This window comes from Shinella zoogloeoides, assembly GCF_020883495.1.
GTDB lineage: Bacteria > Pseudomonadota > Alphaproteobacteria > Rhizobiales > Rhizobiaceae > Shinella > Shinella zoogloeoides.
On sequence record NZ_CP086610.1, the window covers coordinates 2943951 to 3001217 of the forward strand.

Below are 57267 nucleotides of genomic sequence, written 5' to 3' on the forward strand. Positions count from 1 at the left end.
GCGCTCGAGGATGGCGTGGCCGGTCCGGTCCGAGAAGCTGCGATGGGTTTCGGCAAGCAGCGGCGCGGAGCCGGACACGAACAGCCGCATATGGGCGGTCGCCTCGCGCGTCAGGCCCGGATGTTGCAGCAGGCGGACATAGAAGGTCGGCACGCCCATCAGCACCGTGGCGCGCTCCATCAGCCGCAGGGCCTCGCCCGCGTCGAACCTCGGCAGGAAGAACATCGACGCGCCCGACAGCAGCGTCACGTTGGAGGCGACGAAAAGGCCGTGCGTGTGGAAGATCGGCAGCGCATGGATCAGCCGGTCCGCGCCGGTGAAGCGCCAATGATCGCGCAGCGCCAGCGCGTTCGAGAGCAGGTTGTCGTGGGTGAGCATCGCGCCCTTGGAGCGGCCGGTCGTGCCGGACGTGTAGAGGATCGCCGCCAGATCGTCCGGCCCGCGCTCGGCATCGACGAAATCCGCCTCCAGCCCGGCGGCAAGCGCGAGCAGGCTGCCACCGCCCGCCGCATCCATCGTGGCGACCGTGCCGCCGCACGCCTTCGCCATGCCGGCGACGCTTTCGCCCTGCGTCGGATCGACGACCACCAGCCGCGGCGTGGCGTCCCCCAGGAAATAGTCGAGTTCGGCCAGCGTATAGGCCGTGTTGAGCGGCAGGTAGACGGCCCCCACCCGCAGGCAGGCGAGATAGAGCATCAGCGCTTCCGGGCTTTTCTCCACCTGCACCGCCATCCGCTCTCCCGGCAGGACGCCGAGCTGCCGCAATGCGCCCGCCAGCCGGCCGGAAAAGGCGATCATCTCGCCATAGGTCCAGCTCCGCCCCTCGGCCGTCTCGATGAACGCCGCCTCCGACGGCGCGGCGGCGCGGATCGCATCGAAAAGATGATTGGCCATGGGGGTCTCCTTTTCCGTGACGAGCCGCACCTTGTCACACCGCCGGGCGGCGGCGCCAGAGGGAAACGCAGGGCGACGGCCGGTGAAAATCGCATACACTTGGCCGGAACCATCATTGCGGCTCCGGCAAACGGGTGGACAGACTCACCCTTTGCATGCAATTTGCCGCAAACAAATTGCGGAACGGGAGAACACCGCATGGTACAGAAAACGGGCGATTCGGTTCGCGGGCGCTCGCATGCCGTCCACCGGGCGCTGAAACGCGCAATCCTCGATCAGGCTCTTTCACCCGGCGCGAAGCTGCCGGAGGATTCCATCGGCGAACGTCTCGGCGTCAGCCGCACGCTGGTGCGCGAGGCGCTGGTGCGGCTCAGCGAGGAAGGACTGGTCGACCTGCGCCCGAACAAGGGCGCGACAGTGGCGCGGCCGACGCTGGAGGAAGGGCGGAACCTCTTCCTTACCCGCGTGGCGCTGGAGCGGCTCGTCGTCGAGACCCTTTCGGGCCGGCTTGCCAAGGAGCAGATCGACACGCTCTCGGCTCATATCGACGCCGAAGATGCCGCGCGGACGGAACACGCGCAGTCGATCCGTCTCGCCGGTGAATTCCATACCCTGCTCGCGCAGATGACGAACAATACGACCCTCATCCGCTACGTGAACGAGACGGTCGCCCGCAGCTCGCTGATCCTCGCCCTTTACGGCCGGCCGCATTCCTCCGAATGCGCCGTGTCGGAGCACCGCGACCTGCTCGACCACCTGATTGCCGGCAAGACCGAGGCCGCAGTCAAGCTGATGACCCATCACCTCGATTCGATCACCACCCGCGCCCTGCTGCCGAAAGAGGACGACCGAAATATCAAGGACGTGCTCTCGGCCTATGCCGTCGCGGAAGGCCTCGTCTAGCCGAAGCGATTTCGCTTCGGCAACGGTAGTGCGGTAACACAAACCCTCTAGGACGCAGCCTCGTCCGCGAACAGCTTCCACCGCGTCGGCCTGAAACGCAGCGTCGCGCCGTTCGCGGCCTGCGCGTCGAGCGGGATTTCGATCTCGACATGGTGCGGCTCACCCGGCCGGCCGATATCGATATCCGCGATGCGCGTGCCGGCAAGGCGGCGGGACGTGGCGATGCGGCCTTCCAGCGCCGGTGTCCCGGCATCCGTGACAAGCGTCACATCCTGCGGACGGAAGAAGAGCGTGCCCGCCCCCTCGCCCGCATCGCCGCCGCGCGGGGCAATGCCGACGGGTGCGCCCTGGAAGCGGATACACCCCTCCTCCACGCGCACCGGCAGGCTGGCGCTATCGCCGATGAAGGAGAAGACGAAGGGCGAGTTCGGCCGGTCGTAGACATCGTCGGACGAGCCGACCTGCTCGATCTTGCCCTGGCTCATCACGACCACGCGGTCGGCCAGCTCCAGCGCTTCCTCCTGGTCGTGCGTGACGAAGACAGTCGTATGGCCGGTGCGGTCGTGGAACTCGCGCAGCCAGCGGCGCAGCTCCTTGCGCACCTTGGCGTCGAGCGCGCCGAAAGGCTCGTCGAGCAGCAGCACCTTCGGCTCGATGGCCATGGCGCGGGCGAGCGCCACGCGCTGGCGCTGGCCGCCGGAAAGCTGGTTCGGATAGCGCTTCTCAAGGCCGGAAAGCTGCACCATGTCCAGAAGCTCGCCGACGCGGCGGCGGATCTCGGCCTTGGGCGGACGCTCCGCGCGCGGGCGCACCGTCAGACCGAAGGCGATGTTGTCGGCCACCGTCATATGGCGGAACAGCGCATAGTGCTGGAAGACGAAGCCGACATGGCGCTCCTGCACGGTCTTGTGCGAGGCATCCTCCGCGCCGAAATGGATGCTGCCGAGCGTCGGCTGCTCAAGGCCGGCGATGAGGCGCAGCAGCGTCGTCTTGCCCGAGCCGGAGGGGCCGAGAAGTGCGATCAACTCGCCCGAGCGAATGTCGAGCGAGACATCGTTCAGCGCCGGGTATCGGTCGAATTCCTTGCGGATGTTTTTTACACTGACGTCCATTGCGGGCGTGCCTTTCAGATCAATGCTTGCGACCGGCGGCGATTTCCGCGCCGTAGTGAAGTTCCAGAACCGTCTTGACGACCAGCGTGACGAGCGCGAGCGCGGCGAGCAGCGAGGCCACCGCGAAGGCCGCGACGAAATTATACTCGTTGTAGAGGATCTCGACATGCAGCGGCATGGTGTTGGTGAGGCCGCGAATATGGCCGGACACCACCGAGACCGCCCCGAACTCGCCCATGGCACGGGCGTTGCAGAGCAGCACGCCGTAGAGCAGCCCCCATTTGATATTGGGCAGCGTCACGTACCAGAAGGTCTGCCAGCCGGACGCCCCGAGCGACAGCGCCGCCTCCTCGTCGCCCGTGCCCTGTTCCTGCATCAGCGGGATCAGCTCGCGCGCGACGAAGGGGAAGGTGACGAAGACCGTGGCGAGCACGATGCCCGGCACGGCGAAGAGGATTTCGACGCCATGGCTCTTCAGCCACGGCCCAAGCACGCTTCCCGCGCCGAAGAGCAGCACATAGACGAGGCCGGAAATGACCGGCGAGACGGAGAACGGCAGATCGATGAGGGTGGTGAGGAACGCCTTGCCCTTGAATTCGAACTTGGCGATGGCCCAGGCCGCCGCCACGCCGAAGACGAGGTTGAGCGGCACCGCGATGCCGGCGACCAGCAGCGTGAGGCGGATGGCGGCGAGCGTATCGGGATCGCCGAAGGCGGTGAAGAATTCCCCCGGCCCCTTGCGGAACGCCTCGACGAAGACGGCGGCCAGCGGCAGGAGGAGGAAGAGCGCGAGGAACAGGAAGGCGACCGCCATCAGCGTATAGCGGGCGGCGGGCGATTCCGTCGTCGGCGAGCGGAGGGAACGCGGCTTATGCGCCATGACCGTACCTCCTGCGGCTCCAGGCCTGGATCAGGTTGATGGCGAGCAGCATGGCGAAGGACAGCGCCAGCATGATCGTCGCGATGGCCGTCGCCGCACCGTAGTTGAACTCCTCCAGCCGGATGACGATGAGCAGCGGCGCGATCTCCGAGACATAGGGGATATTGCCGGCGATGAAGATGACCGAGCCGTATTCGCCGACGCCGCGGGCGAAGGCGAGCGCGAAACCCGTGAGGATCGCCGGCGCAAGGCCCGGCAGCAGCACGCGGTAGACCGTCTGGAAGCGGTTGGCGCCGAGCGTCGCGGCCGCTTCCTCAACCTCCCGGTCGATCTCCTCCATGATCGGCTGCACCGTGCGCACGACGAAGGGCAGGCCGATGAAGACGAGGGCGATGACGATGCCGGTGGGGTTGAAGGCGGCCTTGATGCCGAAGACGTTGAGCACCTGCCCGACCCAGCCATTCGGCGCATAGAGCGCGGCAAGGGCAATGCCGGCGACGGCCGTCGGCAGGGCGAAGGGAAGGTCCACGACCGCATCGACGATGCGCCGGCCGGGGAACTCGTAGCGCACGATGACCCAGGCGACGATGACGCCGAAGACGACATTGATGAGGGCGGCGAGGAAGGCCGTGCCGAAGGAGACCTTGAGCGCATTCAGCGTGCGCGCGTCGGCGAGGATGGCGAGGAACTCCGATCCCGACAGGGAGGCGGAACGCCAGACGAGGCCGGCGAGCGGGATCAGGATGATGAGCGTGAGGTAGGCGAGCGAAAAGCCAAGCGTCAATCCGAAGCCCGGAATGACGCTTGGCTGCCTCAGTCGCCACCGCACGGAGGCGGCAGCAGGTGTCGTCAAGTTACTCAGTTCCCCGGCTTGTAGATCTGGTCGAAGACGCCGCCGTCGCCGAAGTGCTCGGGCTGTGCCTTCGCCCAGCCGCCGAAGATCGGGTCGTCAATCGTCACCAGCTTAATCTCGGGAAGCTGTTGCAGCAACTCGGGCTTCACCACCTCGCGCTTGGAGGGACGGTAGAAGTGCTTGGCCGCGATGTTCTGGCCTTCTTCCGAGTAGAGGTATTCGAGATAGGCTTCCGCCTGCTTGCGCGTGCCCTTGGCATCGACATTGCCGTCGACCACCGCGACCGGCGGCTCGGCGAGGATCGAGATCGGCGGGGCGACGATATCGAAGGAGTCCGCACCGAATTCGGCGCCGGCAAGGTAGGCTTCGTTTTCCCAGGCGAGCAGCACGTCGCCGATCTGGCGCTGGGCGAAAGTGGTCAGCGAACCGCGCGCACCCGTATCGAGCACCGGCGCCCGCTTGTAGAGCTCGGCGATATAGGCCTTGATCTTGTCCTGATCGCCGCCGAATTCCTGGTTCGCCCAGGCCCAGGCTGCCAGATAGTTCCAGCGCGCGCCGCCCGATGTCTTCGGATTGGGGGTGACGATCTGCACGTCGCCCTTCACGAGATCGCCCCAGTTATGGATGCCCTTCGGATTGCCCTTGCGCACGAGGAAGACGATGGTCGACGTGTAGGGGGCGGAATTGTTCGGCAGGCGCGTGCGCCAGTCCTTGGCGATCTTGCCGGTCTTGTCGGCGATGGCGTTGATGTCGCTTTCCAGCGCCAGCGTTACCACATCGGCTTCCAGACCGTCGATGACGGCGCGCGCCTGCTTGCCCGAGCCGCCGTGCGACTGCTGGATCGTCACGTCCTCGCCGGTCTCGGCCTTCCAGTGCTTGGCAAAAGCCTCGTTGTAATCCTTGTAGAGTTCGCGCGTCGGGTCATAGGAAACGTTGAGCAGCGCCGTCTGCGCGACCGCCCCCGAAACCCCGCTAAACACCAGCCCCACACCAAGGGCAATCGCCCCGAGCCGTTTTGCAAATACAGACATCTCCAACCTCCTGGTCACTGCCTCGCCCAAAAGCCTAGAGAATTAGTAGACTTAGTCAACAACGGCAGGATAGTTCGCAAAACGGGTTTAAAACGGGTCAAAACGGCGCAATACGCGAACTGCCGAGCCCGGCAGGAGGCGCATAGTTCATCTCCAAAACGGCCGCGCAAACGCAAAATGCATCCGCGGAAAATGCGCCTCCCCGGCCCTGCGCCGAAACTTTTTTCAGCCGCCGGACACTCGCGCCAGACCGCCGAGAGGCGCGGACAGCACGCTGCGATAGACCTGCCGTACCGTCTCGGCAAAGACGAACGGCCCCGGTCGCAGGCTCGACGCGATGGCCCCGACGACGGACAGCCCGCGCAACGGCGCGTCATGGACGAGAAGGCGGCCGCAATCGTCGATGGAAAGGGTGGCGATATCGCAGCCGAGCATGCCGGCAAGGGCATTGGCCGAAGGCGTCTCGCGGCAGTCGATGGTGTTTTCGCCGGATGGCGGGGCGCACGGCGGCACGAAACGGGTCCGTCCGGTCTCGAATTCCGCCATGAGGCGGCGGTGGATATCGCCCGCGATGCGGATGGCGAAATGCCGGTGCAGGCGCAGGAGATGACGGCGATACTGGTTGCGCTCGGCCTGGGGCAGATTGCGCCAGACCACGGAAAGACGGGCGGAGGCGGCATCGACGACGGTTTGCCATTGGCCGCCGTCCCGCGCCTCCGCGATGCTACATTCCTGCCGGATATAGCGGAAGGCATCGCGGAGCGAGCGCCCGGCCGGCGGCTCGCCGAAGCGCACGCCCTCCTGCGCCCGGCCATGCGGCTGCGGCAGCCCGCCGCTCGCCGCCGCGACATGGATGGCCCCGAAGAAACCACGCGCCCTCAGGTCGAGCAGGATGGCGGCAAGCCGCGGCCCGTTGCCGACAAGGGTCAGGGGCGACGGCCGCTCCTGCCGCACGAGCCGCACGGCCGCCGCGCTCGCCTCCTCCCAGGACGCCACCTCGCGCTGCGCGAAGCCGAAGCCGGTGGCGATGAAGGCATGGTCGAAGAGAGCGCTCTCGCCATCGCCGAAGCCGATGCGCACGCCCTCGCCCTCGATGTCGATACGCTGCGCGGCAGCGCAAAGGGTGCGCAGGCGCACATCCTTTCGCAGGGCCAGCGCCTCGCCGAAACGGGCCATCGCATAGTCGCGGAAAAGGGCGCGCGGCACATGCAGGTCCTGCGGGCCGCGCAGCGCCGTGACGGCGCCGTCCGCCAGGAAACCGTCCTTCAGCCAGCGGGCGAAATCGTCCGGCCGGTCCGGCAAGACGGAGAGGTCCCGCGCCGGTTCCGTGGTGAAGGCCCGGCCCGCCGGGCCATCGCCGAACGCGCCCGGCGCATCGCCGGCATCGATCATCCACGCCTCGAAAGGACGATGGAAACGCCGCATCAGCGCGATCACCGTGGCAAGGCCCGAAGGCCCCGCGCCGATCACCGCGATCCGCGCCATCGGCCGCGCCCTGGAGGGCGAGGCATCTTCCCTTACGATCCGTTCGAAGAACATGCGATGTCCTTTCCCTTGGAGGCGGCGCGAGAAGCCGAAGGGAGGATAGCGCAGTCCTGTGTAATTTTCTACCTTTTTGGTAGTCTATTTTTCTGAAGCGATTCCGGCCGCGACGCAGGACAGCGGCCGAACAGGTTTTCACCAGCGGGCAAGGCCCAGCAGCATTTCGCCGAGCGGCGTCAGCGTCGCGGTCCCGGCATTGCGCTTCTCCCAGCCGCGCGGGTCGCCGGGAAAGGCATCGCGCTGCGGATGGTCGAGGTCGCGCCAGAGCCGGATGCGTTCCAGCCGCTCCGCCTCATTGTCCCATTCGGCGGGATGCATGGCGATGTACTGCGCCATGCGCACACGGCCGTCCGAATGGTTCGGGCGAACGCCATGCGCCAGCAGGGAATTGAAGATCATGAGGTCGCCGGGGTCCATGTCGATATTGACGACCGAAAGCCCGCTCATATCCGGGTGCATCGGATCGCGATCCGCCGGCTGCGTCTTCACCCATTCCTCGAAATGCTCGAAGAGATAGGGCACGCACTGGAAGCCGCCGACATCGCCATCCTGCTTCTGCAGGCTGAGGACGCCCTGCACGCCGATGGGAAGCGGGCGGATCGACGTATCGACATCCCAATGGATGAAGCCGTTCGGATTGCCCTTGACCTGCTTCGGCGGATTGAGATTGGCCCGGTCGATCGTCACCCAGAGGTCTTCGCGATCCCAGATATCGACGAAGACGTCGTAGACGCGCCGCTCCATGCGGTTATCCCAGAGATACTGGCGATTGTAGATCTCCAGCATGCCGGTATTGTTCAGTTCCTTCATCTTGTGCTCGCGCCGCTGCGGCGCATACCAGGTCGCGGGATCGGCCGGGTCCTTCTCGTCGAAGCGCCAGAGAAGATCGACAAGGCGCTCCACATTCGCCGCAGGCACGGCCTGCCGGACAATGACATAGCCCTTCGTCGTCCACTGTTCCCAATCGGCCTTCGACAAAACGCGCAGCGGCAAGGTCTTGCGGATATCCTTGAGCTGCGTCGTGGCGGCAGCGGTCGGGTGGCTGTCGCGTTTGCCCATGGCGGCTTGCATATCGGTCTCCCATCGTTGTCTGCCTGAACATCAGGCAGGAACAGGATAGGCGCGCCGGCCCGCCGATGTTGTCGGCGGGCAGCCATTTCTGATACTATTCTGGCGTATCTTCCCCCATGGATGCCCGATGCGCCCCTATCGCGAACACCTGCCGGCCTCTTCAGACGCATCCTGGAGCATGCTCAACCGCCGGCTCGACGACGGTATCCCCTTCGAATGGCACCATCACCCGGAGTTCGAGCTGACGCTGACGCTCAACTCGCGCGGCCAGCGCCTGATCGGGGATCATGTCGGCGCCTATGAGCATGGCGACCTCGTCCTGATCGGCCCCAACCTGCCGCATAGCTGGGTCTCGCGCGAGAAGCTGCGGCCGGCCGAACCCCATGTGGCGCTGGTCTTCTGGTTCGGCACGGAATGGATCACACGGCTGACGGCGGGCACCGTGGAGCTTCGCCCGGTCCAGCGCCTCATCGAGCGGGCGGCGACGGGACTGGCCTTCGGCAACATGCTCGGGCTGGCGCTCGCCGACAGTTTCGAGGCCGTCTATACCCGGCCGCCGGCGCAACGCCTTCTCGGGCTGCTCGATATCCTGCTGCAGATTGCCGATACGGAGGGCGGCCAGCCCCTCGCCTCTCAGGCGCCCCCGCGAGCGGATGGCAGCCGCGAGCGCATCGACCGCGTGCTCCAGCATCTCCATCAATTCTACGGGCAGCCGATAGCCATGGCGGAGCTTGCCGAAATCGCCGCCCTCAGCGTTTCCGGCCTGCATCGCCTGTTCCGCAAGCACACGCAGACGACCGTGTCCGACTATGTCATCGGTCTCAGGATCGGCGACGCCTGCACCCGCCTTTCCGGCACGCGCCAGCCCATCCAGCATATCGCCGCGGAGGACGGCTACACCTCGCTTGCGAATTTCAACCGGCAATTCAAACGGCTGCGCGGCATGTCGCCCCGCAGCTATCGGGCGCTGTTCTTGTAGGGAAGGCAAAAAAAATGGGCCTGCGAAAACCGCGGCCCATATAGGTGTGAAGGTCAAAACCTCCAGAGGGGAACAGCTAGTGCGGCGGCACTGGGAGGAGAAGCCGCCATGTGCATTAGCTGTATGCACTATGCCTATTTCTTGATCGGATGGAAAACATTTATTGTGCAATGCAGCTATGCAAATGCTGCACCGCTTCCTCGTTCACTCGGCCTTCAGATGCGGATAGGTCGGCGGGAACATGCTTTCCACCGACGGATGGCCCCAGGCGCGCTCGGGATATTTGGCGACCAGCCCGTCGAACTGCGCTTGCGCCTGCCTGCGCGCCGCCTTGATATCGATGCCAGCCACCTCGCCGTCGAGCATGGAAAGCCGCCCGTCGACGAAGACGGCGCGCGTCACCCGGCCGGTGGCGCCGAAGATCAGCGACTGCACCGGATCGACGGTCGGCGCAAAACGCGGATCGGACAGATCGAAGATGGCGATATCAGCCTTGGAACCGGGCTGCAGGCGGCCGATATCGGAGCGGCCCAGCGCATCGGCCCCGCCGAGCGTGGCGGCATCGAAGACTTCCGCCGTGGAAAGCCCGTCCTCGCCGGAAGCGATGCGGCCGGTCATCAGCGCGACGGCCATGTTCAGCACCATATCCGGCGGCGTCGTGTCCGTGCCCATGCCGACGCGGATGCCGAGATCGCGGCAGCGGCGGAAGGCGTTGAGATATTCGCCGCCGCGGGCATAGACCAGCGGGCAATGGGCGATGGTCACGCCATGCCTGGCGTAGAGGTCGAGGTCTTCCGGCTCGGCCTCTACCGCATGGGGCGCGATCAGGCGCTCGTTGAGCAGGCCGTGGCGCGCCATCCATTGCGGGGCCGTCGTACCGTGCAGGCGGGCGACCGTCTGGCGCTCCATCTTGCCCTGCGCCATATGCAGGCGCACCGGCAGGTTCATTTCGGCGGACGCCGCCATGGTGCGCTGGAGAAGCGCCAGCGTCGAGGTTTCCACCCGGTCCGGCGCGAGCATGGCCTGCACCAGCCCCTCATGACGGCCAGCGATGCGGCCGGCGAAGGCGATGGCGTCTTCCAGCCCCTTGAGACCGCGCGCCTCGTCGAAGACCGGCTCCAGCACGCCCGGCGCCTCGCAGACCATGCCGCCGGAGCGGTAGGCCGGGCCGAGCCAGACGCGCAGGCCGAGATCGCCCGCCGCATCCGCCGCGCCCTCGAATTCGGCGGCGGTTTCCGCCCATTCGCGGTAGAACAGCGAGGCGATGGGCAGCGCCGAGGTGATGCCGTTCAGGAGCAGTTGCGCGAAGGCGAAGCGCTTCTGGAAGACGAGCTGTTCCGGCGTGTACATTTCATAGGGGCCGCGATCGACATAGCTGCGCGGCCAGACGCGGCCCTTCGCCCAGCCGGGACCGTAGTCGATGGTCAGAACCGTGGTGTCGAGGTCCGACAGGGCGTCGAGATCGACGAAACCGGGCGAGACCAGCGTATCGCCAAGCTCGATGCGCCGCGCCACCTCGCCGGGAAAACGCGGGCCGACATAGATGACTTCCTGCCCCTCGATAACGATCTCACCGTCGGTCAGCAGCCGGTGGCGGCCGTTTTCATGAGCGACGATCCAGCGGGCGAAAAGCGCGGTGCGGCCTTCCGGGCGGCGGCCGAGGACGAGGTCGGAAAGGGTCATGGGTCTATCCAGTCTTGGCAACGGGTTTTGGGGTTATTCGAGGACGTCGAGATCGCGGCTGTGGCCCCAGAACATGGGGGGCGTCTCCAGCGCATAGCGCAGGCCGAGGCGGTCGATCATCAGCTCGGCCTCGCGCTGGGCGGCGTCGAGCACGGCATCCTGATCGACATGAACAGGCTGCCGGTCGCGCAGCAGCACCTTGCCGCCGACGAGGACCGTGTGCACATCGTTGCCGTTGGCGAAATAGGTGACGCGGAATTCCGGCATATGGGCCGGATAGAGATGCGGGCGGCGCAGGTCGACGAGGATGACATCCGCCTTCTTGCCCGGCTCCAGCGAGCCGATCTCGCTTTCGAGGCCGAGCACACGGGCGGCGTCGATGGTGCACATTTCCAGCGCCTTGCCCGGCGGCAGCCAGCTTGGGTCGTGGAAATGGGTGCGGTGGTAGTGCATGCATTGCTGCATGTGGCGGAACATGTCCGCCGAACGATCCGGCGCGGTCGCATCCGAGCCGATGACGACGGTGACACCGGCATCGAGAAGTTCCGTCACCGGGCAGCGCGCGAGGATGGCCGCGACGGCGCTCGGATTGTGCACGATGGTCGTGCCGGTCTCCGCGCAGATCGCAATTTCCTCCTCGTCCAGCCCCGTCGCATGGGAGAGCAGCGTGCGCGGCCCGAGGATGCCGATTTCGCCCGCGATACGGACGCTACCTTTCGTATGGCCGTCCTGCGTGAAGACAAGCCCCCTCTCTTCCGCATACGCCTTGACCGCACGCGACTGCTCGACGGCCTCCTGCGCACCAGCCGCGTCCCGATAGCCGCGATGCAGCGTCGGCGTCAGCAGGGCGAGGTGCAGGCGGCCGTCATGGCTGCCGTGCCAGCGGTCGATGAGGGTCTTGCAGGTGGCGAACTGCTGGTCGAAGGAAACGGGATAGTCGGTTCGCGTTTCGCCCTCCCAGCGCGCGTAGGTCAGCGGGTGCGGCGGGCGCGTCGTGCCGACGGCAACCACCGAGCGCGTGCCGATGCCGAGCACGCCTTCCATATGCGCATCGCCATAGACCGGCTCGTCCGTGCGCATGATGGAATCGCCCCCGCCGAGCAGCGAGACGCCGGTGGTGACGCCGAAGCGCAGACGCTCCAGCGCGGCAAGCTGCGCCTCGGCAAACCAGAATTCCGGCGTCGAGCCGACCGTGTAGGCCCCGCGGCAGGCCTGATACCACGGATCGCTCCTGCCGCCGCCAAGCGTCTTGATCAAGCCGTGGCCGGCATGGGCGTGGGCATCGACGAAACCCGGCATGATCGCCATGCCGCGCGCATCGATGACCTCGCCGGCCGGATGCGCCGCCTCCACCTCCGCCGTCGCGCCGACGGCGACGATGCGGTCACCGGTGATGGCGACCGCCCCGTCGGCGATGATCCGGCGCTCCGGGTCGATGGCGATGACGGTGCCGTTCTTGATGAGGATGTCGGCCATGGCGGTCTCCTGTCACTGCGCCGCGGTCTGCCGCGAGAGGATACGATCCAGCGAGGGGGCGAGCCGCAGCAGTTCCTTGGTGTAGTCGTGCTGCGGCGCGGTGAACAGCGTCTCGGTCTCCGCCAGTTCGACGATCTCGCCCGACTTCATGACCGCGATGCGGTCGCACATCTGGCGGATCACCGCGAGGTCATGGCTGATGAACAGCATGGAGAGACCGGCAAGGTCGCGCAGATCCTTGAGCAGGTTGAGAAGCTGCGCCTGCACCGACACGTCGAGCGCCGAGGTCGGCTCGTCGCAGATCAGCAGCGACGGGCGCGGACCGAGCGCGCGGGCAATGGCGATGCGCTGGCGCTGGCCGCCGGAGAAGGCATGCGAGAATCGCGCGCCCGCATCGGCGGGCAGGCCCACCGCTTCGAGCAGCGTCTTCGCATCCTGCCGCGCCTCTTCCGCATTGGAGGCGAGCTTGTAGAACAGGATCGGCTCGGCAATGGCGGAATTGATGCGCAGGCGCGGATTGAGCGCGGAATAGGGGTCCTGGAACACCATCTGCAGGGACTGGCGAACGGATTTCTCGCGCCTTGCGCCGAGTGCCGTGCCCTGGAAGTCAATGCTGCCGGAACTCTGGGTAACGAGGCCGGCAATGGTGTTGGCGACGGTGGTCTTGCCGCAGCCGGATTCACCCACGAGGCCGAAGATCTCGCCGCGGCGAACATCGAAGGAAACGCCCTTCACCGCGCGGAAAACGGAGGATTTGCGGCCGGGAAGGATCGAGCGTCCGCCATATTCCACCGCAAGGTCGCGCACGGAGAGAACGACGTCGTCCTTGCTGCCGGTCTCGCTCTTCGTGCTCTTGGCGCGCACATCGGCGCGCGCGTCCAGCGTCACCTTCGTTTCCTCGCTCGGCACCGGCAGGCGCTCGAGACGGGTTTCGATCGGCGGCACGGCGGCGATCAGCGTGCGGGCATAGGGGGCCTGCGGATTGGTCAGCACATCGCGCGCCGAACCGCTTTCCACCACCGCGCCGTTCTGCATGATGGTGACGCGGTCGGCGATCTCCGCGACCACGCCCATATTATGCGTGACGAGCAGGACACCGACGCCGCGCTGGTCCGCAAGGTCACGGATCAGCTTGAGGATCTGTGCCTGCACGGATACGTCGAGCGCCGTGGTCGGCTCATCGGCGACGATGAGCTGGGGGTTGCAGGCAAGCGCCGTCGCGATGACGACGCGCTGGCGCTGGCCGCCAGAGAGCTGGTGCGGATAGGAGCCGAGCCGGCGCTCCGGCTCGGGAATGCCGACCGCCTTCATCAGCTCCAGCGCCCGCGCCTTCGCTTCCCTTGAAGAGAGCTTCAGATGGGCGAGCATGCCTTCGCAAAGCTGGCTTTCCACGGTGAAGAGCGGGTTGAGGCTCGTCATCGGATCCTGGAAGATCGCGCCGACATCGCGGCCGGGCACGATGCCCTCGGTGCGGCCGGTGCGCAGGTCGATCGGCTTGCCGGCGATCTCGATGGAGCCGGAGACGATCTTGCCGGGGGCCTGGAGAAGGCCCATCAGCGCATTGCCGACCGTGGTCTTGCCAGCGCCGGATTCGCCGACGAGAGCATGGATTTCGCCGGGGCGGATGAGAAGGTCGATATCCTTGACGGCGGTCAGCGTGCCGCCGTTGGCCAGCGGATAGTCGACGCGCAGCTTGCGGATGTCGAGAACGGGGGGCTTTGTTTCGGTCATCTCAGCGGGCCATCAGTTTCGGGTTGAAGCGGTCGCGCAGATAGTCGCCGATGATGTTGACGGCGAGCACGAGGACGACGAGCACGGCAGCCGGCATCACGGCGATCCACCAGAGGCCGGAAAACAGGAACTGGTTGCCGATGCGGATGAGCGTGCCGAGCGAGGGATAGGTCGGCGGCATGCCCGCGCCGAGGAAGGACAGCGTCGCTTCCGTCAGGATCGCGCCGGCAAGGTTGATCGTGGCAATGACCATGACCGAGCTCATGACGTTCGGCAGGATATGCCGGCCCATGATGCGCCCGGACGGCAGGCCGATCACCTTGGCGGCGCGCACATAGTCGCGCGCCACTTCCACCATGGTCGAGGCGCGGACCGTGCGAGCGTATTGCACCCATTCGTTGACGGCGATGGAGAAGATCAGCACCAGCGGCGCCCAGGTGAGCATCGCATCCGCGCTGAGCTGTGCGCGGGCGATGCCGCTGATGAGGAGCGCCACGAGAATGGTCGGGAAGCTGACAAGCACATCGGCGATACGCATGACGATGCCATCGACGATCCCGCCGAAGAAGCCGGCGACAAGGCCGAGGATCACGCCGAGCGCGGCGGCGAAGAACACCGCGCCGAGGCCGATGACGACGGAGATGCGCAGGCCGAACAGGATCACCGAGACGAGGTCGCGGCCCTGGTTGTCGGTGCCGAGCAGGAAGCGCGGATCGCCGCCTTCCATGAAGACCGGAGGAATCTCCATGTCGATGAGCGAATAGGAGGAAACGTCGCGCGGGTCCATCGGCGCGATCAGCGGCGCGAAGACGACGAGCACGAGCATGATGGCGAGCACCAGCCCGGCGATCATCACGGAAACCGGCGGAAGCCGGCGCATCAGGGATTGCGTGGCCATTATCGGGTCCTCAGGCGCGGATCGATGAGAGTGTAGAGAATGTCGACGATCATGTTGATCATGACGAAGAGGAAGCCGACGAAGAGCAGGTAGGCGGCCAGCACCGGCACGTCGGGATAGCCGACGGCATTGGTGAAGAGCAGGCCCATGCCCGGCCACTGGAACACCGTCTCGGTGACGATGGCGAAGGCGACGAGCTGGCCGATCTGCAGGCCGGTGACGGTGACGACCGGCATCAGCGCGTTGCGCAGCGCAAGGCGGCCGTAGATATAGGCGCGCGGCAGACCGCGGGCGAAGGCGAAGCGGATGTAATCCGAGGAGAGCACGTCGATCATTTCCGAGCGCACAAGCCGCATGATCAGCGTGAGCTGGAAGAGCGCCAGCGTGATCGACGGCAGGATCAGCGACTTCAGGCCCGAAACGGTGAGGAAACCCGTCTGCCAGAGGCCGAGGTCGACGAGGTCGCCACGCCCGGAGGACGGCAGCCAGCGCAGGTTGACGGCAAAGACGAGGATCAGCAGCAGGCCGGTGACGAAGGTGGGCATCGAAACGCCGACCAGCGTGGTCGCCTGGGTGAGCCGCGACAGGAAGGAATTCGGCTTCAGCGCGCAGAGAACGCCGAGCGGGATGCCGATGGCAAGCGCCATCACGGTGGCGACGACCACCAGTTCGAGCGTCGCGGGAAGGCGGCTCATCAACAGGCTCGCAACGGGCTGCTGGTAACGGAAGCTCGTGCCGAAATCGCCCGTCAGCACCTTGCCGACGAAATCGAGGAACTGCACGAGGAGCGGCTTGTCGAGGCCGAGCGCCAGGCGCAGCGCATCCTTTTCCGCCTGCGTCGCGCCTTCGCGCACCATGGCCGAGACGGGATCGCCGACAAAGCGGAACATGATGAAGGCGATGGCCGTCACGGCAATCATCACGAGGATGGCCTGGAGCAGCCGCATCGAGAATAGTCTGAGCATCGCAATGGTCCTTGCAAGGGAGCATTCAGGCCCGAAAGGGCGGAACCGGGCCGTTCGCTCCATCTTCCCCGCGCCACAGGCTGCGGGAACCGGCCGGATAGCGGACGGTCCCGACCGGCGCGCGCCAGCCGGGACCATGCCTCGGGAGAAACCCTTACTTCTTGACCTGCGCGAACCAGGGACGAACGTATTCGTCCGGGAACTGCGGGATATCGACCTTGTTGCTCATCGCCCAGGCGACCGGCTGCTGATGCAGCGGAATGAACAGCGCCTCGTCATGGGTGATGCGGAAGGCTTCCTTCAGCATGTCGACGCGCTTGGTCTCGTCCAGCTCGACGGAAGCCGAGCGGGTGAGCGCGTCGATACGCGGATCGGAAAGGCCGTTCGGGTTGGAACCGCCATAGGTGCCGTCATTGGTGGCGAGCAGCGCCTGAAGCACGCTGTAGCCGTCCATCGCCGGCAGCGAGGCCCAGCCGAGCATGTAGACGTCGAGTTCGCCATTATCCATGCGCGGGAAGTAGGTCGTCTTGCTTTCGACGCTGAGGTCCACCTGAACGCCGATCTTCGCCCACATGGAGGAGATGGCAAGGCAGATCTGCTCGTCGGCGATGTAGCGGTCGTTCGAGCAGGCAAGGCCCGTCTTGAAGCCATCCGGGTAGCCGGCTTCCGCCAGCAGCGCCTTGGCCTTGTCGACATCGTATTCCAGCGGCACGTCGATCGCGTCGTCATGGCCGGTGACGGCCGGGGCGACCAGCATGCCGGCGACGCGCGACTTGCCGCGCATCAGGCGCTTCTGGATCGTGTTGAGGTCGATAGCGTGCCAGAGCGCCTGGCGCACCTTCACGTTGAGCATCGGGTTCGGCACGCCGGGCGCGGCATGCAATTCCTTCTTGAAGTTGAGCGCCAGCATGATGGTGCGCAGCGACGGATCCTGCACAACCTTCAGGCCTTCGGTCGCGGCGATGCGGTCGACGTCCTGCAGCGGAACCGGGGCGATCATGTCGACTTCGCCGGAAAGCAGGGCGGCGACGCGGGTCGCATCCGAGGCGATCGGGCGGAACTCCACTTCCGTCAGGTTATGCTGCGGGGTGTCCCACCATTCCTTGTTGACCTCGAAGACCGAGCGGGAATCCGGCTCGTAGCTCTTCAGCTTGAAGGGGCCGGTGCCGTTGGCGTGGTTGTTGGCATAGGTGACGACGCCGGTCGCCGTGTTGCCCGGCTTCAGCGCGTCGTGCTCCACCATCCACGGCTTGCTCATGATATAGATGGCGGCAAGGTCGTTGAGGAGCAGCGGATAGGGGCCGCGCAGGATGAGGTCGACCGTGTAGTCGTCCACCTTCTCGACGCCGGTAACGGCGGAAAGGTTCTCGCGGTTGCGCGCGCCCGGATCGATCTGGCGCTGGATCGTCGCCACGACGTCGTCGGCGTTGAAGGGCTGGCCCTCATGGAACTTCACGCCCTGGCGCAGCTTGAAGCGCCAGCGCGTCGGCTCGACGATTTCCCAGGAGGTGGCGAGCGCCGGCTCCAGCTTCAGCTCCTTGTTGCGGCGGACCAGCGGGTCGAAGACCATGTGCTGGACGCTCTGGGTGAAGCTGTCAACCTGGGCGTTGGGGTCATAGGTGATGACGTCGCCGGAGGCCGCCCAGCGGAACGTTTCGGCCAGCGCCGGAGTGGATAGCGGCGCCAGCACGGCAAGGCCCGCCAAGAGGGTCTTCATATAGGTCTTCACAAGGCTCTCCCTAATTTGTATGCGTGTTCCCGACAATATGCATACGATTATTTCAATATGAATGTACATAATGTGCATATAATATCAAGGCACCGGAATCGGAATTCGCACGCACTGGCCTGCCAATGGTGTATGCAATTATAACGGGAGAGACTGGATGACGAAGGCCCTGCTTATCGAAAATGGCACGATCCTCACCATGGATGCGGACCGCCGCATTCTTGAAGGCTACGTGCTGGTGGAGAACGGCCGCATCGCCGCCATCGGCGAAGGAACGCCCGCCGCCTTCCCCGAGGCCGAGCGCATCGACGCGACCGGCATGGTGGTGATGCCGGGCCTGATCGACACCCACGCCCATGCCGGCCACATGCTGACCAAGGGACTTGGCGACGATTCCGAGGACTGGATGAACGTCACCGGCCGCATCTATGCCGAGGCGGCCGATGCGGAATTCTGGGCGGCGGAAGCCGCGCTTTCGGCGGCCGAGCGCATCCGGTGCGGCACGACCACCGCCTGCCTGCTGTTCGGCGGCGGGCCGGATATCATGCGCACGGAAGCACCCGAGGCGGCGCAAGCCCATCTTGCCGCCATCGCCGCGATGGGCGTGCGCGAAGTGCTCGCGGTCGGCCCGAACCGCCCCTCCGCCAAAAGCGTCTATCGCGCCCATAAGGGCGGATCGTACGAAGAGATCGCGGTCTCTGCCGAAGGGCAGCTTGCCGTCAGCGGCACGCTGATCGACGCCTGGGCGGGCCGTGACGACCGGATCCACCTCGCCATCTCCCTCCCCGTCTTCAACGCCGCGGAACTGGAAGACAACGAGGTGCTCGAACTCTCCCGGGCGGCGCGGCGGCTGGCGCGGGAAAAGGGTGTGCTCCTCGTGCAGGACGGCCATCGTGACGGCTCCATCGCGGCGAACGATGCCAGCCTCGACCTCTTCGACGGCCGCTCGCTGCTCGCCCATTGCGTCGACCTCACCGACGAGGACCGCGCCGTGCTGAAGCGCACCGGCGCGAAGGTGGCGCACAATCCGAGCGCGCTGATGTCCGTTTCCGCCCGCTGCCCCGCGCCGGAACTGATGGCCGAGGGCGTCACCGTCTCGCTCGGCACCGATGCCGCCGCCCCCGACCGCTCCTTCGACATGTTCCGCAACATGTTCCAGGCCCACCGCTACCACGCCCGCCATTTCCGCGACGACACCGTGTTGCCGCCGCTCCAGCTTCTGGAAATGGCGACCATCGAGGGCGCGCGCGCCCTGTCCATGGAAACCGAGATCGGCTCGCTCGAAGCCGGCAAGCGCGCCGATATCCTGCTTGTCAACATGCGCCAGCCGCATCTGTGGCCGCCGGTCGATCCGGTGCAGCGCCTCGCCCGCTTCGCCAACGGCGCGGACGTGGACACGACCATCGTCGGCGGGCGCGTGCTGATGCGGGGACGCAGGCTGACCGAACACGACGAGGACGCCATTCTCGACCGCGCCGAAAGGGCCTTCCGCCTGGCGATGCAGCGCGCCGGACTGGCATGAGAAACGAAGAGCAGGAGAAGGGCATGGCCGCAGACATTCTCATCCGCAACGCCCGCCCCATGGGCGGCGATCCCGTGGACCTCCTCATTCGCGATGGGCGCTTCGCCCCGCCCGGCGGCGACCGCCCGGCGCGCGAACTCGATGCCACGGGGCAGATCGCGCTGCCGGGTCTCGTAGAGGCGCATACTCATCTCGACAAGACGCTGATCGGCATGGACTGGTTCGAGAACCGCGTCGGCCCGACGCGCAACCACCGCATCCTCGCCGACCGCAAGGCCAAGCGCGAACTCGGCATCGACGCGCGCCGGCAATCGGCCCGGCAGGTCCTGCAGACGCTGTCCTACGGCGTGCTGCATATCCGCAGCCATGTCGACGTCGACACGGAAATCGGCATCGCCAATATAGAAGGCGTGCTCGAAACCCGCGAGGCGCTGCGCGATATCGCGGATATCCAGATCGTCGCCTTCCCGCAGAGCGGCATGCTGCCGCGCGAAGGCACCCTCGACCTGATGGACGCGGCGATGCGGGCGGGAGCCGATATCGTCGGCGGCATCGACCCGGCCACCATCGACCGCGACCCGGTGCGCCACCTCGACGCGATCTTCGCCCTTGCCGACCGGCATGCGAAACCCATCGACATCCACCTGCACGAACTCGGCGAGCTTGGCGCGTTCTGCCTGGAACTGATCGTCGAGCGCACCCGCGCCCTCAGCCTGCAGGGCCGCGTGATGGTCAGCCACGCCTATTGCCTCGGCATGCTGGAGCCGGCCCGCCAGCAGGGATTGATCGAGACGATGGCGGCCGAGCGGATCGCCGTGATGACCGTCGGCAGCCCCGCCGCCCCCGCGCTCCCGCTGCGCCTGATGCAACAATGCGGCCTGACGGTCGCCTCGGGTTCGGACGGCATACAGAACACCTGGGAACCATGGGGCAACGGCGACATGCTGGAACGGGCAAAATACCTCGCCCAGCGCAACGGCATGACCAACGACGCCGACCTTGTCGAAACCATGCGCATCTGCACCCATGGCGGCGCGGAGGGGATCGGCCTTGCCGGCTACGGTCTTGCCGAAGGCGATTTCGGCGACCTCGTTCTGGTTCCTGCGCGCACGCTGGCCGAGGCCGTGGCCCTGACGCCGCAGAAGCGCACCGTGATCCACCGCGGCCGCATTCTCGTGCGCGACGGGACGCCCGCCGAGGACCTGCCCCGCATCGCGTGATACTGGCGCCAGCCCCGCCCGCGGCGGAATTGGACGTTCATCAAGGATTCTCGCTATGTCCGTGAAACAGCTTCGCATGCCATTCTACTGAAACGGCATAAAGTCCGTTAACTTCTGTAGTGGAAGATTTTCCGCGGGGAGAGGCACCGACCGGAGGATCGACGAATGAGCGGGCGAACTTGTGGGAGCGCTGCCGCGCGCCGCTCCCTCCCTGCACGGCTGGCGGGCATTCTGCTTGCCGCCACCGTCGGCCTTGCCGGCAGCGCCTTCGCCCAGCAGGCGGCAGCAGATCCGGTCAAGCTCCAGATCATCGGCGGTCTGGCCGGTGTGACCCAGTTCAACAAGATCGAGCAACCGTTCTGGGAGACGGAGATCGGACCGCTTTCCCAGGGCCGGATCAGCGCGACCATCCGGCCGCTGGATGCCGGCGGACTGCGCACCCAGGAAATGCTCCAGCTCCTGCGGCTCGGCGTCGTCTCCTTCGGCACCGTGCTGCTCAGCGTCACCGCCGGCGACGAGCCGGAACTGAGCGCCGTGGACCTGCCGGCGCTGAACCCCGACGTGGTGACGCTGCGCCGCACGGTCGGCGCATACCGCCCCCATCTGGAGACGGTGCTGCGGGACCGCTACGATATCCAGCTTCTCGGCGTCTACGCCTATCCGGCGCAGGTTCTGTTCTGCGTCAAGCCGTTCACCGGACTGGACGATCTCGTCGGCCGCCGCATACGGACCTCCTCGGTCGCGCAATCCGAGCTGATGACGGCGCTGGGCGCCGTGCCGGTCAGCATTCCCTTCGCCGACATCATGCCGAGCCTGCGCGACAATGTCGTCGATTGCGCGATCACGGGAACCCTCAGCGGCTACGAGATCGGGCTGCCGGACGTGACCTCCTATGTCCATGCCATGGCGCTGAGCTGGGGAGTATCGATCTTCGCCGCCAACCGCCCCTATTGGGAAAGCCTGCCCGCCGATGTGCGCGAGACCGTCCGCAGCGGCGTGCTCACGCTTGAAGAGCGCATCTGGTCGCAGACCGAGGCCGACACGCAGCGGGGCCTAGCCTGCAATGCCGGCGCGGCGGACTGCTCCGGCAAGGCCCGCAAACCCATGACCATCGTGCCGACATCGCCGGAGGACGAGGTTCGCCGGCGCAAGCTCCTGACGGACGTCGTGCTGCCGCGCTGGTTCACGCGCTGCGGCCGGGAATGCGAACGGACCTGGGATACCTATCTCAAGCCGCTTTTCGGAACGGAGCCGCACGCTCCATGAGGACTGTAAACTGTCGGGGTAGCGCCCAGTGATGCATCGTCTCAAGATCGTGATCGGCGCCGGCGCGGCAGCCATTCTGACGATAATCGCCCTCGGCACGGTCAACGTCGTGGAGCGGACGGAGCGGATCGCCTGGCAAACCGCCCGGCAATCGCTGGAAAGCGCCGCCAAGGCGGTGGAAAACGCCCTCGACCGGCAATTGCTGCAAGTCGACGGGGCGCTGGCAAGCCTTCCCGCACTCTTCAAGGCCGCGCGCATCGCGCCCGGCCAGTCGGGTCCCGCCAGCCAGTTGCTGAACGGTCTCAGCTTCCAGACGATGGCTTTCCGCGACCTCATGCTGGTCGCGCCCGACGGCAGCGTCGCCGCCTCGGCCCAGTCGCGCGCCGCGCGCCATGCCCTGCCGGTGGACGTCGCGCTTGTCGGCCGCAACCCGACCACCCTGATCGGCCCGCTCCGCAATCCCCTCACCGGCGACTGGTCCCTCTATGTCGCGCGCACCATCGCCGGATGGGTCGGCATTGTGCCGGTCGCCGAAGTGCCGCTGCAAACGCTGATGAAGCTGGTGTCGGAAGCCAATGTCGGCCCGGGCATACAGATCTTCCTGAAACGGGCCGACGGTGCGGTGATCGCATCGCTGCCGCATGACGAGCTTCTGGTCGGCAAGGTCCAGCGGTCGAGCGGCCAGCAGGCGCCGGCCAATGGCGTCGCCTTCGAGACGGGCGGCTCCGGGATGGACAAGGGCGCCCTCAGCGTCGTCAGGCAATCGCTCTACGGCGAAATCCAGGTGGTGCTGGTAGCGAAGAAGGCGGCCCTGTTCGCCGAATGGCGCGACACCCGCGACCGCCTCGTGCTGGCCGCCGCGATCATCTCGCTGTTCGTCCTCGCCTTCGCCGCGGCGATCCTCGTCGCCATCCGCCAGCGCGAAAAGGCGAGCGCCGCACGCGAGCGCGCCGCCACCGTCCTCGACAACGCCATCGACGCCATGTCCGACGGCTTCGTGATGTGGGACGAGAACGACCGGCTGGTGACCTGCAACAAGCGCTATCGCGAGCTCTATGCGCTCAGCGCCGCCTTCATCCAGCCCGGCGCACGCTTCGAGGATATCGTCCGGGAGGGGGCGAAGCGCGGACAATATCCGCAGATCACCGACGATATCGACGCCTTCGTCGACAATCTCGCCGCCTGGCGGCAGGAAGGCAGCGGAACGATCGAGCGCCTGCTGCCGGACGGACGCTGGCTCCTGATCAGCGAGCGCAAGACCGCCGACGGCGGGCGGGTCGGCATCCGCACCGACATTACCGCGCTCAAGACCGCACATGCCGAGCTTGCCGCCGCGCATACCCGCGCGAACGCGGCGGTGGAAGAGGCTCGGCGGCAGAACACCGCCCTCACCCGGCAGGAAAGCCGCATCCGCTTCCTGGCGCATCACGACGACCTGACGGGCCTCCAGAACCGGCTGGCCTTCCGCACCCAGATCGCCGATGCCCTGCTGGGGGCCGAGGCCGCCGGCGACCGGATCGCCCTCCTGTTCCTCGACCTCGATCGCTTCAAGGATATCAACGATGCACTCGGCCATCCCGTCGGCGACCAGCTTCTGCGCGAGGTGGCCCGGCGGCTGGCGGGCTGCGTGCGCAAGACGGACGGCGTCGCCCGCCTCGGCGGCGACGAATTCGCGGTCCTGTGTCTCGACCGGGACCAGCCGCAATCCGCAGAAGCGCTGAGCAACCGCATCATCGAGGTTCTGGGGCAGCCCTATATCATCCAGGGGCGGACGATCTCCATATCGACCAGCATCGGCATCGCCGTGGCGGAGGGTGCGGGCGGGGATGCCGACGCACTGCTCAAACAGGCGGATCTTGCGCTCTATCAGTCCAAATCCATGGGGCGCGGCACCTTCTGCATCTTCACGCCGGAGATGGACGAGCGGCTGCGCGAGCGCATCGCGCTCGAAGCGGACCTGCGGCGCGCGATCGCCGAGGAACAGTTCGAGCTGGCCTATCAGCCGATCTACCATCTCGCCTCCCAGCAGCTTTGCGGCTTCGAGGCGCTGGTGCGATGGCAGCACCCGGAGCGGGGCCTCGTCGGCCCCGGAGACTTCATTCCGCTTGCCGAGGAGACCCGGCTGATCGTCGAGATCGGCGCATGGGTTCTGCGGCGGGCCTGCCGGGATGCCGTTCAGCTTCCGGGAAGCCCGCGGATCGCCGTGAACCTGTCCCCGGTGCAGCTTGCCTATGGCGACACGGTGGCGACCGTCGAGGAGGTCCTGCGCGAGACGGGCCTCGACCCCGCCCGGCTCGAACTGGAGATCACCGAGACCGCGCTGTTCGACGAGGACAACCGGACCCTCGCGGCGCTGCGAAGCCTGAAGGCGCTGGGCGTGCGCATCGTGCTCGACGATTTCGGCACAGGATATTCCAGCCTCAGCCATCTGCGCCTCGCCCCGCTGGACAAGGTGAAAATCGACCGTTCCTTCGTCCGGGACATCACCGCCCGCCGCGACAGCGCCTCCATCGTCTCCGCCATCGCGGCGCTTGCCGGCGAGCTGGGCATGGCGACCACGGCGGAGGGCATCGAGACCCTGGAGCAACTGGAAGCCGTCGGCCGGGCCGGATGCACGGAGGCGCAGGGCTACCTGCTCGGCAAGCCCCAGCCGATCCTGCGGGCGGCATCGAGCACATTCTTCAGCAAAAGGCTCAAGACCGCGCGGGCACGCCAGCCATCGTCGTGACGGCGACCCGGAGCGTTACTTCCGCAGGCTCACCAGAACGCCGCTTGCGCCCATGAGCCGGATCTGCGTCGGCGACACGGCGTCGAAATGGGTAACGTCGCCGAAGGCGGCCAGAAGCGCATGCTCCTGGTCCATCAGGGGCTGGTCGCACAGCATCATAGACGCGCCGACCTGCGAGAGTTTCAGCCCTTCTCCGGACAGCGTGAAACCGCCAAAGAAACGGTTGCAGGAGCCGTTGCCGTGCATGCTGCCATCCGGGGCGAAGGCCAGCGTCGGCTCGGATTTCTCCACGGGCGCCTTGCCGCCGATGGCGTCGACCTTCCAGTCTCCGTGCAGCAGGCTCGCCGGATCGCCGCCGCAGCCCGAAAGGGTGCGCTCGCCGACGACCAGGGAAACGGTCTTGGGAAACGGCATGTCCGCCATCGTGTCGGCGCAGATCCTGTCGGCGACCGTCAGCGTGAAGGGTTTGCCCCCGGCAACCGCGGAATAGGTCCGCCCGGCCTCCGTCTCCTGCGCCGCCGGCACCGGCTCGACGGAAAGGGTCTCGCCCTCCTGGGTGCGGAAGGTAATGGCCTTTTCCGTCATCTCAAGGTGCCAGCCCGGCTCGTTGCCCCGGGCGCTGAAGCTTTCCGCCTGCGCCGCCTCGATAGCGGAAAAGCTCAATGCGAAAGCCGCGCTCATTCCTAGAATGCGTCGGGTCAGGGCAGTCATGCTCATGGTTCGTGGTCTCCGGACGAATAGCTACCTGCATGGACTATGGCAGGGACCGCGCCGATGCAACAGCACCCGTTGCAAGCCGTCTCACTCATAGGCGATCGCCGTGATGCGGCCCTTCCAGAACGGGAGAATCCTGCCGCCGGCCGCGCGGGATATCACGAATTCATGCGGGATCATCATGCCCGAAACCGGACGATAATCGCTGCGAAGGGCGTGCTCGCCGGAACCGTGATAGGGCGTGGCAAGATCGCCGTCCTCCTCGGCATGGAAGCTCTCCAGACTCCCATCCGGCCGGAACGTCGCGACCAGCGACGCCTCGAGGCCGAAGCCCGAGACGGTGGCGCGGGCATGGCTGTCGTCCATGGCTTCCCAGCGCACCGGGCCGCCGGGCAGAAGCGCCACGGGATAGAGCGGGCTTTCCAGAAGCCAGCGGCGAAGCGAGGTGCGGTTCAGCGCCTCGGTGGCGCTTTCATCCACGACCGTCAGGGTCGAGGCGATCTTGGCACGCATCTCCATCCGGCCTTCCGCGAAGAAATCGTAGGCCCGCGACCAGAGCCCCGGCACGATGGGCGTGGTCGCGGCGAACATCATGGCCGGCGTGCCGACGGCAATGGTCTGCGAAGCGGTCGTCGGCGCGAAATCCTGCTTCATGGGACGGCGGAAGTCCCCTTCCTGCGAGAGCGTCACCACCCGGTACTGGAATTTCGCATTCGGTATGGCGAAAACGAGATAGCGCTGTACCGGGGCAGGTAGCGCCGCCATCGCGACCGGATCGACCGCGATGGAGGGATGTCCGGCGGCAATCCGGCGGACGGTCTCGGCATGGCCGGCGATTTCCCGCTCCGTCTGGATCGAGGAGATTCCGATCCAGGCCGCAAGGCCGGCGAGCGGTAGCACGAGAACAGCGAGGGTGAGGCGTAGGCGGCGACGCATGGCATGTCTTTCTATTGGACGGGGAAATGGGGTGACTATGGGCGCGTAGAGCGGATGAAGCCCATGAGGGTTTCGACCGCCGCGACGGCGGCGGTCCGGGCATCCTGTCCGGCCAGAAGCGGCGCACGCCCCTGCAAGGCCAGCACGGCGGCGCCATGGACGGCCGACCACAGCATGAAGGCGACCTGTCCCGCTTCCATGTCCGGCAGATAGCCGTCCGCCTGGCAGGCTCCGACCGCGTCCCGCAGCGCGGCGAGACATTTTCCAGCCGGATCGGCCGCGAAGGGATTGGCCGGAAAACCCTCGAGCGGCGGCGGCGAGAACATCAGCCGATAGAGGCCCGGACGCTCGAAGGCGAAGCGGAGATAGGCAAGGCCGCCGGCCCGCAGCCTCTCGACCGCATCGTCCGCATTGCGCGTGGCGACGGCGATCTTCTCTTCCAGCATGAGGCGGAACCCCTCGTCATGCACGGCGCGCAGCAGCGCATCCCTGCCGGCGAAATAGGCATAGAGCGCCGGCGCCCGGCAGCCGACGGCATCGGCGACATCGGCCATGGTGATATCGGCGGCATCCCGGCTGTCCAGCAGGTGCATCGTCTGCGCGATGGCGACGGGCCGGATATCGATCTGCTGGTCTTTTCGCGGGCGGGCCATGGGAAACTCGACGAGGGAGGATATAATATTTAACGGCATTAATTTAATGCAATTAATTTAACTGATCAAGCCGGGAAATCCTCCGGGCAAATCGCCCTCCCCGGCGAATTTTCAGCCAGGCTGTACCGTTTCTACGAGGCGGGCGACCGCTTTTCGAAATCAATCAGGCACATCATGACTTTCCCCACAATCAAGCTTCCCTCCCGCGCCCTTGCACTTGCGCGCGGTGTTCTTTCGATACCGCGAATCCATTTTCTCACGGCGCCGATCATGCTCTTCGTCGCGGTCTTCCTCATCGTCATGCAGGGCCCCGGCATCCTGCAGGACTACAAGATCAGCCGGAACCCTCTCACGATAGAGGGCGACATCGACGGCGAATGTACGACGCGCAAGGCCGTGGTCACCTCCTGCGAGGCCACCCTCACCTACGACTATGACGGCCAGCGATACGAGAAGAACATCGATGTGATGTTCGTCGACATGCATAGCGGCGACTACGAGACGGACCTCGTCATCTCCGCCGACCAGCCCGAACTGGCCACGATGAGCCTTGCGCTGGACAAGCTCTGGAGCCGCATCTTCATCTTCGCGGCCTTCACGGTCGCGTTTATCGGCCTGTTCCTGGCGCCGATCTTCCAGGCGGTCCGCGTCCTGCGCACCCGCAGGCAGCTTGCCCGCCCGGCGCTCCTCACGCCCGTTCCGGTGGCGATCACCGCCGTGGAAGACAAGCGCAAGCGCCTGTCGATCACCTATGCCGACACGCTGAGCGAGCGCAAAACCGGGCGAACCGCCCATACGCGCTTCGAGCCCGGCGAGGAACCGCTCATCGTCGGCAAAACCGGCGACAATGCGGTGGCGCTGGCCGTCTGGCACGGCGATGCCGCGCTGCCCGTCCTGCTCGACAGCCGGCTGATGCGGATCGGCATGACCGACAAGGAGCGCGCCGCCGCCCTCCCGCCCCTCGAAACGGCGTTGCCAGCCGCCGAGGACCGGCAGGCGCCGCTGGTGCCCGAAGCCACGAAGGCCGGCCCCTCGCTTACGCGGCGGATCGGGCTTGCCCTGCTCGTCGTCCTCCTCGTCGTTGCGGGGTACTTCGGCTATTGGCTCTGGTACGTGACCAGCGCCTCCTCGGCGTTCACCGCGCCGGCAATGGACATCAACGCGGCGATGCCGGAATCCCTGAACCGCTGGGGCTGCGAGCAACTGAAAAAGCGGTTCGGCGACACCCGCGCGCCCTATGGCTGCGTGGCGGCCGATTTCCAGAGCTGGAAATAACGACCGCACCCATGGCGGCGGAACCGCCGCCATGGGGTCTCGATGCCGGCTACGGACATATTCCGCCGCCCTCCGATACGACTCGATATTTATCGCGCGACACGCCACGATCATCAGGAATGCTTAATATTCGTAAGCAACCATCTCACTTGCGAGTATACATTCGGTCGGAAGGCACGAGGCAGATGAAAAAGAGGGTTCATCTCAGCAACATTTGCGTGGGGATGTACATAGAAGAGCTTGAGGACAGCTCGAGAAACGGCTTTGACAAGCGCCGCCTCCTCATCACGTCCCAGGCCGAGCTTCGCGCCATATTGGCCAGCAACGCGATGAGCGCCATCATCGACACCGCCAAAGGCAAGGATGTCTGCGAGGCCGCCGATCCCTCCTGGGAGCTGATACGCGCGCGCTTCGAGGCCGAGTTGGAATCCTCGTTCCATGCGGGCGAAATCAGGCAGGCGCGCGAATGCATCGAGTCCACGCGCCCGATGATCCGGCAGATGCTATCCAGCGCGCACCGGGACGGAAGCTTCGATTTCGACGGCGCGCACGGAATCGTCGAGGCCGTCATGTCGGACGCGCTGGAAAGCGCCGGCGCGCTGATCGCCATGACCAAGCTCAAGGATCGCGACGAAGGCACCTTCCTGCATTGCCTCGCCGTCAGCGCGCTGATGATCGCCTTCGGCCGCAGCCTCGGCCTTGGCGAGGAGGCGATCCGCGACCTCGGGCTGGGCGGCCTCGTCCACGATATCGGCAAGGCCACCGTTCCCCACACCATCCTGAACAAATCCGGCAAGCTCTCGCCCGCCGAGTTCGCCCTGGTGCGGCAGCATCCCGCGCGCGGGGCGGCGCTGCTGCGCGGGGCCTGCGACCTGCCGCAGACCGTGCTGGATGTCTGTCTCTATCATCACGAGAAGCTGGACGGCACCGGCTATCCGTTCGGCCTGAGGGAAGATGCGATTCCGCTGGCCGCGCGCATCGCCGCGATCTGCGACGTCTACGACGCCATGGTGACGATCCGGCCCTACAAGCGCGGCTGGTCGCAGGCCCAGACCGTCGAAATGATGCTGACCTCGCGCGGGCATTTCGACCGGGACCTGCTGAAGCGCTTCGTTTCGCAACTCGTCGTCAAGGGAAGCCTCCAGTAAGCTCTCCGAGAGTTTGCCAGGGAAAAGTGGAACCCGGTTTTCCCGATAAGACAAACGGAAACAAGGGAACCTAGAGCTCGTCAGATTCAGAATGAACCTGACAAACTCTAGGCGCAAAGGCGGCCGAGCCGGGCGGGCAGGCGTATCGATACTTAACTTCCCGTCAATGCGCGCTCATGTATCGCCACGGGCAATCGATACCAACCGGCACTGGAGCCGCCATGACCGAGACCGTCGCCCGTCCCATGTCCACCCTGCTGCTCGTCGGCATCTATACCGGGCTCTATGTCGGCCTCGCCGTTCTGGCGCTCCTGGTGACGATGTTCCTGGAATTCGAAAACTCGGCGATGGGCCTCATCATCGCATTCGCCGCCGCGTCCGGCATGACGCAGATCTGGGTCTCGCGCGAGCGGGCAGCGCCGGCGTCCGGCCGGGCCTGGCAGGTCGCTGTCCTCTGCGCGGCGGCCACGACCGCCGTCATGTCGTCCGTCGCCACGCTCGCCCTGCAGGCCGAGGACATGGCCCTGCAGGACCTTGCCAACGAAGGCGCCCTGATGATCGGCGGCGTTATCCTCGGGATCTTCGCACTGAACCTCTGCATCATCCGCCTCGCCCTGTGGATGACCGGCCGGTCGGCGGCAAAGCGCCTCTGACGCCTGCCCGTCCCGCGACGGCGGGCATTCCCGTCCGTCAGGCGGTCGCCCGGAACTCGAGATGCGTTCCGGGCTGTGCATCCGCAAGAAACGCCAGCAGGTCGTCCTTCGCGAGCGCCGCGCAGCCTTCCGTCGGCGCATAATCCGGACGGGCAATATGCAGAAAAATAGCGCTGCCCGCACCGGGCACGGGCGGATCGTCATTATGGCCGAGCACGACGACGATATCGTAGAGCTCGTCCTGCCGCCGCATTTCCTCGTGGCTCGCCGGGAACGGGCGGGTGACGGGACGGTTATAGTCGGCATGGGCGGGATCGTCGCACCAGCCGTCCAGCTCGGCGATCACCCGGGTCGGAAAGGGAGAAGCCGGCTTTGCGATGCGGTCGGCCCGATAATATACCGTGCGGATCGGCCAGCGGCCGACGGGGCTGACCCCGTCGCCTTCGGCCTTCTCCACCCTTATGCCGCCGCGACCGACGGCCGCGCGCCAGCTCCGGTCTCCATGGCGCGCCTGCCAGCCATCGCCGGCAGCGGTTACGATCAGGTCCATCGACATTCCTTCCTTGCGGATTCAGCGGGAAATGGCGGGCAGCGATCCCGCGCGGTGCAGAACGGGCATCGTATAAGGATGGCAGGGTCTTGCAAGGCGCGATCCTCCCGAACACGGGCTGGCTACGCGCTCCGGCTCACGCTACGCCAGGTTTCCGCGCTGCCCAGCGGAGCAACGCCGGCTCCTCCGACATGGAGAACCAAGGGCCGGGCAAGGCCCGGGTTACGCGCAAGTGTCGCGACATGGTCCGCCAGGCTCCCCAGATCGGGGAATCCATTGTCGCTGGCTGCGCTGTCGCCCTGCCCGGCGTGAAGCCTCTCCATCAGGAAATCGATCTCACACCTCGCCAGGGCAAGATGACCGTCCGCCGCGTGAACGGTCATCGTCAGCACATGCCGGACACCTGCGTCGTAGCACAACGCCAGCAGCGCAACTGCAAGCGATGGGAAGGTAGCGTCGGCCTCGCCGTCGTCGTCACAATAGCGAACCGCGACGGGCGCGGCAGGGTGCACCTCGAGCACCTGCCTTGCGGTCACGGTCTGCATGCGTCCGTCCCCAGCGAAAGGGCAATGCCAAGCGCAACCAGCGCAACCACGGCGCTGGCCACATTCAGCATCCAGAGATTGCCGCGCAGCCATTCCAGCCGCCGGCGCGCCGGGGGCTTGGCCGCCCGCGGCAGGAACTCGGGCATGTAGCCTCCGCGCGGGATGCGGATTTCCACCTCGTCGCCGCAGGCCTCCTGTTCATAATAAGTGGCAAGCGCCGCGCGCAGGCGGCTGACGGTGGTGCGCACGATGGGGTCGTCTATGGCATCGAAGCCGTTCGTCCGGTTGAAGACGTTGGCGGCGATCGCCTCGGCGGTGACGGGCGCGCCCGGCCGCTCGATGGATTCCTGCACAAGATAGCGCAGCAGTTCACGCATGCGCTTCGATTTGCGCAAGGCTTCGGAGGAGCACACGGAATCGAGCGTCGTCAGGACGCGCGCCCGTATCGCAGGTTCAGGGTTAGCCAATATGTTCATGTCGCTTCTCGCGCTCTGTCGTTTCGCTCTGGAGGCATGAAAGTATGCGCCGACGCCACAGCGCGGGGACGCGCCATGGATCGGGTCTTCATTCGCAAAGGGATTTCCGCGCCGGCCGCCAAGGCAGCCGGCGCAGGGGAGTTATGTCATGCAATGCCTTTACGGTTTTCGGGTGCCGGGCCGGATTCGACATCCTGCCAGACGGTATCCTTCTCCAGCGCCATGAGTTCCCTCGTGGTCTGACGACGCCGAACGATACGGAAGCGGCCATTGCTCACGAAGACTTCGGGAACGAGGTCGCGCGCATTGTAGGTGGAGGCCATCGAGGCCGAATAGGCGCCGGCGCACAGGAAGGCCACGAGATCGCCGGCCGCCAGCTGCGGCAGGTCGTCATAGACGCCGAAGATATCCGAGCTTTCGCAGACGGGGCCGACGACACCATAGGACTGCCCCTCCCCGCCGCGCGCGCTACGCACCACGCCGAGCGGATGGACGGCGCCGTAGAGCGCCGGGCGAACCAGATCGTTCATGCCGGCATCGACGATCGCCAGAGTGCGCTCGCCCGCCTCCTTGGTGTAGAGCACCGTCGTGACGAGTGCGCCCGCGCGACCGACCAGCCAGCGCCCCGGCTCGACCGTCAGCGCGCAGCCGAGGCCGCCGACCGTTTCGGCGATGATCGCCGCAAGCTCCGCCACCGAGGGCGCGCCCTGATCGCCGTAAGCGATGCCGATGCCGCCGCCGAGATCGAGGCGCGGCACCGCATGCCCCTGCGTCCGAAGATCGCGAACGAGATCCGCAAGCACGCCATAGGCGCGGCGATAGGGAGAAAGGTCGAGAATCTGCGAGCCGATATGGACCGCAAGGCCCACCATTTCGATTTCCGCTCGCCCGGCCGCCGCCTCGAAAAGACCGGCCACGTCGCCAAGCGCGACGCCGAACTTGTCGCCCTTCTTGCCGGTGGAGATTTTCGCATGGGTCTGCGCGTCGACATCCGGGTTGACCCGCAGCGCGACCGGCGCGCGCAGCCCGAGCGAGGCGGCGATATCGGCGACAAGGTGGAATTCGGCAGGCGATTCGACGTTGATCTGGTGAACGCCCTCGGTCAGGGCCCTGGCGATCTCGCGCGGCGACTTGCCGACACCGGAGAAGATGATCCTGGAGGCCGGCACGCCCGCTTCCAGCGCGCGCTCCATCTCGCCGCCGGAAACGATGTCCATTCCGCACCCTAGACGGGAAAGCAGTTGAAGAATGGAAAGGTTCCCATTAGCTTTCACCGCATAACAGACGGATGCACCGACCGGGGAAAGCGCGGTGGACAATTCCTCATAGGCCTGCGCGATTACTTCCGGCGAATAACAGTAGAACGGCGTGCCGACGGCATCCGCCACCATAGATATACAATTCGAATCAAGTTCAATCTGTGTGTTTTTCGCCAGACCGGCGTCATTCGCCCGGGAATTCTTTACATCGATGTGCTTGTTCATGGCAGTCAACCGCTCCATTCCCATGTAGCAGCCTGCTACCTCGATAAGTAACATCGCATGGGCACTTGTAACTGTGAAATCCATTAGAGAATCGTTTTATTCGAAATCGATATGAACCGAAGCGGGCACGATGCGGCTGAACCAGAGACAGATCGAGATTTTCCATGCCGTCATGATGGAGAAGAGCGTGACGGCCGCGGCGACGGCGCTACGCACCTCCCAGCCGACGATCAGCCGGGAGTTGCGCGACCTTGAGCACTATCTCGGCTACGACCTCTTCCACCGTTTCGGCAAGCGCATCACACCGACCGAAAAAGGACAGGAACTCTACACGATCGTTCACCGCTCCTTCGTGGGGCTGGAAGAAATAAGCCGCGCGGCGACGGCGATCGGCGGGCGCAGCATGGCAAACCTGCGCATCGCCGCCCTGCCGGCCTATGGCGACACCATGCTGCCCATCGCCGTCGAGGCCTTTCTCAAGGTCCATCCCGGGGCGCTGATATCGATCCATTCGATCGAGGAGACGGCCCTGCAGAACGAACTGACCGCGGCGATGTTCGATCTCGGGCTTGCCGAGCAGGAGCAGCAGTTCGGCAATGTCGCCACCGAGGCGATCGATGCCGGCGAGGTCGTGTGCATTCTGCCGGCGGGCCATCCGCTGGCGGCAAAGTCGGTCCTCGCGCCGGCCGATTTCGAGGACATGGAGTTCGTCTACTTTTCGAAGGACGATCCTTACCGGCGCAAGCTCGACGACGTCTTCGACAAGGCGGGCGTGACGCGGCGCTTCATCGTCGAGACGACCACGGCGTCGAGCGTCTGCGCGATGGTCGCGCGCGGCGCCGGCATTTCCATCGTCAACCCGCTGACCGCCGCGCATAATCTCAATCGCGGGCTGGTGGTTCGCAGGTTCTCCGTACCGATCCTCTACCGTATCCACCTCTGGCGGACCACCAAGGCACCGCGCGCGACCTTCGCCATGCGCTTCACCAGGGATCTGGAAACGGCCCTGGAGGAGATCAAGGCGAAGGTCCGCCAGGCGCTGCTCCACAGCTAGGGCATTGCCCGCAGCAAGACCGCTTCGTATCGGACCATGCTCCGGTGGCGTCAGCGCCGGAAGGCAACGACCGATGGGCCGGCCCAGCCGGCGAGATAACGCAGAAGATCGTCGGGCGTCATGACGGGGGCGAGCGCATCGCCCTGACCGAGCGCGATGCCAAGCCTTTGCAGGCGCTCCACATCCTCGCGCCGGTCGACCCCTTCGGCAACGACCTCTGCCCCCATCTTCACCGCCATGGCGCCGAGTCCCTTGATGATGCCGCGGCTGCGCTCGCTGCGCGTCGCCTCCTCCACCAGCGTGCGCTCCAGCTTCAGCGTGCCGAAATCGAGATTGGCGAGGCGGTTGCGGCTGTCGATCGCGCGGCTGACGTCGCTGGTCGCGAAGATGACGCCGGCGTCGCGCAGCGAACGGATGCTGGCGAGGAAGGCTTCGCTATAGGTAACGCTGCGCTTACCCGTCAGCTCGATCTGCAGATGGCCGGGGCCGATCCTGTGGCGCTCGAGCAACTCGAACAGCGACTGGGCGAAACCGGGCTGGGAGAACAGCTTCTCGGAGGCCTCGACATAGATCCGCAATTCCGTCTGTGTCGCAAGCCGGCCGAACAGGTTGAAGGTCGAGCGCAGCAGGGAAAGCAGAAGCGCCGCGCCCTCGTTGATGCTGTCGGCGATTTCCATCACCTCCGCCGGCGCAATGGCGCCATAGGCATTGTGCGACCAGCGCGGCACGACCTTCACCGCGCGCAACCGGCGCGTCGGCAGATCGAACACCGGCTGGAAGGAGGCCTCGATGGCCCCTTCGACGATGGCATGGGAAAGCGCGTCCTCCAGATAGGTCCGCCGCTCATATTCGATCAGGAGACCGGCATTGAACGCCTGGACACAATTGCGCCCGGCGGATTTCGCGGCGTAGAGCGCAAGGTCCGCATTGCGCATCAGCGCATCGACAGGCTCGACGGAGCGCAGGTCCTCGACATGCGAATAACCGGCGCTCGCCGATACCTGCACGACATTGGCGTCCAGCGTCGCGGGTGCGGCGATCTTCTGCACGGCACGGGCGGCATAGTGGCGCGCGGTCTCGCGGCTGCCGGTAAGCACCACGGCAAATTCGTCGCCGCCGAAGCGGAAGGCGAAGGCGTCATCGCTCTGGCGCACGGCGAGCAGGATCGCCGCGACGTGCTTCAGCAGCATGTCGCCCATGCCGTGGCCGAGTGTGTCATTGACCTGCTTGAAGCCATCGAGGTCAAAATAGATGACGGCGAAGTCCGCGCCGGAGAGCGCCTTCAGCGTACGCAGCATGTCCTCGAAGCTGGCGCGGTTGCCGATGCCGGTCAGGTGATCCGTACACAGAAGCTCGTGCTTCTCCTCGATGCTCTCGTTGAGCCGGCGGTTGAGCCGGCGCGTCAGGAAAAGCTCGACCAGCACATAGGCCACGGCGACGACGCCGAGCGCCACATAGGCGATCTGGATGCGTTTGAGATTGGTGACGCTCTGCAACTGGGTCTGCACCGCCATGTTGAGCCGCTGGCGCCGTGCCTTGTTTGCCGCGTCGCTGAAGACGATGACGCGCTCGCGATATTGCGTGGCGAAGAGATCGACCCCACGGTAGCTGCCGGCGACGCCGGGCTGCAAGGCGTTGACCGCGGCCTCCAGCCGCGGCATGGCGCCGAGCAGCTCACCGATCAGCGCCTCGTCAAGGTCGTCATCCGCCTGGACCTTCCGATAGCTCTTCGTACCCATGACGTTGACGCGGGACCACAGAAGGTCCAGCGCCAGTTGCACGTCCTTGGCCGCAACGCGCGGATCGCCCCGCGCGAAAAGCTCCGCCTTGCTGAAGAGCGTGTTCGCCTCCAGTTCGAGCCGGCTCGCCTCCTCCAGCCGGGCGGAGAAGTGGAGCCGGTCGTTGATCCCGTCGGAGATCTGCGCAAGGCTCAGATAGCTGACGGGAAGCATGATCAGGAACAGCGATAGGATGATCGGGAAACGCAGCAGAGGCAGCCTTCCCCAGACCTTGCCGAGCAGGTTCATTTTGCGACGAGTTCTTTCAGTTGCCAGACGCTGCGCGATTCATAGATCGGGTCGGTTAGCGCCGCGTTGTCGCTGCGCGGATAGACGATCCAGGTCGGCCCCTTGTCACGCACGGTCAGCGGCTTGCCGTCGACCTCCACCGCAGCGATGGCGCCGAGCGTCGTGAAGTCCTCGGCCGGCACGTCGATTTCATAATTATCGAGGGCGACCGCGACATATTCCGCCGAGGCGAAGCCCGCCTGGTCGAGCAGCGACTGCATCAGCGGACCGCGCACCTCATGCAGTTCCTCGCCGTCCGTGCCGGGCAGGGTGGTCTTGAAGGTCACGCTGCCGGCCTTCGCGATGGCCTCGGCGGTAATTTCAACCGTCTTGGCGCCATCGGCCGAGCGGATCGTGAAATAGGGCTCGGCGGCAAGGGCGGTCGTGCAGGTCAGCGCCAGGCCGACGGCGAAGGCCGCAAGGGACTTGGTCATGGAAAGCATGCGTTTCTCCTTGGTTGGGGGATCATGTAGCGGCGTGCCGCGCGGTTTTCCGTTCGCCGGACGAGCGGCGGCGCGGTGTCTCGAAAGGAACGATGGGAGTGGCGGCAGCCGCGCTGTAGAGGGCCTGCGCGCCGGCTTTCTCGATATAGTCGGTGATCTCGTCGGCAAGGAGCGGCTTGGAGTAGAAGTAGCCTTGCACGAGGCTGCAATCGAGCTTGCGCAACGTGTTCAGCTCGTCCTGCGTCTCGACGCCCTCGATGATGCAACTGATCTTCATGTCACGGCAGAGCGCGATGACGGACTTGACGATCTTGTAGCCGGTCGAGACGGTGCTGATGTTGCTGACGAAGCTGCGGTCGATCTTGATCTTGTCGAGCGGCAGCTTGTTGACCTGCGAAAGCGTCGAATAGCCCGTGCCGAAATCGTCGAGTGAGATGCCTGCGCCGAGTGCTTTAAGCGTCGTGACGGCCGTGACGAGCTGGTCGAAATCGCCGACGACAGCGGTTTCCGTAATCTCGAAATCGATGCGCCTGGGATCCAGCGGGCTGTTATTGAGGATGCCGACCAGCCGCAGGACATTATCGGGCGAACAGATATCCTGCATGGACAGGTTGAAGGAGAGGCGCAGTTGCGGCGGCCAGGCGGCCGCAGCGGTGAGCGCCTTTGAGAGCAGCACGCAGGTCAGGCGATTGGCCAGCCCTGCCCGCTCCGCGATCTGAATGAACTCCACGGGGCTGACGCGCCCGAGCTGCCGGTTGTTCCACCGCGCCAGCGCCTCGAAGCCGATGGGCGTGCCGGTCGCGACCGCGACGATGGGCTGGAACACCAGGCTCAGCTCCTCCTCCAGATCGGCCGTCTGCAGCTCCTGCTCGACGAGCGAGTGCCGGCGGATCGTATCCTGATGGGCGAAGGAGAAGAGGTTGGTATGACCGCGCCGCTGGCTCTGCTTGGCGCTGATCAGCGCATATTCGGCCGCCTCGTGAATCTGCTGCGCACCGCCCGAAACCGTCGCCGACGAGGCAAGGCCGATGGTCGCGGTGATATGGGCCGTCACGCCATTGACGCTATAGGGCGCCTCAAGCGCGGCGCAGATCGCCTCGGAGCGCTCGAGCATCCCGGCGCTCATGGCCCAAGGCGCAGTACCGACAAGGCCGAATTCGTCGCCGGCCAGACGGAAGACGCCGAAGCTGTCCCCTGCGCTCGCCAGCAGCCGCCGCGCCACTTCGATCAGGACCTGGTCGCCGCCGCGATGGCCGAAGGCGTCGTTGACGACATGGAAGCCATCGAGGTCGAGCACGCCGATGAAGAGATCGCCGGCGCCCTGCTCGAGTTCGCGAAAGCGGCTTTCGATTTCCACGAGGAAGCTATGGCGGTTGGGCAGTTTCGTCAGCGTGTCGTGGTTGGCGAGCCAGAGATTGTGTGCATCGAGCACCTCCATCGCCGCCTGCTTGTCGAGAATGCTGCGCCGGGAACGGATGAGGCTGGCGAAGGCCGCATAGTTGATGGCCAGGATGATCATCATGATGAGCGAGACGAGGGCGACATTCACGGCGATCGCCGTGAAGGAGCGGCTGCCGCTATCGGCGAAGAAGAGCACGAAAGGGATATTGACGACGGCGGACACGAGGAGCGCCGCGCGCGGCAGATGCATGAGGCAGAAGATGCAGCCGATCACCGTGATGCCGATGAAGAAGGCGATCTGGCCCTGCATGTGCGCCGTGCCGTAGGAATAGAGCGCCAGCCCCCAGAGAACGAAGATCGCCGCAAGCAGGCCGGCCAGCAGGGTCGTGCCCGCCAGCATCCGCCGGGCCTCGGCATAGGTTGGCACGGTACCCGCCCGCCGTATCCACTTGATGAAGCGGACCGAGCAGAGCAGGGTGAAGATACCGGGAACGTAGAGCGTCAGCAGTCGTGGCCCCACGCCCATATAGGAATAGGCGACCATCCAGGCATTGGCGAGCAGGATCAGGTAGAGAAGCGGGATCTGCTTCCTGAGAGACTGGTACTGGGCAATCGCCAGTTCTTCCCGTTCGCCCGGTTCGCTCGCCCGGCGAAAAACGCTGACGATCTGGTCGAGCAGTCCTGCCTCTTCGAACTCGATATCCCGCGGGCGGTCCGCTTCCGTTGTTGCCACGCGCACGCTCAGTGTCTCCCTGCCGGTCCGGGAACGCGCCTGCGGCGGGAGACGACGATGAAGAGCTGCTTATTCCACATCTACTAGGCTCCACTCGATCGGCGGATGCTAGGCGGGGATCGCTCTGCCGGCGTCGATCCGCCTGCAATCCGCCGGAGCATTCCGCGGGTCGCATGGGGTTGCCGGTTCGGAAACGGCGCGCCCCTTGCGATCGCAAGACGCACGTCGCGCCATCATGAAGCAAAGGTGTCGGTTGGGACGGAAGCTCATTCCCGCCTGCTCTGCCGCCGGTGCCCTGGGCCACGTCCGGCAAGTGAAGCCGATCGTTGATTGCGGACATTAATATGAGGTAAAAATCCAAAGTAAATCCAGAAGCGAACGCTAATTTATCAATGTTAAACGACCCATGTATCATCTATTATCAATACATATCCACGGATAGATTTTATAATTAATCCATAATTAACCGAAATATCACGTTCTATTTCAGTATTATGCGCACAAACTCCAGCAATAGGCCGGAAGATGCAGAATATTCTGAAATTTACACGCAGAGAAACGCTCATTGGCGGCGACCACGAGAACAAAGACGCAGATACAGTGCTGCGCTCCATGGCAGTCGTCACGCAACAACTTGAACGAATGCTTGATGTATTGCGCGAAAACGCGCGCCAGGAATCAAGGATCGCGCAGACCGAATTGAGTCAGGCGCCGGGGAAATAGTTCGCCGGGGTGGAGAGACCCCGCGAACCTGCAATCGAATACATCAGCCGCCGGGACATCTTGCTGGCTGAAGACAATATCCGGCCCGCAGACATGAAACGGCGGGCATCGCATCGTAATCGCATGAGGCGGTTTCATCGACCCTATGATGGGGGTTCAACCTTTCATCCTTTGGGGACAGATAATGAAGCACGTTCCAATTATTGGAAAATTCCTGGCGATCTTCGCGCTGTTCGGCGTTTTCGCCCTGGCGATAGCCGCATATTCCGCCATTCAGATCAAAGCCGTCGACGATGCATACAGCGGCATTCTCGCCAATGAGAGCAGCGCTGCGCTCACCCTCGTCAATGCCGGCAAGGCGCTGCAGAACGGACGCGCAGCCATCGCCGACATGGTCATGGCCGCCACCAAGGAAGACACCGAGTCCGCGGACGCCGAAATGAAGGCGATCAAGGCCGATTACGCCGCCCTCATGGACAGGACGATATCCCTGCTACCGTCCGACACGCGCCTTCCGGCGCTGAAGGCCGATGGCCTGGCCCTTTTCGACGACGCTTGCAAGAACGCGATCGACCTCGGCCGCGTGGCGCTCGATCCCGCCGGCGTCACCGCATCGCAGAAGCTCTTCAATACCGAGTGCCGGCCGGTCTTCAACGGCGTGACCACCCGCTTCGCCGAAACCGCCAATGCGATCAACGAGGGCAATCTGAAGCTGAGCGACCTGCTGACGGAGCGCAGCAATTCGATCGCCATCATCTCGATCATCGCGGTCGTGGCAGGCTTCCTCGTCGTCCTGTCCATCGGCTATGTGGCAATTCGCTCCTGGCTGGCCCGCCCGATCCGGGGGCTTGCCGACACGATGGAGACGCTGGCCAACGGCGACCTCACCGCAAACATCGACGGCACGGACCGCCGTGACGAAGTTGGCGTGATGGCGCGCGCCGTCGAGATCTTCAAGACGAACGGACTGAAGGCACGCGCACTCGAAGGCGAGGCGGAAAATGCCCGGGCACAGAGCGAGACGGAACGCGCACGCGTCGCCGAACTCGACCGCCAGCGCGCCGCCGAAATGAGCGAGGCGACGGCCGGGCTTGCCGAAGGCCTCAAGCGCCTGTCCGCAGGGGATCTGGGTTCCCAGCTCACCAAGCCGTTCGCCCCCGATTTCGAAGGTCTGCGCAACGACTTCAACGCCGCCGTCTCGACCCTGCGCGAGACCATCGCCTCCGTCGCCGCCTCCACCGGCGCGATCGACAGCGGGGCACGTGAACTGAGCCAGAGCGCGAACGACCTGTCGCGGCGGACCGAGCAGCAGGCCGCCTCGCTCGAGGAAACCGCCGCCGCCCTCGACCAGATCACCAGCAACGTCGCCAATTCGACCCAGCGCACCGAGGAGGCCCGCAGCGTCGCCATCGAGGCGAACCAGTCGGCGCAGAAGTCGGGCGTGGTCGTCGCCCGTGCCGTCAGCGCCATGCAGCGCATCGAGCAGTCGTCGAGCCAGATTTCCAACATCATCGGCGTCATCGACGAGATCGCCTTCCAGACCAACCTGCTCGCCCTCAACGCAGGCGTGGAAGCGGCGCGCGCCGGCGAGGCCGGCAAGGGTTTCGCGGTGGTGGCGCAGGAAGTACGTGAGCTTGCCCAGCGCTCGGCACAGGCGGCCAAGGAGATCAAGGACCTCATCCGCACCTCCGCCGATGAAGTCGAAAGCGGCGTGAAGCTGGTGACGGAGACGGGCGAGGCCCTGAAGGTCATCGAGATGCATGTCGTTTCGATCAACAGCCAACTCGACGCCATTGCCGTCTCGGCCAAGGAGCAGTCCGTTGGGCTGAGCGAGGTCAATGTGGCCGTGAACCAGATGGACCAGGTGACCCAGCAGAACGCCGCCATGGTCGAGGAGGCAACGGCCGCGAGCGCTTCGCTCGCCTCGGAAGCGGAAACCCTGCGCCATCTCGTCTCGGGCTTCCAGTATGCCGGCCGGGACGAGGCGCGTTCCGCACCGGTTGCGGCCTCGGCCGATCGGTCTGCCGTCCCCTCGCCCGCCCGGCGTCTCGTCGGCCGCATCGCCTCGGCGCTCGGCGCCGGCAGCGCCGCCCCCAAGGCGGATAGCTGGGAGGAGTTCTGAGCAGCCGGCCCGGCGGGCCATTCCCCCCATTGGCCCGTCGGCCGAAAACAAAAAAGCCCCGGCTGCAAACCGGGGCTTTCGACGTCTGGCCTTGTGGGCCAGAGAAAATGCCGATGCATGGGAACTAACGCCGGGGGGACGCCAGATGCATCGGACATGTGCACTATGCCTAAAACAGCAGCAACCAAAAAGAAACGTTTACGCAATCCGGTGTCGCATTTGACTCCGTCACGCCGGAGTCACGCAGTCGCCGCCGCAAGGTGGCGAGGGGAAGCCCCCGGCTCCTCCCCCTCGCACTCCCCTGCTGCACCTCACCCCATGGGAGGCGCGGCTATGTCATACGGGCCGCTGGCCGCACGATAACAGAAGTGTAGAGCCTCGCAAAATGGCCCGCACCGGCCTGCGGCTCTCCGGATCGGTCCGTTTCCCATCGAGAGCGAATAGACCGGCCGCGCCGAACGTATCGTTACGGAAGGCACCGGTCGATTGACCCAGGTGTAACCCCTTGGCTAGAGGCTCGCCGGAGCGCAACGGCGACCCCTCCGAACCGGATCGATGGCGCGAACAACGGACGGAGCGCCGCGCCGGCATCTCCCGAACAGACGGAATGAATCTGCAAACGCGCCGACAATGGCGGCGAGGGGTTCCCTGATTCCGTCATGCCCGAGATAGCGGCCTCCCCCCATGAGCCGCTTACCGGAAAGGCTCCCCCCATCCCGCCTTTCCCCCGAGAAGAGCGCGCCCCCCGAGCCAGGGGGCGCCTCATTCCCTGCAAGACAATATGGAGAACGAAATGAGAAAGATTCTTGTCGCGGTTTCGATGGTTCCGCTGCTCGCGCTCGGCGCCTGCGGAAAGAGCGAGGAATGCACCCCGGAGCTTGCCCAGAAGAAGACCGAGGAGCTGACCAAGGCCATTCAGGAGCTCGTGACAAAGGACCCGACCAAGGGAGCGACGGCCCTCACGAAGATGCAGGAAGTGACGACGAAATACGCCAATGCGGACGAGAAGGAAGCCTGCAAGGCGATCGACGAGCTTCTGGCGTCCATCAAGGAATAAGGTCGCTGCGCGGTCATCCGCGCGGGCGAAGGGCGGCATTCCTGCCGCTTGCATTGTGAAGAAAGCGCGCCCGGCCAGGGGCGCGCTTTTTTATTGGCTCGAAGCGACGGCGATCAGAATTCCTGCCAATCCTGCGCCGCTGTTGCCGCTGCCGCACCACCGAGGGCGGAGGCGACCTTGCGACCAAGACCACGGGCGGGAGAGGTCACGGGCGCGGAGGCCGGGCCGGCAAGGCGCACCGGCGCATGTCCGACGCCGCTGTTGCCGAGGGTGAACTGCGCCAGAAGCTGCTTGAGCGAGGACGCCTCCTTCGCAAGGCTGTGGCTCGCCGCGGTCGATTGCTCGACCATCGCGGCGTTCTGCTGCGTGCCCTGGTCCATCGTGTTGACCGCCTGGTTGATCTCGCCGAGACCGACCGACTGCTCGCGGGCGGATTCCACGATCGCGTTGACGTTCGCGTTGATGTCCTGCACCTCCGTCACGATGGTCTGCAGCGCTGCACCGGTCTCGCCGACCAGCGCCACGCCGGCCTGCACCTGCGTGCTGGATGCCGTGATGAGCCCCTTGATCTCCTTGGCGGCCTGCGCCGAACGCTGCGCCAGTTCGCGCACTTCCTGCGCCACCACGGCGAACCCCTTGCCGGCCTCGCCGGCCCGGGCAGCCTCCACGCCGGCATTCAATGCGAGAAGGTTCGTCTGGAAGGCGATATCGTCGATGACACCGATGATGTTGGTGATCTCGCCGGAGGACCGCTCGATCTCGCGCATCGCCTCGACGGCGCGGCGCACGACCTCGCCCGACTTCTCCGCCCCGGCGCGGGTCCGCGCCACGAGCTGACCGGCCTCCTCCGCGCGCTTGGCCGCATCACGGACCGTCGTGGTGATTTCCTCCAGCGCGGCCGCGGTCTCCTCGACGGAAGCGGCCTGCTGCTCGGTCCGCTTGGAAAGGTCGTCGGCTGCGGCGCGCACTTCGTTCGCGCCGGCGTCGATGGCATTGGCATTCTCCCCGACCGCTCGCAGGGTCGCCTGCAGCTTGCCGACGGACTGGTTGAAATTCTCGCGAAGGCCGTCGAGATGGGCGGCAAAGGGCGTCACGATCTGGTAGGAGACATCACCGTCCGACAGGTGGGTAAGGCCGGTTCCAAGCGCATCGACAGCGTGCTGGATCTCGGCAGCCTCGCGGGCCTTCTGCGCCTCACGCTCCCGGCGCTCGCGCTCGGACAGGCCGCGACCGTTCTCCGCCTCCTGTTCAAGACGGATTCGTTCGAGAGCGTTATCCCTGAAGACGGCGACGGCAGCGGCCATCTGGCCCACCTCGTCGCGGCGCTCCATGCCGGCAATCGCTTCCTCGGTCTGTCCTGCCGCAAGCGTTTCCATCCGCGACCGCAGCGTCGCGATCGGCGTGGTGATGCCGCGCGAGGAGATGAAGAGGGAACCGGCCATGCCCGCGACGATCGCGATGCCGAGAGCAAGGAGCGAGTAGAAGATCGTCGCTGCGGTTGCGGCGCTCAGCTCGTCGCTCCGGGCCGCGACGCGCTCGGTCAGCTTCGTGCTCCAGCTCCCCATTTCGTCGCCAAGCACGCGAACGGGATCGTCCGAGGCGACATTGCGCACCACTGCCGCTGCAAACTCACCCTTCTTAGAAAGCGCTACGGCCTCGTCCGTGATGACAAGAATCTCGTCGAAGCGCTTCTCGAACGCGTCCAGCTCCTGGGAGGACGCGGGCAGGAACGACCTGATCTCGCCGAACCCCTTCTTCACGGCTTCCCGCGTGCGCTCGTAGCTCCTGACGATCTCGCCATCGGCCATGGTCGCGGCGTCGGCCGTCGCGGCGATATACGCCTTGTAGGCGGCGGCATTGACGCCGCCACGCAGGTTGTTCATGCGTGCAACCGCGGCATTGTCCCGCGCTACGAACTCCGAATAGAGATCGTCGGTTTTTTGAAACTGCACGGCCATGATCGACATGCCCGCGACCGCAACGGCGCATATGCCGATGAGGGGCGCGAGAATCTTCGTTCTGATCCTGGCATTCGTAAGAAAGGACATACCCGGCTCCACGGATAGACGACACATCGCTGTCCGACTGGTCTCCCGGGAAGAAGGCATGCCTTCGGCCGCGCCGAAACCTCACGGTTTCACGATGCAGCGCCTCGACGCCTTCGGGGGCCTCGCCTGGTAACGAGTGTCAAATGTTCAGGAAACATGACAGAGCAACCGCCATCCTGGCGCACGGGTCTCCCGGCATGGGAAAAACCAGTTCCGTCATTACGAATTCTCGGTAGACTTGCTTAAAATGCCGCTAATTTACACGGAGCAAAGAATTTATTTACATCAACACCAAGAATTTTCTGCGGATTTCCGCGCCTGATACAATTTTATGTATCGATACAAAACAGTATCTTTGTTCGCGTAGCAGTGATTTTACTATAAGATACTTAATTTCAAGCACATTGTTAACCATATTTGCAGCCCAGACTCAAGAGCAACATCATGGGTCGGCCCCACGCTCCGCCGGCCACCCGCACCGGCAGCCTATCCCTGTTCGCAATCAGCTCCCCTGAACGCCACCCCAGTCGCTGGCACCGGCGATCAGGTAGGGGCGCTTCGCTCTGGCTGCATTCTGTGGTTTGCTTGGCACGAGCCTCGCCAAGGAGCCGCCGTGCTCACGGCATATCCTCCACAGCGGCGGCATGAGCCACGGCGGGATAGTCATCGACGACAACGGCTCTGCGGAAATTGGCCTCCGCCTCAATGGTGTCTTTGATTTCGGTAACGTCGCGACGAGGGAACAAGCGCTGTCTGCCTGCGTTGAGGCGCGTTTCAGCGCCAACTGGCCCGGCGGAGCAAAAGTCGCGCCGACGCCCAGTCCAAGCAGGGCTGGCCGCCCGGACAACCGCTCGGGCGTCATCGGCGCTCTTGTCGCTTCCGCTGCATCAGGATGCGGGCACGGCCACGACCGCCCGCCTTCGTTCAAACCGGCGCACCATCGCCAGCTCCACCCGCCGCCGGGGGAAGGTGCGTCGCGGCGAACTCCGCAAAGGGTACAGGCCGACCGAACAGGTAGCCCTGCATGTATTCGACGCCAAGCTTTTGCAGATATTCGCGCTGCATCGCGTTCTCCACGCCCTCGGCGACAACGAAAAGCTCCAGCCTCGAGGCAAGATCGGCGATGATGTCGAGGATATGGCTGGAGAGCGTTTCCGTGCCCGCCTTGGCGACGAAGCTCTGGTCGATTTTCAGCGCATTGACGGTGAACCGCTGCAGATATTCGAGACTGGAATTGCCCGTCCCGAAATCATCCAGGGCGACTTGAACGCCCATGCCGTCGAGCTGCTTGAAAAGCGCGTCGGTCATTGGCGTCGCGGGGATCGCCTCGCGCTCGGTCAGCTCGAGGAAGAGGATGACGGAACCCGGCGGGAACGGCTCCAGAAAGGCGCGGCACCGATCGAGCAGCTCCATGCTGGTGCAATGCGCCGCCGAGATATTGAAGCCGACATGGAACGGTTCCGGAAGGTTCGGCAATTGCCCGAGCAATTCTTCCTGCACGCGGTCCATAAGCTGATAGGTCATCTTCACGATGAGACCCGTGCTTTCGGCAAGCGGGATGAACTGGTTCGGGGGGATGATCCCTTCGATCGGGTGCATCCATCGCACGAGGACTTCGGCGCCGGCCAGCGCGCCGGATTCCCCGAGCACGACAGGCTGGTAGAAAGGCACGAATTCGTCGGCGTCGACCGCCCGTCGCAACTCGGCCGTCAGGGAATTGCGCTGGGACAGGAAACGGCGGGCCGCATAGCCCGACAGAAGCCCGAGCAAGGCGAGCAGCAGCCAGGACGGCCAATAATCGAAAACGAGATGCCGCCAGACAAGGCCCTGCCCATAGGCCACGCCGACGGTGAACGGATAGGCCGCCGAAGGGACGAGACTCGCAATGGCATTGTCCGGTTGCCGGAAGGCGTCGGTGACCGTGCCCTCCTTCCCCACCCAGTTCGGCCCGATCCCGATCTCGACCGTGAACTCCTCGGCGCCGAGGCTGAGCACGTCGAAGACATGCTGCCCGTCGATACCCACCAGTACAGAGCCGGATGCCGTGGCGTGCCGGTAGACGAGCAGCGCCCGGTTCGGCGTGACGAGATTGCCGAACATCAATTGCAGGCGGCCGTCCGCATAGGCCGCGCTATCCTCGGCATAGTCCACCGCACCCTCGAGGGTGGAGCAATAGATCCTGCCGTTTTCAGCAAGGTTCAACGAGCGGACGAAAGGATGGGCCGTCACCCCCCGCCGCAGGTCAAGGCCGGCGGCAGGACAGGGGCTGCCGACCAGACCGGCCACTTCCACCGCAGCATTACTCGCATGGCCGAGGATGGCGTCGACCCGCGCGACCACGAATTCCTGAATGGCCGCCGCCTCGCCGTCGAGGGACTGCCGGGCCTGCCAGGCCAGGAAGGGCAACCCCAGAAGCAGGGGCAATATCCCGAAGAGCACGACAGCCAGACGGCTGCGGGCTTTTCCCTCCCGGCCAGCCATCGCTCCTCCTGCCCCCTGCCTTCGCTCTCCCGATCTCTTTTCCAACCCCTTCCAGCCCCTCTTGCCTGTTGCGACAGCCGAACCGGAACCATCCTAATCGCTCAAGGTTGATCTAACGTTTCACCCGGAGGCTCCCGCATGGCGCGCGTAGCGGCCCGGCGGCTGCCCGACATGGCGGCTGAAGGCGGTGCTGAACGTGCTCGCCGAACCGTAGCCGACGCGGCGCGCGACCTCATCGAGCGCCAGGGCGCCGCTGCGGAGCAGGTCCTTGGCGACAGCCATCCGCCAGGCCAACAGATATTCCATCGGGCGCAGGCCGACCGCGCGGGTGAAGCGGTCGAAGAAGGCGGAGCGGGACATGCCGGCGGCATCCGCCAGCCCGGCCACCGTCCAGCCATGCTGCGGGCCGCCATGCATCTCGCGCAGCGCCCTCGCCAGCCGGGCATCCGCAAGGCCCCGCAACAGGCCGGGCGGCGTATCCCCGCCGCGCGATATGCGCAGCGCTTCGACCAGCAGGATTTCCACAAGCCGCGCCAGCACAAGCTCCCGCCCGACATTCTCCGCCTTCGCCTCCTCGGCGACGAGCCGCACCAGCGTCGTCAGCCGCTCGACGCCGCGGATATGGATCATGCCCGGCAGCAGCGACACCAGCAGCGCGGCGTCCGGCGTATCGAATGCGAAATACCCGCCGAGGAGCCGGACATCGGCAGGCCCGCCGGGACGGCCATGCCGCACTTCCCCGATGGGAGCCGGAGCGGCCGTGGGGTCGACATGCATGGGAATGGCCGGCTCGAAGCCGGACATGGTGAAGGCCGGCGTCGCCGGCAGCAGCACGAAATCGCCCCGCTCCAGCGTGGCCGGCGCCTCACCGTCGACCATCAGACGGCACCGCCCCTCAAGGACGGCGCAAAAGCCGGGCTGGCCGAAGGCGGAATAGCGCACCGCCCAGGGACCGGCCCCGCTGATGCCCTTCGAAAAGACCGCACGCGGCCGCAACAGCTCGATAACCTCGGTAAGCGGATCGGACATTTGGACTATCGCAAAATAAATGCGGACCTTTGATTGATGATAGTCCTGATATTGCCAGCTATCTCTTTCCCGTCAACACGAAAGAGGACCCTTTCCATGAACACCGTGCTCATCACCGGCAGCTCTTCCGGCTACGGCCTCCAAACCGCCCGCCACTTCCATGACAGGGGCTGGACCGTCATCGCCACCATGCGGACGCCACGCGAGGACGTCCTGCCCAAATCCAGCCGTCTGCGCATCCTGCCGCTCGACGTGACGCAGCCCGAGAGCATCGCCGCCTGCCTTCAGGCCGCCGGCCCGATCGACGCCCTCGTCAACAATGCCGGGATCGGCGTGGTCGGCGCGTTCGAGGCGACGCCCATGGCGCATATCCGCAAGATATTCGAGACCAACACGTTCGGCGTCATGGCGATGACGCAGGCCGTCATCCCGCACCTGCGCGCCCGCCGGTCGGGCGTGATCGTCAACGTGACCTCCAGCGTGACGCTCGCGCCGATGCCGCTGGCGGCGGCCTATACCGCCAGCAAGATGGCGATCGAGGGCTTCACCGGCTCGCTGGCGCATGAACTGGCCGCCTTCGGCGTGCGCGCCAGGCTGATCGAGCCGGGCTATGCCCCGACCACGCGGTTCACCGCCAATAGCGGGGTGCGCGTCGAGGACCTCATTCCCGCAGCCTATGAGGAATTCGCCGCGCCAATCTTCGCCGCTTTCGCCAAGCCGGCCATGGTGACGACGGAGGCCGATGTAGCCGAGGCCGTCTGGCAGGCCGCCAACGACCTGTCCGGGCAGCTCCGCTTCCCCGCCGGCCCCGACGCCGTCGCACTGGCGCAGGGCCACGCCGGATAAGCCTCACGCCGCCAGCCGGCGCTCCGGATCAGCGGCGCTTCGCCAGCATCGAGCGCGACAGCACGACCACGAGGCCGATGGCGACGGTTGCGACGATGAAGAGGAAGGCGGCGGCGGCAATGGCGGGGCTGATGTTCTCGCGGATGCTGGAAAACATCTGCCGCGCCAGCGTGCGCTGGTTGGGACCGGCGACGAAGAGGGTCAAAACCACCTCGTCGAGCGAGGTTGCGAAGGCCAGGACCGCGCCGGACAGCACGCCGGGCATGGCGAGCGGCAGGGTGATGCGCCGGAAGACCGTCGTGGGCGACGCCCCGAGGCTCTGGGCGGCAAGCTCCACCCGCTCGTCTATGCCGGCCAGCGCCCCGGTGACGCTCACCACGACGAAGGGCACGGCGACGACCGTATGGGCGATGATCACGCCCAGATAGCTGTTCGTCAGGCCGAAACGGGCCAGCAACACCTGCATGCCGACACCCAGAACGACCGCCGGCACGACCATCGGCAGCAGGAAGAGCGTGCGCATCGTGCCGCGGAAGAACAGCAGCCGGTTGCGCAGGCCGAGCGAGGCGGCCGTGCCGAGCACGGTTGCCAGCAGCGTCGTGCCCGTGCCGATGATGAGGCTGTTGACGATCGCCCGCCGCCAGGCATCGGCGAAGAACAGTTCCTCGAACCAGCGCAGCGACCAGGACGGGATCGGATAGGTCAGGATGACGCTCGAGGTGAAGGCGAGCGGCAGGATGGCGAGGAGCGGCGCGACGAGGAAGAGCACCGTCAGCGTGGCGAACGTGGCCTTGGCGATTTTCATCGGCATGGTCAGCGCCTCCCCGGTTCGTCGCTGGAGAGGCGGGCATAGACGCTGTAGAGCAGGAGCGTTGCGACCAGCAGCACGACGCCGAGCGCGCCGGCCATGCCCCAGTTCGCCGAACCCGTGGCGTAGAAGGCGATGATGGACGAGATCATCTGGTCGCCCGGCCCGCCGATCAGCGCCGGCGTGATGTAGTAGCCGATGGCCGAGATGAAGACGAGAAGGCTCCCGGAAGCGACGCCGCGCAGGCTGAGCGGCAGGAGCACGCGCAGGAACGCGCGCAGCGGATGGGCGCCCAGCGAGGCGGCGGCCGGCATCAGATTCTTCGGAATGGTGATCAGCACGGAATAGATCGGCAGCACCATGAAGGGCAGGAGCACGTGGGTCATGGCGATGATGACGCCCGTGCGGTTGAAGATCAGCGCCAGCGGCGCGTCGATGAGGCCGATGCCGCGCAGGAGGTCGTTGATGAGGCCCTGCTCCTGCAACAGGATGAACCAGGCCGCGGTGCGCACCAGAAGCGACGTCCAGAGCGGCAGCAGCACCGCGCCGAGCATCAGGTCGCGCTTCCAGCCGGACAGCGAGGCGGCGATGATGGCGTAGGGATAGCCGATGCAGGCGCAGGCGAAGGTGACGAGCGCGGCGATCCAGAAGGTGCGCACGAGGATCACCCGGTTGACGGACTGGTCCGGCGGCAATTGCTCGATGCTGCCCGCGGCATTGCGGCCGAGATCGACGGCGGCAAGCAGGTTGCGGTCGGTATAGGGCGAGAGCGCGTCGGCGATGGCGAGCCAGAATTCCGGCTTTTCCCAGCGCTTGTCGATGGAGACGAGGTCGGCGGGCGGGTTCTCCGCGTCGGCGAGCGCGCTCGTCGTCTTGCCCATCAGGGTGCGGAAGCCGGAGCGGGCGCTGTTGAGCCGGCGTACCATGTCGCCGAGCGCCTGGTCGTCGTCGACCGCCTTCAGGTCCTCCATCAGCGCCGCCTGCATGGGCATGGTCGGCGGCGACGTGCGGTCCCAGTCCCGCAGCACCTCGGCGCTGCGCGGCAGGAGGCGAAGCACGGCCGGATCAGAAACGGCCTGCGACATCATGCTGAAGAGCGGCCAGACGAAGAAGCCGATGAGGAAGACGAGCAGCGGCGCCAGCAGGAAAAGCGACCGGCCCGTGCGCGATGGAGCCCCGCTCATGGCGCGATGACCCGGCAATCGCCGGCCGAGAAGGCGGCGAACACCCTGGTGCCCGGCGGAAACTCGCGCGACCGGCGGCCGAGCTTGGCGATCAGCGGATGATTGGCGTTCTGCAACTGCACGCGCAGATGATCGCCCTGATAGACGCTGTCGGTGACCTCCGTTTCGAGCACGTTGCGCGCCTCGCCGCGTGTTTCGCTGAGGTCGACGCGCTCCGGCCGGATCGAGAGGAAGACGGGCTGGCCGGAGGCGACGGTGCCGGACACGGCCGACACGATCTGCGCGCCGGAGGCAAGGCGGACGGTGGCTTCCGCGCCCTGCACGGCCTCCACCACGCCCTCGACAAGATTGGTCTCGCCGATGAACTCGGCGACGAAACGGGTCGCCGGCTCGTCATAGACCTGACGGGGCGTGCCGATCTGCTCGATCTTGCCCTTGTTGAAGACGGCGACCCGGTCCGACATGGTGAGCGCCTCGGACTGGTCGTGCGTGACGAAGACGATGGTCAGGCCCAGGCGGCGATGCAGGTCGCGGATATCGAGCTGCATCTGCTCGCGAAGCTGCTTGTCGAGCGCGCCGAGCGGCTCGTCCATCAGCACGACGCGCGGCTCGAAGACCAGCGCGCGGGCGAGCGCCACGCGCTGCTGCTGGCCGCCGGAAAGCTGCGAGGGGCGACGGTCGGAGAGGGCCGAGAGCTGCACCATGTCGAGCGCCCGCTTGACGCGCTCGCCGGTCTCGGCCTTGCCGAGACCGCGCATCTGCAGCGGAAAGGCGATATTGTCGCCGACGGACATATGCGGAAAGAGCGCATAGCTCTGGAAGACGACGCCCATATCGCGCTTGTGCGTGGGCACGGCGTTGATGGCGGTCCCGTCGAGCAGTATATTGCCGGAGGTCGGCTGCTCGAAGCCCGCGAGCATCATCAGGAGCGTCGTCTTGCCCGAACCGGACGGGCCGAGCAGGCTGACGAACTCGCCCTTGTCGATGGAAAGATCGAGGTTTTCGACCACGCAGAGCGGGCCGTAGAATTTGGTGATGCGGTCGAAGCGGATGAATTCGGCCAAGTGAGGACTCCATCGCAAGGGTCGCAGCGGCGGGATTGCCCCGGCAAAACCTTCTCCCCGGCCCGGGAAGAAGGCCGCCAAACGGGATGAGGGGCGAACCCGCCCCTCACCATATCCGCTTTACTGCGCCAGCCAGGCGTTGAAGCGCGCCGTCAGCGTTTCCGCATTGTCGATCCAGAAGTCGACATTGAGCGGGATCGAATCCGTCATGTTCGCCGGATCGGTCGGCAGGTCCTTGGAGAATTCCGCCGGCACCTTGGAAGCGGCATCCTTGTTCGGCAGGCCGTAGGCGACGAATTCCGGCAGCTTGGCCTGGTTTTCCGGCAGGCTGGCGAAGGCGATGAAGTCCTGCGCCGCGTCCTTGTTCTCGGCGTCCTTCAGCACGACCCAGCTATCGACGGCATAGATGCTGCCCGGGAAGACGACCTTGAAGTTCTTGCCTTCCGAGCGGTTGATGCCGGTGATGCGGCCGTTATAGGCCGAGGTCATGGCCACTTCGCCCGAAGCGAGGAACTGCAGCGGCTGGGCGCCCGATTCCCACCAGACGATGTTCGGCTTCAGCTCGTCGAGCTTCTTGAAGGCGCGCGCGACGCCCTCCTCGGTGCCGAGCACGTCGTAGAGTTCGTCCTTGGAGACGCCATCGGCGAGCAGGGCGAATTCCAGCGTGTATTTCGGACCCTTGCGCAGCGAGCGCTTGCCGGGGAATTTCTCGACGTTCCAGAAGTCCGCCCAGGAGGCCGGGCCTTCCTTCAGCTTGTCGCCGTCATAGGCGATGGCCGTGGACCAGACGATGGCGCCGACGCCGCAGTCGTTGACCGCGCTGTCGAGGAACTTGTCCTTGCCGCCCATCTTGTCCCAGTCGATCTTCTCGTAGAGACCGTCGGCACAGCCGAGCGCCAGTTCCTCGGCCTCCACCTGCACGGCGTCCCAGTTCGGCGCACCGGCCTTGACCTTCGACTGGATGACGCCGATGCCGCCGTCCCAGGCCTCGTCGAGCACCGGCTTGCCGCTCTTCTCGGCGAAGGGCTTGAAGTAGATGTTGCGCTGGGCATCCTGATAGTTACCGCCCCAGGACACGACGGTCAGGTCCCGCGCGAATGTCGGCGCGGCGATGCCGGCCGACAGCACGATGGCGGCCGCCGCCAGGATACCCGATTTCAGAATTGTCTTCATGGCACTCCCCTTTTCTTCGTTTATGAAGGAGCCGCTACGGCTCCGATGACGATTGATGCGCACCGCCCGCCCCGCCTTTGCGGCGGTGACTGCGGCTTGCGGCCATCGCGCCCTTTCCCCTGGGCGTTTCGGCCGATTGATGCATTCCGGTCATTGTCGGTCAACGGGTTTTTCCCGCTTATTGACCGTTGTCAGACGTGCTGCCCTCCATTGATGTGGATTTCCGCGCCGTTGATGTAGGACGATTGTTCGGTGCAGAGGAAATGGATGGTCTCCGCGACTTCGCGCGGTTCGCCCAGCCGTCCCATCGGCACTTCCGCCGCCACCAGCGCGTCCGTGCCCGGCGAGAGGATCGAGGTCTCGATCTCGCCCGGCGCGATGGCATTGGCCCGCACGCCGCGCCGGCCGAATTCATGCGCCATCTCGCGCGTCAGCGCCGCAAGCGCCGCCTTGGAGGCCGCATAGGCGACCCCCGCGAAGGGATGCACGCGCGAACCGGCGATCGAGGTGACGTTGACGATCGAGCCTTTCGCCGCCTCCAGCTCCGGCATCAACGCGCGGGCGATCAGCGCCGTCGAGACGAGGTTGACGTTCAGCACTTGCGTCCACACGTCCGCATCGGTGCCGAGCACACCGAGGCGGCTCTTGCCCGGCCCTTTCGGCGAGATGCCGGCATTGTTGACGAGCGCGTGCAGCTTGCCGTTCGGCAGGCGCTCGCGCACGGTCGCGGCGAGGCGGTCGATCTGCGTGAGGTCGGCAAGGTCGGCCTGGATGTGGCTTTCCCGGGCGGACGGCCAGGCGCACTCCTCCGAGAAAGCCTGGCGCGAAACGGTGAAAATACGCCAGCCCTTCGACTGGAAGAGCTTGACCGTCGCATGGCCGATGCCGCGGCTCGCTCCCGTCAGCAACATGTAGCGGCGTTCTTCGGTCATGCGGGGCGATCTCCCTTGATGCTTGATACATCGTAATCTGCGGCGAATGAATTGCAAGCCCCGTTCGAGACAGGTCAGGCGCGGCGCGTTTTTCCCTCCGCGCCATGCTCGATACGCTCGAGGATCGGCCTTCCGCCGAGCTGGATATCATCGATGATTGCCATGGCGGCGGCGGCGGAATCGTGCCGCTTCAATGCCTCGACGACCGGATAGTGATGATCGATCATCGCCCGCCCACCGGCAAGATAGGCGTCGGAAATATGTGGCCCCATCTGCAGCCAGAGCCGCCGCAGGATGGTGGTAAGCACGGGAAGCCCGGCGATGCGCGGCAGCATGAAATGGAACGCCTGGTTGAGCTGCGTGCCTCGCAAGCGGTCTCCCTCCGCGATCGCCGCCTCGTTTTCCCGCAAAATCTGCTCCATTTCATGGATATCGGCGCCCGTCGCCGTCTGCGCGGCGGTTTCCGCCGCAAGTCCTTCCAGCCGGACGCGGATCGTGCGGATCTCCCGGTATCGCGCCTCGCTGAGACCGGATATGCGGATGTCGCGCGGGGAGCGGAAGGTGATCGCCTCGTCGTTGGCAAGACGCAGGATCGCATCGCGGATCGGGGTCACGCTCGTGCCGAACTGCTCGGCGAGATCGCGGATCTTCAGCCGGTCGCCCGGCTGGAAACGCCCCTGCATCAGCGCGTCGCACAGCGCGCCATAAACCACGCTGTTGAGGTTCTCGTGTTCCAGTGTCGTGAATTCAGGCATGGAACTGATCCGCAAAATCGAGTAACAAGATACTTGATGCATCTTTTTTGACGTGTTTCAAGTATCGGCCGGCCATCGGCGGCATCTTCCGGGGAAGACGCGGCCATGGCAATGCCGGCCGGAGCGCTGTCAACAGCGCCGAAGCCTTTCTCGATACCGCCGCGGGAAACCGCCAGAACGGAGCAAGCATGACGGAGCCAGCGCCCGCCGCCCCGAAATCGGACTCCCCGAAGCCGGATTCAATGTCGGCGACATGGAGCATGACGGCAATCGAGGACGCGCAAGTCGCGGTCGCGGACGTCTATGGGCTTGCGGGCGCCGTGAAGCGCCTTTCCAGCGAACGGGACGAAACCTTCCTTTTCACCCGGACCGACGGCACCGATTTCATCCTGAAAATCGCCAATCCCGCCGAAGATCCGGCCGCGCTCGAATTCCAGGACGGCGCGCTGCTGCATCTGGAGGCCGCCGCCCCCGCCGTGCCCGTGCCGCGGCTGGTGCCGACGCAATCGGGCGAGCCGAGCCACACGCTGTCGACGGTCGACGGCCCGCGCATCATGCGCCTGCTCACCTTCCTCGACGGCGAGCTGCAATACCGCACGCCGGCCTCGGAAGCGCAGAGCCGCAATGTCGGCCGGGCGCTGGCCGAACTCGGCCTCGGCCTGGAGGCCTATGCCGGCCGCCCGCCGGAAGGCAAGCTGATGTGGGACATCTCCCATACGCTCGATCTTGCGGCCGTCGTCGGCGATGTCGCCGTGGAGCGTCGCGCGCAGGCTGAGGCCGTTCTCGACGAATTCGAGCGCTGCCTGCCGGCCATCGCCGCGCTCGAACGCCGGCAGATCATTCACAACGATTTCAACCCGCACAATATCCTGCTCGATCCGGCCGCGCCGGAGAGAGTCGCCGGCATCATCGATTTCGGCGACATGGTGCATGCCCCCCTGATCAACGACCTTGCCGTCGGCATCTCCTATCACCTCGCCACCGGGAACTGGGCCGCCCGCGCCGGCGCCTTCCTCGACGGGTTCCTTTCGGCGCGCGCGCTGAAGCCGGAGGAGGTCGAACTGCTGCCGCTTCTCATGCGCTGCCGTCTCGCCATGTCCATCATCATCGCGGAGTGGCGCTCCGCGCGCTTCCCGGAGAACCGGGCCTATATCATGCGCAACCACGCCGCCGCCTGGAGCGGCCTGCAAAACATTGCCGATCTTACTGCGGCCGGGCTGAAACGGCTCGCGCCCAACCTGACCGAGGGCTGATCATGTCGATGGTGAATGCATTTTCGCGCGAGGATTTCGAGCGGCTGGACGAAAGCGAACGGGCGCTGATCGCCCGGCGCGAAAAGGTGCTCGGCCCGGCCTATCGCCTGTTCTACGAAAAGCCGCTGCATCTCGTGCGCGGCGAAGGCGTGTTCCTCTATGACGCGGCGGGCGAACGCTATCTCGACGCCTATAACAACGTCGCCTCGCTCGGCCATTGCCATCCGCGCGTGGTGGAGGCGATCACCCGCCAGACCGCCGTTCTCAACACCCATACCCGCTACCTGCACGAAGGCATCGTCGATTATGCCGAGACGCTGACGTCGACCTTCCCGGAGGCGCTCAGCCAGGCGATGTTCACCTGCACGGGCAGCGAGGCGAACGACCTTGCCGTGCGCATCGCCCGCTTCGTCACCGGCGGCACCGGCATCATCGCCACGGAGCTTGCCTATCATGGCCTCACGGGCGCGGTCGCCGAATTCTCGCCTTCGCTCGGCGAATCCGTGACGCTCGGCCCGCATGTGCGCACCGTCGCCGCGCCGGACAGCTATCGCCATTCGCCGGAGGAGGTGATGGAGAAATTCGGCCGCGACGTGCGCGCCGCCATCGCCGACCTCAAGCGGCATGGCATCAAGCCGGCCATGCTGATCACCGACACGATCTTTTCCAGCGACGGCATCTTCGAAGGCCCGAAGGGCTTCCTGAAGCCGGCCGTGGATGCGATCCACGAGGCCGGCGGCCTCTTCGTCGCCGACGAGGTGCAGCCCGGCTTCGGCCGCACAGGGGAGGCCATGTGGGGCTTCGAACGCCACGGCGTCGCCCCCGACATGGTGACGATCGGCAAGCCGATGGGCAACGGCTACCCGATGGCCGGCATCGTGCTGCGGCCGGAGGTCATCGCCGAATTCGGTCCGAAGGCGCGCTATTTCAACACCTTCGGCGGCAACCCCGTCGCCGCCGCCGCCGGCAAGGCGGTGCTCGACGCGATCCGCACCGAAGGCCTGCAGCAGAACGCGCTCGACGTCGGCCGCTATCTGATGGACGGCCTGAAGAGCCTCTCCGGCCGCCACCCCGCCCTTGGCAATGTGCGCGGTTCCGGCCTCTTCGTCGGTGTCGAGATCGTCGCGGACCCCGCCGAGAAAAGCCCGGACGCCGCGCTCACCACCCGCATCGTCAAC

General features: G+C 65.5%; 49 protein-coding genes (2 of these 49 running past the window's edge). 16 read left to right on the forward strand and 33 right to left on the reverse strand.

Going from position 1 to position 57267, the window contains the following annotated elements:
* A protein-coding gene (locus K8M09_RS14565; protein ID WP_160785103.1) for a malonate--CoA ligase crosses the window boundary here: on the reverse strand, positions 1-894 show its 5' portion. It extends 618 nt beyond the left edge of the window; the window shows 894 of its 1512 coding nt (coding positions 1-894); it begins with the start codon at positions 892-894; its stop codon lies beyond the left edge, outside the window.
* A gap of 198 nt (positions 895-1092) precedes the next feature.
* On the opposite strand from K8M09_RS14565, the gene K8M09_RS14570 reads away from it, so the two are divergent.
* Positions 1093-1797 (forward strand): GntR family transcriptional regulator, encoded by a 705-nt coding sequence (locus K8M09_RS14570; RefSeq protein WP_160785102.1) that lies wholly within the window; start codon positions 1093-1095, stop codon positions 1795-1797.
* 47 nt (positions 1798-1844) lie between these two features.
* On the opposite strand, the gene K8M09_RS14575 is transcribed toward K8M09_RS14570, so the two are convergent.
* The 6 genes from K8M09_RS14575 to K8M09_RS14600 form a co-directional block, all read right to left on the reverse strand.
* The gene (locus tag K8M09_RS14575) at positions 1845-2909 is read right to left on the reverse strand and encodes a sulfate/molybdate ABC transporter ATP-binding protein (protein WP_160785101.1); all 1065 of its coding nucleotides are present in this window, start codon (positions 2907-2909) and stop codon (positions 1845-1847) included.
* Positions 2910-2928: 19 nt separating this feature from the next.
* Positions 2929-3789: a sulfate ABC transporter permease subunit CysW gene (cysW, locus tag K8M09_RS14580; RefSeq protein WP_160785100.1), complete on the reverse strand. Its 861-nt coding sequence runs from the start codon at positions 3787-3789 to the stop codon at positions 2929-2931.
* Positions 3779-4642 carry a sulfate ABC transporter permease subunit CysT gene (gene cysT, locus K8M09_RS14585; protein ID WP_170299415.1) on the reverse strand — a complete coding sequence of 288 codons (864 nt, stop codon included), beginning with the start codon at positions 4640-4642 and terminating at the stop codon, positions 3779-3781. The genes cysW and cysT overlap by 11 nt, the downstream gene beginning before the upstream one ends.
* Positions 4643-4647: 5 nt before the next feature.
* Positions 4648-5673, reverse strand: coding sequence for a sulfate ABC transporter substrate-binding protein (locus K8M09_RS14590; RefSeq protein ID WP_160785099.1), 1026 nt, complete (start codon positions 5671-5673; stop codon positions 4648-4650).
* A 225-nt stretch (positions 5674-5898) separates the two neighbouring features.
* Complete coding sequence (locus K8M09_RS14595) at positions 5899-7212, reverse strand: FAD/NAD(P)-binding protein (protein WP_160785098.1); 1314 nt, start codon at positions 7210-7212, stop codon at positions 5899-5901.
* 138 nt (positions 7213-7350) lie between these two features.
* A complete protein-coding gene (locus K8M09_RS14600; RefSeq protein WP_160785097.1) occupies positions 7351-8286 on the reverse strand; it encodes a phytanoyl-CoA dioxygenase family protein in 936 nt (311 codons plus the stop codon).
* A 127-nt stretch (positions 8287-8413) separates the two neighbouring features.
* On the opposite strand from K8M09_RS14600, the gene K8M09_RS14605 reads away from it, so the two are divergent.
* Positions 8414-9265, forward strand: coding sequence for a helix-turn-helix domain-containing protein (locus K8M09_RS14605; RefSeq protein ID WP_160785096.1), 852 nt, complete (start codon positions 8414-8416; stop codon positions 9263-9265).
* Between the two features lie 204 nt (positions 9266-9469).
* Here the strand turns inward: K8M09_RS14605 and K8M09_RS14610 are convergent, their stop codons facing one another.
* From K8M09_RS14610 to K8M09_RS14635, 6 genes are all read right to left on the reverse strand, one after another.
* Complete coding sequence (locus tag K8M09_RS14610; protein WP_160785095.1) at positions 9470-10948, reverse strand: amidohydrolase family protein; 1479 nt, start codon at positions 10946-10948, stop codon at positions 9470-9472.
* Between the two features lie 33 nt (positions 10949-10981).
* Entirely contained in the window at positions 10982-12424 is a 1443-nt protein-coding gene (locus K8M09_RS14615) for an amidohydrolase family protein (RefSeq protein WP_160785094.1), read from the reverse strand.
* A 12-nt stretch (positions 12425-12436) separates the two neighbouring features.
* Complete coding sequence (locus tag K8M09_RS14620; protein WP_160785093.1) at positions 12437-14155, reverse strand: dipeptide ABC transporter ATP-binding protein; 1719 nt, start codon at positions 14153-14155, stop codon at positions 12437-12439.
* A 1-nt stretch (position 14156) separates the two neighbouring features.
* Positions 14157-15053 carry an ABC transporter permease gene (locus tag K8M09_RS14625; protein WP_160785092.1) on the reverse strand — a complete coding sequence of 299 codons (897 nt, stop codon included), beginning with the start codon at positions 15051-15053 and terminating at the stop codon, positions 14157-14159.
* Positions 15053-16018 (reverse strand): ABC transporter permease, encoded by a 966-nt coding sequence (locus tag K8M09_RS14630; RefSeq protein WP_160785091.1) that lies wholly within the window; start codon positions 16016-16018, stop codon positions 15053-15055. Before K8M09_RS14630 ends, K8M09_RS14625 begins: the two co-directional genes overlap by 1 nt.
* A gap of 154 nt (positions 16019-16172) precedes the next feature.
* Positions 16173-17735 carry an ABC transporter substrate-binding protein gene (locus K8M09_RS14635; RefSeq protein ID WP_170299429.1) on the reverse strand — a complete coding sequence of 521 codons (1563 nt, stop codon included), beginning with the start codon at positions 17733-17735 and terminating at the stop codon, positions 16173-16175.
* A 169-nt stretch (positions 17736-17904) separates the two neighbouring features.
* On the opposite strand from K8M09_RS14635, the gene K8M09_RS14640 reads away from it, so the two are divergent.
* The 4 genes from K8M09_RS14640 to K8M09_RS14655 all read left to right on the forward strand — a co-directional run bounded on the left by K8M09_RS14640 (position 17905) and on the right by K8M09_RS14655 (position 24483).
* Positions 17905-19269: an amidohydrolase family protein gene (locus K8M09_RS14640; protein ID WP_160785089.1), complete on the forward strand. Its 1365-nt coding sequence runs from the start codon at positions 17905-17907 to the stop codon at positions 19267-19269.
* A 23-nt stretch (positions 19270-19292) separates the two neighbouring features.
* Entirely contained in the window at positions 19293-20489 is a 1197-nt protein-coding gene (locus K8M09_RS14645; RefSeq protein WP_160785088.1) for an amidohydrolase, read from the forward strand.
* A gap of 165 nt (positions 20490-20654) precedes the next feature.
* Positions 20655-21755 (forward strand): TRAP transporter substrate-binding protein, encoded by a 1101-nt coding sequence (locus tag K8M09_RS14650; protein ID WP_160785087.1) that lies wholly within the window; start codon positions 20655-20657, stop codon positions 21753-21755.
* Positions 21756-21786: 31 nt separating this feature from the next.
* A complete protein-coding gene (locus K8M09_RS14655; RefSeq protein WP_160785086.1) occupies positions 21787-24483 on the forward strand; it encodes a bifunctional diguanylate cyclase/phosphodiesterase in 2697 nt (898 codons plus the stop codon).
* A 15-nt stretch (positions 24484-24498) separates the two neighbouring features.
* Here the strand turns inward: K8M09_RS14655 and K8M09_RS14660 are convergent, their stop codons facing one another.
* The 3 genes from K8M09_RS14660 to K8M09_RS14670 all read right to left on the reverse strand — a co-directional run bounded on the left by K8M09_RS14660 (position 24499) and on the right by K8M09_RS14670 (position 26786).
* On the reverse strand, positions 24499-25200 hold the full coding sequence (locus K8M09_RS14660; RefSeq protein ID WP_160785085.1) for an META domain-containing protein: 702 nt from the start codon (positions 25198-25200) through the stop codon (positions 24499-24501).
* An 84-nt stretch (positions 25201-25284) separates the two neighbouring features.
* The gene (locus K8M09_RS14665; RefSeq protein ID WP_160785084.1) at positions 25285-26133 is read right to left on the reverse strand and encodes a DUF6920 family protein; all 849 of its coding nucleotides are present in this window, start codon (positions 26131-26133) and stop codon (positions 25285-25287) included.
* A 35-nt stretch (positions 26134-26168) separates the two neighbouring features.
* Positions 26169-26786: a TetR/AcrR family transcriptional regulator gene (locus K8M09_RS14670; RefSeq protein ID WP_160785083.1), complete on the reverse strand. Its 618-nt coding sequence runs from the start codon at positions 26784-26786 to the stop codon at positions 26169-26171.
* A gap of 174 nt (positions 26787-26960) precedes the next feature.
* Here K8M09_RS14670 and K8M09_RS14675 point away from each other — a divergent pair, with 174 nt between their 5' ends.
* From K8M09_RS14675 to K8M09_RS14685, 3 genes are all read left to right on the forward strand, one after another.
* Positions 26961-28061 carry a hypothetical protein gene (locus tag K8M09_RS14675; RefSeq protein ID WP_160785082.1) on the forward strand — a complete coding sequence of 367 codons (1101 nt, stop codon included), beginning with the start codon at positions 26961-26963 and terminating at the stop codon, positions 28059-28061.
* Between the two features lie 185 nt (positions 28062-28246).
* Positions 28247-29209, forward strand: coding sequence for an HD-GYP domain-containing protein (locus K8M09_RS14680; RefSeq protein WP_160785081.1), 963 nt, complete (start codon positions 28247-28249; stop codon positions 29207-29209).
* A gap of 221 nt (positions 29210-29430) precedes the next feature.
* Positions 29431-29862 carry an ABZJ_00895 family protein gene (locus tag K8M09_RS14685; RefSeq protein ID WP_160785080.1) on the forward strand — a complete coding sequence of 144 codons (432 nt, stop codon included), beginning with the start codon at positions 29431-29433 and terminating at the stop codon, positions 29860-29862.
* 37 nt (positions 29863-29899) lie between these two features.
* Here the strand turns inward: K8M09_RS14685 and K8M09_RS14690 are convergent, their stop codons facing one another.
* The 4 genes from K8M09_RS14690 to lysA form a co-directional block, all read right to left on the reverse strand.
* The gene (locus K8M09_RS14690; protein WP_160785079.1) at positions 29900-30412 is read right to left on the reverse strand and encodes a L,D-transpeptidase family protein; all 513 of its coding nucleotides are present in this window, start codon (positions 30410-30412) and stop codon (positions 29900-29902) included.
* A 122-nt stretch (positions 30413-30534) separates the two neighbouring features.
* Positions 30535-30957 carry a hypothetical protein gene (locus K8M09_RS14695; RefSeq protein ID WP_160785078.1) on the reverse strand — a complete coding sequence of 141 codons (423 nt, stop codon included), beginning with the start codon at positions 30955-30957 and terminating at the stop codon, positions 30535-30537.
* Positions 30945-31433, reverse strand: a complete 489-nt coding sequence (locus K8M09_RS14700; RefSeq protein ID WP_160785077.1) for a helix-turn-helix domain-containing protein — start codon at positions 31431-31433, stop codon at positions 30945-30947. The genes K8M09_RS14695 and K8M09_RS14700 overlap by 13 nt, the downstream gene beginning before the upstream one ends.
* A gap of 146 nt (positions 31434-31579) precedes the next feature.
* Positions 31580-32824, reverse strand: coding sequence for a diaminopimelate decarboxylase (gene lysA / locus K8M09_RS14705; RefSeq protein WP_233447524.1), 1245 nt, complete (start codon positions 32822-32824; stop codon positions 31580-31582).
* 223 nt (positions 32825-33047) lie between these two features.
* Between lysA and K8M09_RS14710 the strand changes: the two genes are divergently transcribed.
* Positions 33048-33971 (forward strand): LysR family transcriptional regulator, encoded by a 924-nt coding sequence (locus K8M09_RS14710; RefSeq protein WP_160785075.1) that lies wholly within the window; start codon positions 33048-33050, stop codon positions 33969-33971.
* 50 nt (positions 33972-34021) lie between these two features.
* Here K8M09_RS14710 and K8M09_RS14715 read toward each other — a convergent pair whose 3' ends face one another.
* The 3 genes from K8M09_RS14715 to K8M09_RS14725 are packed head-to-tail and all read right to left on the reverse strand — an operon-like array spanning position 34022 to position 38620.
* Complete coding sequence (locus K8M09_RS14715; protein WP_160785074.1) at positions 34022-35998, reverse strand: GGDEF domain-containing protein; 1977 nt, start codon at positions 35996-35998, stop codon at positions 34022-34024.
* The gene (locus K8M09_RS14720) at positions 35995-36480 is read right to left on the reverse strand and encodes a molybdopterin-binding oxidoreductase (RefSeq protein ID WP_160785073.1); all 486 of its coding nucleotides are present in this window, start codon (positions 36478-36480) and stop codon (positions 35995-35997) included. Before K8M09_RS14720 ends, K8M09_RS14715 begins: the two co-directional genes overlap by 4 nt.
* A gap of 22 nt (positions 36481-36502) precedes the next feature.
* Entirely contained in the window at positions 36503-38620 is a 2118-nt protein-coding gene (locus K8M09_RS14725) for a putative bifunctional diguanylate cyclase/phosphodiesterase (protein WP_160785072.1), read from the reverse strand.
* Between the two features lie 519 nt (positions 38621-39139).
* On the opposite strand from K8M09_RS14725, the gene K8M09_RS14730 reads away from it, so the two are divergent.
* The 3 genes from K8M09_RS14730 (at position 39140) to K8M09_RS14740 (ending at position 42516) form a co-directional block, all read left to right on the forward strand.
* A complete protein-coding gene (locus K8M09_RS14730; RefSeq protein ID WP_160785071.1) occupies positions 39140-39337 on the forward strand; it encodes a hypothetical protein in 198 nt (65 codons plus the stop codon).
* A gap of 184 nt (positions 39338-39521) precedes the next feature.
* Positions 39522-41459, forward strand: coding sequence for a methyl-accepting chemotaxis protein (locus tag K8M09_RS14735; RefSeq protein ID WP_160785070.1), 1938 nt, complete (start codon positions 39522-39524; stop codon positions 41457-41459).
* Positions 41460-42252: 793 nt separating this feature from the next.
* The gene (locus K8M09_RS14740; RefSeq protein ID WP_160785069.1) at positions 42253-42516 is read left to right on the forward strand and encodes a hypothetical protein; all 264 of its coding nucleotides are present in this window, start codon (positions 42253-42255) and stop codon (positions 42514-42516) included.
* Positions 42517-42629: 113 nt separating this feature from the next.
* On the opposite strand, the gene K8M09_RS14745 is transcribed toward K8M09_RS14740, so the two are convergent.
* The 3 genes from K8M09_RS14745 to K8M09_RS14755 form a co-directional block, all read right to left on the reverse strand.
* Positions 42630-44564: a methyl-accepting chemotaxis protein gene (locus tag K8M09_RS14745; RefSeq protein ID WP_160785068.1), complete on the reverse strand. Its 1935-nt coding sequence runs from the start codon at positions 44562-44564 to the stop codon at positions 42630-42632.
* A 924-nt stretch (positions 44565-45488) separates the two neighbouring features.
* Entirely contained in the window at positions 45489-47045 is a 1557-nt protein-coding gene (locus K8M09_RS14750; RefSeq protein ID WP_160785067.1) for an EAL domain-containing protein, read from the reverse strand.
* 120 nt (positions 47046-47165) lie between these two features.
* A complete protein-coding gene (locus K8M09_RS14755) occupies positions 47166-48074 on the reverse strand; it encodes an AraC family transcriptional regulator (RefSeq protein ID WP_160785066.1) in 909 nt (302 codons plus the stop codon).
* 96 nt (positions 48075-48170) lie between these two features.
* Between K8M09_RS14755 and K8M09_RS14760 the strand changes: the two genes are divergently transcribed.
* Positions 48171-48920, forward strand: coding sequence for an SDR family oxidoreductase (locus K8M09_RS14760; protein WP_160785065.1), 750 nt, complete (start codon positions 48171-48173; stop codon positions 48918-48920).
* Between the two features lie 28 nt (positions 48921-48948).
* On the opposite strand, the gene K8M09_RS14765 is transcribed toward K8M09_RS14760, so the two are convergent.
* From K8M09_RS14765 to K8M09_RS14795, 7 genes are all read right to left on the reverse strand, one after another.
* A complete protein-coding gene (locus K8M09_RS14765) occupies positions 48949-49731 on the reverse strand; it encodes an ABC transporter permease (protein ID WP_160785064.1) in 783 nt (260 codons plus the stop codon).
* A 2-nt stretch (positions 49732-49733) separates the two neighbouring features.
* Entirely contained in the window at positions 49734-50912 is a 1179-nt protein-coding gene (locus K8M09_RS14770; RefSeq protein ID WP_160785063.1) for an ABC transporter permease, read from the reverse strand.
* Positions 50909-51976, reverse strand: coding sequence for an ABC transporter ATP-binding protein (locus K8M09_RS14775; RefSeq protein ID WP_160785062.1), 1068 nt, complete (start codon positions 51974-51976; stop codon positions 50909-50911). Before K8M09_RS14775 ends, K8M09_RS14770 begins: the two co-directional genes overlap by 4 nt.
* A gap of 120 nt (positions 51977-52096) precedes the next feature.
* Positions 52097-53149, reverse strand: a complete 1053-nt coding sequence (locus tag K8M09_RS14780) for an ABC transporter substrate-binding protein (RefSeq protein ID WP_160785061.1) — start codon at positions 53147-53149, stop codon at positions 52097-52099.
* 191 nt (positions 53150-53340) lie between these two features.
* Entirely contained in the window at positions 53341-54081 is a 741-nt protein-coding gene (locus K8M09_RS14785) for an SDR family NAD(P)-dependent oxidoreductase (RefSeq protein WP_160785060.1), read from the reverse strand.
* A 74-nt stretch (positions 54082-54155) separates the two neighbouring features.
* A complete protein-coding gene (locus tag K8M09_RS14790; RefSeq protein ID WP_160785059.1) occupies positions 54156-54836 on the reverse strand; it encodes a GntR family transcriptional regulator in 681 nt (226 codons plus the stop codon).
* The gene (locus K8M09_RS14795; protein WP_170299414.1) at positions 54829-55098 is read right to left on the reverse strand and encodes a hypothetical protein; all 270 of its coding nucleotides are present in this window, start codon (positions 55096-55098) and stop codon (positions 54829-54831) included. Before K8M09_RS14795 ends, K8M09_RS14790 begins: the two co-directional genes overlap by 8 nt.
* Here K8M09_RS14795 and K8M09_RS14800 point away from each other — a divergent pair.
* Both K8M09_RS14800 and K8M09_RS14805 read left to right on the forward strand, forming a co-directional pair.
* Positions 55097-56089 (forward strand): phosphotransferase, encoded by a 993-nt coding sequence (locus tag K8M09_RS14800; protein WP_229341908.1) that lies wholly within the window; start codon positions 55097-55099, stop codon positions 56087-56089. The two genes, K8M09_RS14795 and K8M09_RS14800, sit on opposite strands and share 2 nt — an antisense overlap.
* Before the next feature lie 2 nt (positions 56090-56091).
* Positions 56092-57267 carry the 5' portion of an aspartate aminotransferase family protein gene (locus tag K8M09_RS14805; RefSeq protein ID WP_160785057.1) on the forward strand. It continues 141 nt past the right edge of the window, so only the first 1176 of its 1317 coding nucleotides appear in the window; the start codon lies at positions 56092-56094; its stop codon lies off the right edge, out of view.

Bases quoted from the DNA above. Each gene is read 5' to 3' on its own strand.
- K8M09_RS14570 (WP_160785102.1), top strand. From the start codon at position 1,093: ATGGTACAGAAAACGGGCGATTCGGTTCGCGGGCGCTCGCATGCCGTC.
- K8M09_RS14575 (WP_160785101.1), bottom strand. From the start codon at position 2,909: ATGGACGTCAGTGTAAAAAACATCCGCAAGGAATTCGACCGATACCCG.
- cysW (WP_160785100.1), bottom strand. From the start codon at position 3,789: ATGGCGCATAAGCCGCGTTCCCTCCGCTCGCCGACGACGGAATCGCCC.
- K8M09_RS14590 (WP_160785099.1), bottom strand. From the start codon at position 5,673: ATGTCTGTATTTGCAAAACGGCTCGGGGCGATTGCCCTTGGTGTGGGG.
- K8M09_RS14595 (WP_160785098.1), bottom strand. From the start codon at position 7,212: ATGTTCTTCGAACGGATCGTAAGGGAAGATGCCTCGCCCTCCAGGGCG.
- K8M09_RS14600 (WP_160785097.1), bottom strand. From the start codon at position 8,286: ATGCAAGCCGCCATGGGCAAACGCGACAGCCACCCGACCGCTGCCGCC.
- K8M09_RS14605 (WP_160785096.1), top strand. From the start codon at position 8,414: ATGCGCCCCTATCGCGAACACCTGCCGGCCTCTTCAGACGCATCCTGG.
- K8M09_RS14610 (WP_160785095.1), bottom strand. From the start codon at position 10,948: ATGACCCTTTCCGACCTCGTCCTCGGCCGCCGCCCGGAAGGCCGCACC.
- K8M09_RS14615 (WP_160785094.1), bottom strand. From the start codon at position 12,424: ATGGCCGACATCCTCATCAAGAACGGCACCGTCATCGCCATCGACCCG.
- K8M09_RS14620 (WP_160785093.1), bottom strand. From the start codon at position 14,155: ATGACCGAAACAAAGCCCCCCGTTCTCGACATCCGCAAGCTGCGCGTC.
- K8M09_RS14625 (WP_160785092.1), bottom strand. From the start codon at position 15,053: ATGGCCACGCAATCCCTGATGCGCCGGCTTCCGCCGGTTTCCGTGATG.
- K8M09_RS14630 (WP_160785091.1), bottom strand. From the start codon at position 16,018: ATGCTCAGACTATTCTCGATGCGGCTGCTCCAGGCCATCCTCGTGATG.
- K8M09_RS14635 (WP_170299429.1), bottom strand. From the start codon at position 17,735: ATGAAGACCCTCTTGGCGGGCCTTGCCGTGCTGGCGCCGCTATCCACT.
- K8M09_RS14640 (WP_160785089.1), top strand. From the start codon at position 17,905: ATGACGAAGGCCCTGCTTATCGAAAATGGCACGATCCTCACCATGGAT.
- K8M09_RS14645 (WP_160785088.1), top strand. From the start codon at position 19,293: ATGGCCGCAGACATTCTCATCCGCAACGCCCGCCCCATGGGCGGCGAT.
- K8M09_RS14650 (WP_160785087.1), top strand. From the start codon at position 20,655: ATGAGCGGGCGAACTTGTGGGAGCGCTGCCGCGCGCCGCTCCCTCCCT.
- K8M09_RS14655 (WP_160785086.1), top strand. From the start codon at position 21,787: ATGCATCGTCTCAAGATCGTGATCGGCGCCGGCGCGGCAGCCATTCTG.
- K8M09_RS14660 (WP_160785085.1), bottom strand. From the start codon at position 25,200: ATGAGCATGACTGCCCTGACCCGACGCATTCTAGGAATGAGCGCGGCT.
- K8M09_RS14665 (WP_160785084.1), bottom strand. From the start codon at position 26,133: ATGCGTCGCCGCCTACGCCTCACCCTCGCTGTTCTCGTGCTACCGCTC.
- K8M09_RS14670 (WP_160785083.1), bottom strand. From the start codon at position 26,786: ATGGCCCGCCCGCGAAAAGACCAGCAGATCGATATCCGGCCCGTCGCC.
- K8M09_RS14675 (WP_160785082.1), top strand. From the start codon at position 26,961: ATGACTTTCCCCACAATCAAGCTTCCCTCCCGCGCCCTTGCACTTGCG.
- K8M09_RS14680 (WP_160785081.1), top strand. From the start codon at position 28,247: ATGAAAAAGAGGGTTCATCTCAGCAACATTTGCGTGGGGATGTACATA.
- K8M09_RS14685 (WP_160785080.1), top strand. From the start codon at position 29,431: ATGACCGAGACCGTCGCCCGTCCCATGTCCACCCTGCTGCTCGTCGGC.
- K8M09_RS14690 (WP_160785079.1), bottom strand. From the start codon at position 30,412: ATGGACCTGATCGTAACCGCTGCCGGCGATGGCTGGCAGGCGCGCCAT.
- K8M09_RS14695 (WP_160785078.1), bottom strand. From the start codon at position 30,957: ATGCAGACCGTGACCGCAAGGCAGGTGCTCGAGGTGCACCCTGCCGCG.
- K8M09_RS14700 (WP_160785077.1), bottom strand. From the start codon at position 31,433: ATGAACATATTGGCTAACCCTGAACCTGCGATACGGGCGCGCGTCCTG.
- lysA (WP_233447524.1), bottom strand. From the start codon at position 32,824: ATGGTGGCGGATGCCGTCGGCACGCCGTTCTACTGTTATTCGCCGGAA.
- K8M09_RS14710 (WP_160785075.1), top strand. From the start codon at position 33,048: ATGCGGCTGAACCAGAGACAGATCGAGATTTTCCATGCCGTCATGATG.
- K8M09_RS14715 (WP_160785074.1), bottom strand. From the start codon at position 35,998: ATGAACCTGCTCGGCAAGGTCTGGGGAAGGCTGCCTCTGCTGCGTTTC.
- K8M09_RS14720 (WP_160785073.1), bottom strand. From the start codon at position 36,480: ATGCTTTCCATGACCAAGTCCCTTGCGGCCTTCGCCGTCGGCCTGGCG.
- K8M09_RS14730 (WP_160785071.1), top strand. From the start codon at position 39,140: ATGCAGAATATTCTGAAATTTACACGCAGAGAAACGCTCATTGGCGGC.
- K8M09_RS14735 (WP_160785070.1), top strand. From the start codon at position 39,522: ATGAAGCACGTTCCAATTATTGGAAAATTCCTGGCGATCTTCGCGCTG.
- K8M09_RS14740 (WP_160785069.1), top strand. From the start codon at position 42,253: ATGAGAAAGATTCTTGTCGCGGTTTCGATGGTTCCGCTGCTCGCGCTC.
- K8M09_RS14745 (WP_160785068.1), bottom strand. From the start codon at position 44,564: ATGTCCTTTCTTACGAATGCCAGGATCAGAACGAAGATTCTCGCGCCC.
- K8M09_RS14750 (WP_160785067.1), bottom strand. From the start codon at position 47,045: ATGGCTGGCCGGGAGGGAAAAGCCCGCAGCCGTCTGGCTGTCGTGCTC.
- K8M09_RS14755 (WP_160785066.1), bottom strand. From the start codon at position 48,074: ATGTCCGATCCGCTTACCGAGGTTATCGAGCTGTTGCGGCCGCGTGCG.
- K8M09_RS14760 (WP_160785065.1), top strand. From the start codon at position 48,171: ATGAACACCGTGCTCATCACCGGCAGCTCTTCCGGCTACGGCCTCCAA.
- K8M09_RS14765 (WP_160785064.1), bottom strand. From the start codon at position 49,731: ATGCCGATGAAAATCGCCAAGGCCACGTTCGCCACGCTGACGGTGCTC.
- K8M09_RS14770 (WP_160785063.1), bottom strand. From the start codon at position 50,912: ATGAGCGGGGCTCCATCGCGCACGGGCCGGTCGCTTTTCCTGCTGGCG.
- K8M09_RS14780 (WP_160785061.1), bottom strand. From the start codon at position 53,149: ATGAAGACAATTCTGAAATCGGGTATCCTGGCGGCGGCCGCCATCGTG.
- K8M09_RS14785 (WP_160785060.1), bottom strand. From the start codon at position 54,081: ATGACCGAAGAACGCCGCTACATGTTGCTGACGGGAGCGAGCCGCGGC.
- K8M09_RS14790 (WP_160785059.1), bottom strand. From the start codon at position 54,836: ATGCCTGAATTCACGACACTGGAACACGAGAACCTCAACAGCGTGGTT.
- K8M09_RS14800 (WP_229341908.1), top strand. From the start codon at position 55,097: ATGACGGCAATCGAGGACGCGCAAGTCGCGGTCGCGGACGTCTATGGG.
- K8M09_RS14795 (WP_170299414.1), bottom strand. From the start codon at position 55,098: ATGCTCCATGTCGCCGACATTGAATCCGGCTTCGGGGAGTCCGATTTC.